57 protein-coding genes (2 of these 57 only partly in view) are annotated in these 56,467 nt (G+C 66.2%); 14 read left to right on the top strand and 43 right to left on the bottom strand.

The window, feature by feature from the left end:
- From EG885_RS00525 to EG885_RS00505, 5 genes are all read right to left on the bottom strand, one after another.
- Positions 1-692, bottom strand: the 5' portion of a protein-coding gene (locus EG885_RS00525) for a tripartite tricarboxylate transporter substrate-binding protein (protein WP_131572513.1). Its footprint begins 283 nt before the window's first position; the window shows 692 of its 975 coding nt (coding positions 1-692); its start codon is at positions 690-692; its stop codon lies beyond the left edge, outside the window.
- Positions 693-917: 225 nt separating this feature from the next.
- Positions 918-2,270, bottom strand: a complete 1,353-nt coding sequence (locus tag EG885_RS00520) for a sigma-54-dependent transcriptional regulator (RefSeq protein WP_131572512.1) — start codon at positions 2,268-2,270, stop codon at positions 918-920.
- Positions 2,267-4,090 (bottom strand): sensor histidine kinase, encoded by a 1,824-nt coding sequence (locus EG885_RS00515; protein WP_131572511.1) that lies wholly within the window; start codon positions 4,088-4,090, stop codon positions 2,267-2,269. Before EG885_RS00515 ends, EG885_RS00520 begins: the two co-directional genes overlap by 4 nt.
- 95 nt (positions 4,091-4,185) lie before the next feature.
- Positions 4,186-5,343 (bottom strand): acetylornithine deacetylase, encoded by a 1,158-nt coding sequence (argE, locus tag EG885_RS00510; protein WP_131572510.1) that lies wholly within the window; start codon positions 5,341-5,343, stop codon positions 4,186-4,188.
- A 25-nt stretch (positions 5,344-5,368) separates the two neighbouring features.
- Positions 5,369-6,352, bottom strand: a complete 984-nt coding sequence (locus EG885_RS00505; protein ID WP_165570992.1) for a LysR substrate-binding domain-containing protein — start codon at positions 6,350-6,352, stop codon at positions 5,369-5,371.
- A 126-nt stretch (positions 6,353-6,478) separates the two neighbouring features.
- Here EG885_RS00505 and EG885_RS00500 point away from each other — a divergent pair, with 126 nt between their 5' ends.
- Positions 6,479-7,891 carry an amidohydrolase gene (locus tag EG885_RS00500; protein ID WP_131572508.1) on the top strand — a complete coding sequence of 471 codons (1,413 nt, stop codon included), beginning with the start codon at positions 6,479-6,481 and terminating at the stop codon, positions 7,889-7,891.
- 214 nt (positions 7,892-8,105) lie between these two features.
- Here the strand turns inward: EG885_RS00500 and EG885_RS00495 are convergent, their stop codons facing one another.
- The 7 genes from EG885_RS00495 to EG885_RS00465 all read right to left on the bottom strand — a co-directional run bounded on the left by EG885_RS00495 (position 8,106) and on the right by EG885_RS00465 (position 13,784).
- On the bottom strand, positions 8,106-8,291 hold the full coding sequence (locus EG885_RS00495; RefSeq protein ID WP_131572507.1) for a hypothetical protein: 186 nt from the start codon (positions 8,289-8,291) through the stop codon (positions 8,106-8,108).
- Between the two features lie 474 nt (positions 8,292-8,765).
- Positions 8,766-9,509 (bottom strand): fumarylacetoacetate hydrolase family protein, encoded by a 744-nt coding sequence (locus EG885_RS00490; RefSeq protein WP_131572506.1) that lies wholly within the window; start codon positions 9,507-9,509, stop codon positions 8,766-8,768.
- 267 nt (positions 9,510-9,776) lie between these two features.
- Positions 9,777-10,508 (bottom strand): amino acid ABC transporter ATP-binding protein, encoded by a 732-nt coding sequence (locus tag EG885_RS00485; protein ID WP_131572505.1) that lies wholly within the window; start codon positions 10,506-10,508, stop codon positions 9,777-9,779.
- Positions 10,509-10,561: 53 nt separating this feature from the next.
- Positions 10,562-11,350 (bottom strand): transporter substrate-binding domain-containing protein, encoded by a 789-nt coding sequence (locus EG885_RS00480; RefSeq protein WP_131572504.1) that lies wholly within the window; start codon positions 11,348-11,350, stop codon positions 10,562-10,564.
- 25 nt (positions 11,351-11,375) lie between these two features.
- On the bottom strand, positions 11,376-12,032 hold the full coding sequence (locus tag EG885_RS00475; protein WP_131572503.1) for an amino acid ABC transporter permease: 657 nt from the start codon (positions 12,030-12,032) through the stop codon (positions 11,376-11,378).
- A gap of 1 nt (position 12,033) precedes the next feature.
- Entirely contained in the window at positions 12,034-12,702 is a 669-nt protein-coding gene (locus tag EG885_RS00470) for an amino acid ABC transporter permease (RefSeq protein WP_131572502.1), read from the bottom strand.
- Between the two features lie 68 nt (positions 12,703-12,770).
- Positions 12,771-13,784 carry a LacI family DNA-binding transcriptional regulator gene (locus tag EG885_RS00465; RefSeq protein WP_131572501.1) on the bottom strand — a complete coding sequence of 338 codons (1,014 nt, stop codon included), beginning with the start codon at positions 13,782-13,784 and terminating at the stop codon, positions 12,771-12,773.
- A 317-nt stretch (positions 13,785-14,101) separates the two neighbouring features.
- Between EG885_RS00465 and EG885_RS00460 the strand changes: the two genes are divergently transcribed.
- A complete protein-coding gene (locus EG885_RS00460; RefSeq protein WP_131572500.1) occupies positions 14,102-14,401 on the top strand; it encodes a hypothetical protein in 300 nt (99 codons plus the stop codon).
- A 153-nt stretch (positions 14,402-14,554) separates the two neighbouring features.
- Here the strand turns inward: EG885_RS00460 and EG885_RS00455 are convergent, their stop codons facing one another.
- From EG885_RS00455 to phnG, 21 genes are all read right to left on the bottom strand, one after another.
- Positions 14,555-16,303, bottom strand: coding sequence for an ABC transporter ATP-binding protein (locus EG885_RS00455; RefSeq protein WP_131572499.1), 1,749 nt, complete (start codon positions 16,301-16,303; stop codon positions 14,555-14,557).
- The gene (locus EG885_RS00450; protein ID WP_131572498.1) at positions 16,300-17,259 is read right to left on the bottom strand and encodes an acetamidase/formamidase family protein; all 960 of its coding nucleotides are present in this window, start codon (positions 17,257-17,259) and stop codon (positions 16,300-16,302) included. Before EG885_RS00450 ends, EG885_RS00455 begins: the two co-directional genes overlap by 4 nt.
- A 4-nt stretch (positions 17,260-17,263) precedes the next feature.
- Complete coding sequence (locus EG885_RS00445) at positions 17,264-18,883, bottom strand: ABC transporter substrate-binding protein (protein ID WP_131572497.1); 1,620 nt, start codon at positions 18,881-18,883, stop codon at positions 17,264-17,266.
- A gap of 30 nt (positions 18,884-18,913) precedes the next feature.
- A complete protein-coding gene (locus EG885_RS00440; RefSeq protein WP_131572496.1) occupies positions 18,914-19,834 on the bottom strand; it encodes an ABC transporter permease in 921 nt (306 codons plus the stop codon).
- Positions 19,834-20,727, bottom strand: coding sequence for an ABC transporter permease (locus EG885_RS00435; protein WP_131572495.1), 894 nt, complete (start codon positions 20,725-20,727; stop codon positions 19,834-19,836). Before EG885_RS00435 ends, EG885_RS00440 begins: the two co-directional genes overlap by 1 nt.
- On the bottom strand, positions 20,720-21,313 hold the full coding sequence (locus EG885_RS00430) for an ANTAR domain-containing response regulator (protein WP_131572494.1): 594 nt from the start codon (positions 21,311-21,313) through the stop codon (positions 20,720-20,722). Before EG885_RS00430 ends, EG885_RS00435 begins: the two co-directional genes overlap by 8 nt.
- The gene (locus EG885_RS00425) at positions 21,310-22,434 is read right to left on the bottom strand and encodes a transporter substrate-binding protein (protein ID WP_131572493.1); all 1,125 of its coding nucleotides are present in this window, start codon (positions 22,432-22,434) and stop codon (positions 21,310-21,312) included. The genes EG885_RS00430 and EG885_RS00425 overlap by 4 nt, the downstream gene beginning before the upstream one ends.
- 228 nt (positions 22,435-22,662) lie before the next feature.
- Positions 22,663-23,463: a phosphodiesterase gene (locus EG885_RS00420; RefSeq protein WP_131572492.1), complete on the bottom strand. Its 801-nt coding sequence runs from the start codon at positions 23,461-23,463 to the stop codon at positions 22,663-22,665.
- A gap of 67 nt (positions 23,464-23,530) precedes the next feature.
- Positions 23,531-24,814 (bottom strand): ABC transporter substrate-binding protein, encoded by a 1,284-nt coding sequence (locus tag EG885_RS00415; RefSeq protein ID WP_131572491.1) that lies wholly within the window; start codon positions 24,812-24,814, stop codon positions 23,531-23,533.
- Between the two features lie 23 nt (positions 24,815-24,837).
- Positions 24,838-25,650 (bottom strand): carbohydrate ABC transporter permease, encoded by an 813-nt coding sequence (locus EG885_RS00410; RefSeq protein ID WP_131572490.1) that lies wholly within the window; start codon positions 25,648-25,650, stop codon positions 24,838-24,840.
- On the bottom strand, positions 25,650-26,540 hold the full coding sequence (locus EG885_RS00405; RefSeq protein WP_131572489.1) for a carbohydrate ABC transporter permease: 891 nt from the start codon (positions 26,538-26,540) through the stop codon (positions 25,650-25,652). The genes EG885_RS00410 and EG885_RS00405 overlap by 1 nt, the downstream gene beginning before the upstream one ends.
- On the bottom strand, positions 26,537-27,673 hold the full coding sequence (locus tag EG885_RS00400; protein WP_131572488.1) for an ABC transporter ATP-binding protein: 1,137 nt from the start codon (positions 27,671-27,673) through the stop codon (positions 26,537-26,539). Before EG885_RS00400 ends, EG885_RS00405 begins: the two co-directional genes overlap by 4 nt.
- 202 nt (positions 27,674-27,875) lie before the next feature.
- On the bottom strand, positions 27,876-29,015 hold the full coding sequence (locus tag EG885_RS00395; protein WP_131572487.1) for an alpha-D-ribose 1-methylphosphonate 5-triphosphate diphosphatase: 1,140 nt from the start codon (positions 29,013-29,015) through the stop codon (positions 27,876-27,878).
- Positions 29,016-29,082: 67 nt separating this feature from the next.
- Positions 29,083-29,613, bottom strand: a complete 531-nt coding sequence (locus EG885_RS00390) for a phosphonate metabolism protein/1,5-bisphosphokinase (PRPP-forming) PhnN (protein ID WP_131572486.1) — start codon at positions 29,611-29,613, stop codon at positions 29,083-29,085.
- On the bottom strand, positions 29,610-30,293 hold the full coding sequence (gene phnL / locus EG885_RS00385) for a phosphonate C-P lyase system protein PhnL (protein WP_131572485.1): 684 nt from the start codon (positions 30,291-30,293) through the stop codon (positions 29,610-29,612). The genes EG885_RS00390 and phnL overlap by 4 nt, the downstream gene beginning before the upstream one ends.
- A gap of 4 nt (positions 30,294-30,297) precedes the next feature.
- Entirely contained in the window at positions 30,298-31,053 is a 756-nt protein-coding gene (gene phnK, locus EG885_RS00380) for a phosphonate C-P lyase system protein PhnK (RefSeq protein WP_131572484.1), read from the bottom strand.
- Positions 31,050-31,910 (bottom strand): alpha-D-ribose 1-methylphosphonate 5-phosphate C-P-lyase PhnJ, encoded by an 861-nt coding sequence (locus EG885_RS00375; RefSeq protein WP_131572483.1) that lies wholly within the window; start codon positions 31,908-31,910, stop codon positions 31,050-31,052. Before EG885_RS00375 ends, phnK begins: the two co-directional genes overlap by 4 nt.
- Entirely contained in the window at positions 31,907-32,506 is a 600-nt protein-coding gene (locus tag EG885_RS00370) for an HAD-IA family hydrolase (RefSeq protein ID WP_131572482.1), read from the bottom strand. The genes EG885_RS00375 and EG885_RS00370 overlap by 4 nt, the downstream gene beginning before the upstream one ends.
- Positions 32,503-33,618 (bottom strand): carbon-phosphorus lyase complex subunit, encoded by a 1,116-nt coding sequence (locus EG885_RS00365; RefSeq protein ID WP_131572481.1) that lies wholly within the window; start codon positions 33,616-33,618, stop codon positions 32,503-32,505. Before EG885_RS00365 ends, EG885_RS00370 begins: the two co-directional genes overlap by 4 nt.
- Positions 33,618-34,205 carry a phosphonate C-P lyase system protein PhnH gene (gene phnH, locus EG885_RS00360; RefSeq protein ID WP_131572480.1) on the bottom strand — a complete coding sequence of 196 codons (588 nt, stop codon included), beginning with the start codon at positions 34,203-34,205 and terminating at the stop codon, positions 33,618-33,620. The genes EG885_RS00365 and phnH overlap by 1 nt, the downstream gene beginning before the upstream one ends.
- The gene (gene phnG / locus EG885_RS00355) at positions 34,202-34,648 is read right to left on the bottom strand and encodes a phosphonate C-P lyase system protein PhnG (RefSeq protein ID WP_131572479.1); all 447 of its coding nucleotides are present in this window, start codon (positions 34,646-34,648) and stop codon (positions 34,202-34,204) included. The genes phnH and phnG overlap by 4 nt, the downstream gene beginning before the upstream one ends.
- Before the next feature lie 87 nt (positions 34,649-34,735).
- Between phnG and phnF the strand changes: the two genes are divergently transcribed.
- Positions 34,736-35,446, top strand: coding sequence for a phosphonate metabolism transcriptional regulator PhnF (gene phnF, locus EG885_RS00350; RefSeq protein ID WP_131572478.1), 711 nt, complete (start codon positions 34,736-34,738; stop codon positions 35,444-35,446).
- A 5-nt stretch (positions 35,447-35,451) separates the two neighbouring features.
- On the opposite strand, the gene EG885_RS00345 is transcribed toward phnF, so the two are convergent.
- The 6 genes from EG885_RS00345 to EG885_RS00320 all read right to left on the bottom strand — a co-directional run bounded on the left by EG885_RS00345 (position 35,452) and on the right by EG885_RS00320 (position 40,869).
- The gene (locus tag EG885_RS00345; RefSeq protein ID WP_131572477.1) at positions 35,452-36,108 is read right to left on the bottom strand and encodes an SDR family NAD(P)-dependent oxidoreductase; all 657 of its coding nucleotides are present in this window, start codon (positions 36,106-36,108) and stop codon (positions 35,452-35,454) included.
- The gene (phnE, locus tag EG885_RS00340) at positions 36,105-37,418 is read right to left on the bottom strand and encodes a phosphonate ABC transporter, permease protein PhnE (protein WP_131572595.1); all 1,314 of its coding nucleotides are present in this window, start codon (positions 37,416-37,418) and stop codon (positions 36,105-36,107) included. The genes EG885_RS00345 and phnE (EG885_RS00340) overlap by 4 nt, the downstream gene beginning before the upstream one ends.
- Before the next feature lie 11 nt (positions 37,419-37,429).
- Entirely contained in the window at positions 37,430-38,275 is an 846-nt protein-coding gene (gene phnE / locus EG885_RS00335; RefSeq protein WP_131572476.1) for a phosphonate ABC transporter, permease protein PhnE, read from the bottom strand.
- A 65-nt stretch (positions 38,276-38,340) separates the two neighbouring features.
- A complete protein-coding gene (phnD, locus tag EG885_RS00330; protein WP_131572475.1) occupies positions 38,341-39,240 on the bottom strand; it encodes a phosphonate ABC transporter substrate-binding protein in 900 nt (299 codons plus the stop codon).
- Between the two features lie 23 nt (positions 39,241-39,263).
- A complete protein-coding gene (phnC, locus tag EG885_RS00325; protein WP_131572474.1) occupies positions 39,264-40,094 on the bottom strand; it encodes a phosphonate ABC transporter ATP-binding protein in 831 nt (276 codons plus the stop codon).
- A 196-nt stretch (positions 40,095-40,290) separates the two neighbouring features.
- Positions 40,291-40,869 carry a TetR/AcrR family transcriptional regulator gene (locus EG885_RS00320; RefSeq protein ID WP_165570991.1) on the bottom strand — a complete coding sequence of 193 codons (579 nt, stop codon included), beginning with the start codon at positions 40,867-40,869 and terminating at the stop codon, positions 40,291-40,293.
- A gap of 174 nt (positions 40,870-41,043) precedes the next feature.
- On the opposite strand from EG885_RS00320, the gene EG885_RS00315 reads away from it, so the two are divergent.
- On the top strand, positions 41,044-41,355 hold the full coding sequence (locus EG885_RS00315) for a YciI family protein (RefSeq protein WP_131572472.1): 312 nt from the start codon (positions 41,044-41,046) through the stop codon (positions 41,353-41,355).
- Here the strand turns inward: EG885_RS00315 and EG885_RS00310 are convergent.
- The gene (locus EG885_RS00310) at positions 41,348-41,899 is read right to left on the bottom strand and encodes a DUF1349 domain-containing protein (protein ID WP_131572471.1); all 552 of its coding nucleotides are present in this window, start codon (positions 41,897-41,899) and stop codon (positions 41,348-41,350) included. The two genes, EG885_RS00315 and EG885_RS00310, sit on opposite strands and share 8 nt — an antisense overlap.
- Positions 41,900-42,505 carry a hypothetical protein gene (locus EG885_RS00305; protein ID WP_131572470.1) on the bottom strand — a complete coding sequence of 202 codons (606 nt, stop codon included), beginning with the start codon at positions 42,503-42,505 and terminating at the stop codon, positions 41,900-41,902.
- Positions 42,506-42,635: 130 nt separating this feature from the next.
- On the opposite strand from EG885_RS00305, the gene EG885_RS00300 reads away from it, so the two are divergent.
- From EG885_RS00300 to EG885_RS00290, 3 genes are read left to right on the top strand one after another with little or no spacing between them, the layout of a single operon-like run.
- Positions 42,636-44,318 carry a carbon starvation CstA family protein gene (locus EG885_RS00300; RefSeq protein ID WP_131572469.1) on the top strand — a complete coding sequence of 561 codons (1,683 nt, stop codon included), beginning with the start codon at positions 42,636-42,638 and terminating at the stop codon, positions 44,316-44,318.
- On the top strand, positions 44,315-44,584 hold the full coding sequence (locus tag EG885_RS00295) for a cory-CC-star protein (RefSeq protein WP_131572468.1): 270 nt from the start codon (positions 44,315-44,317) through the stop codon (positions 44,582-44,584). Before EG885_RS00300 ends, EG885_RS00295 begins: the two co-directional genes overlap by 4 nt.
- Positions 44,575-45,519: an ArsA family ATPase gene (locus EG885_RS00290; RefSeq protein ID WP_131572467.1), complete on the top strand. Its 945-nt coding sequence runs from the start codon at positions 44,575-44,577 to the stop codon at positions 45,517-45,519. The genes EG885_RS00295 and EG885_RS00290 overlap by 10 nt, the downstream gene beginning before the upstream one ends.
- 30 nt (positions 45,520-45,549) lie before the next feature.
- Here EG885_RS00290 and EG885_RS00285 read toward each other — a convergent pair whose 3' ends face one another.
- Positions 45,550-46,722, bottom strand: a complete 1,173-nt coding sequence (locus EG885_RS00285; protein ID WP_131572466.1) for a replication initiation protein — start codon at positions 46,720-46,722, stop codon at positions 45,550-45,552.
- Positions 46,723-47,237: 515 nt separating this feature from the next.
- On the opposite strand from EG885_RS00285, the gene EG885_RS00280 reads away from it, so the two are divergent.
- Positions 47,238-48,632 (top strand): AAA family ATPase, encoded by a 1,395-nt coding sequence (locus EG885_RS00280; RefSeq protein ID WP_131572465.1) that lies wholly within the window; start codon positions 47,238-47,240, stop codon positions 48,630-48,632.
- Positions 48,625-49,734, top strand: a complete 1,110-nt coding sequence (locus EG885_RS00275; RefSeq protein WP_131572464.1) for a ParB/RepB/Spo0J family partition protein — start codon at positions 48,625-48,627, stop codon at positions 49,732-49,734. The genes EG885_RS00280 and EG885_RS00275 overlap by 8 nt, the downstream gene beginning before the upstream one ends.
- Positions 49,735-49,779: 45 nt before the next feature.
- Here the strand turns inward: EG885_RS00275 and EG885_RS00270 are convergent, their stop codons facing one another.
- Positions 49,780-50,661: a recombinase family protein gene (locus EG885_RS00270; RefSeq protein ID WP_131572463.1), complete on the bottom strand. Its 882-nt coding sequence runs from the start codon at positions 50,659-50,661 to the stop codon at positions 49,780-49,782.
- 563 nt (positions 50,662-51,224) lie between these two features.
- Here EG885_RS00270 and EG885_RS00265 point away from each other — a divergent pair.
- The 5 genes in view from EG885_RS00265 to EG885_RS00245 are tightly spaced (at most 52 nt apart) and all read left to right on the top strand, a layout consistent with a single transcriptional unit that may run on beyond the window.
- Complete coding sequence (locus tag EG885_RS00265; RefSeq protein ID WP_242679442.1) at positions 51,225-52,826, top strand: ABC transporter substrate-binding protein; 1,602 nt, start codon at positions 51,225-51,227, stop codon at positions 52,824-52,826.
- 52 nt (positions 52,827-52,878) lie between these two features.
- Complete coding sequence (locus EG885_RS00260) at positions 52,879-53,832, top strand: ABC transporter permease (protein WP_131572462.1); 954 nt, start codon at positions 52,879-52,881, stop codon at positions 53,830-53,832.
- Positions 53,833-53,835: 3 nt separating this feature from the next.
- Positions 53,836-54,717, top strand: coding sequence for an ABC transporter permease (locus EG885_RS00255; protein ID WP_131572461.1), 882 nt, complete (start codon positions 53,836-53,838; stop codon positions 54,715-54,717).
- Positions 54,704-55,720, top strand: coding sequence for an ABC transporter ATP-binding protein (locus EG885_RS00250; RefSeq protein WP_131572460.1), 1,017 nt, complete (start codon positions 54,704-54,706; stop codon positions 55,718-55,720). Before EG885_RS00255 ends, EG885_RS00250 begins: the two co-directional genes overlap by 14 nt.
- Positions 55,717-56,467 carry the 5' portion of an ABC transporter ATP-binding protein gene (locus EG885_RS00245; RefSeq protein WP_131572459.1) on the top strand. Its footprint extends 233 nt past the window's final position, so the window shows 751 of its 984 coding nt (coding positions 1-751); it begins with the start codon at positions 55,717-55,719; its stop codon lies off the right edge, out of view. The genes EG885_RS00250 and EG885_RS00245 overlap by 4 nt, the downstream gene beginning before the upstream one ends.

Raw genomic sequence — 56,467 nt, 5'->3', positions numbered from 1 at the left:
GGAAACAGCGTCAGCCGGTCGGGCGTGGTCACGGCATAGGCCTTGACGGTGTCGCCCTGGATCTGCTGCGTCGTGTTGGTGGTCTGGTCGCACATGATATCGACCTGACCGCCCAGTAGATCGGTCATCGCAGGCCCGGTCCCCTGATAGGGGACGGTGATCAGCGGCGCCTCCAGCGATTGCATCAGCAGCATGCCGCACAGATGGCTGGCCGATCCGATGCCCGCATTGGCCAGCGTCAGATCATCGGCATTGGCCTTGACGTAATCGACGAAGCCCGCGAAATCCGCCGGTTCGAAATCCTGACGGGCGACGACGACCATCGGCACCTCGGTCACCAGACCGACATAATCGAAGGCCTCCAGCGTCTCATAGGCCAGATTGCGGTACAGCGTTTCCGCCGTGGCCATGCCGATGTGATGCAGCAGAACGGTATAGCCGTCGGGCTCGGCCCCGGCCACGCGGCCCGCGCCAAGGGTGCCACCAGCCCCGCCCATATTCTCGATCACGATCTGCTCGCCCAGATCGGCGGACATGCGTTCGGCCACCAGCCGCGCCACGGTGTCCGTCGGCCCCCCGGCCGTGAAGGGCACGACCATGGTGACCTGACGGTCCGGATAATCCTGCGCAAAGGCAGGCGCGCTCAGCAGGGTGGCTGACATCAGCGCACCCGAAATTGTCTTGAAAGCCATGATACCTCCCGATTCTGGCTGAAAGGGGCGCCCGCTCCTCAACAGGCGCCCCGATGGACGACAGGATGCGCAAGACGGGCGCGGTTGCACAAACGCAAAACCGGCCCGGGGCGCGACAATCGGCGGGTCATGGGGGGCGATGGGTAGGATCGGTGACAAACGCATCGGCGGATGTAGGGATTTCTACCCATCGGCGCGCCGGGCGTGGCGGGACAGCCGCTGGTTTCAGGCGGGATCATCCTCGGACGGGTCGATCAGCAGGCGGCGGTCCAGCCCGTACCGCTGCATCTTGTCATACAGCGTCTTGCGCGAAATCCCCAACGCCTCATAGACCGGGCGCAGCCTGCCACCATGCGCGGCGATGGCCCCGGCGATCACGCTGCGTTCGAATTCGGCCATCCGGTCGGCCAGCCGCGCCGCCGCACCGGCCTCGGGCAGGGCCTCGGGCTCCAGCCCCAGAACGAAACGCTCGGCCTGATTGCGCAATTCGCGGACATTGCCGGGCCAGTCGCGGGCGGTCAGATCGGCCAGCCGGGCCGGGTCGATCAGGCGTTCGGGCACCTTGTGGCGGGCGGCAGCCTCGCGGATCAGCTGCAGGAACAGCAGGGGGATATCCTCGCGCCGGGCGGCCAGAGGCGGCACATGCAGCACGGCGACATTCAGCCGCCAGTACAAATCCTCGCGCAGCAGGCCGCGCGCGACCAGCGTGGCGGGATCGGTCTTGCTGATGGCGACAAAGCGCACATCCAGCGCGACGGGATCATTCGACCCAAGCCGGGTGATCACCCGTTCCTGCAGCACCCGCAGCAGCCGCGCCTGCAGATCCAGCGGCATGGCGCCGATTTCGTCCAGCAGCACGGTGCCGCCCCGCGCATGTTCGAACTTGCCATAGCGCGGACGCAGGGCACCGGGAAAGGCGCCCGCCTCGTGGCCGAACAGATCGCTTTCGATCAGCGCCTCGGGCAGGGCCGCGCAGTTGATCGCGACGAAAGGCCGGGCCGCGCGGGCCGAGATGTCGTGCAGGGCGCGGGCCACGACCTCTTTGCCCGCCCCCGTCGGGCCGATGATCAGCGTATCGGCCCCCGAGGCGCCGATGGCGCGGACGCGGTGGCGCAGATCGACCATGACCGGGGTGCGGCCCGGCAGGCGCGCCTCGACATCGTCGCGCTGACCCGCGACGGCGCGCAGGCGGCGGTTGTCCAAGACCAGCGCGCGATGGGCGCAGGCGCGGCGGATGACGGTCGCCAGATCCTGCACCACAAAGGGCTTTTCCAGAAAATCATAGGCCCCGGCCCGGATCGCGCCGATCGCCAGCTGCACCTCGGCATGGCCGGTGATCAGGATCACCGGCAGATCGGGGTCCATCTCGCGCAGCTGGGCCATCAGGGTCATGCCGTCCATGCCGGGCATGCGGATGTCGCTGACCACGACGCCGTCGAAACCCGGTCCCGCCAGCGCCAGCGCATCGGCCCCCGAGGCGACCGTCTGCACCGCGAACCCCGCCAGATCCAGCGCCTGCGCGGTCGAGGTCCGCATCTGTTCGTCGTCATCGACAAGGATGACCCGCGGCTGGCTCATGCGGCGACCCGGTCCGATTGCGCGACGGGCAGGCAGACCCGGAACAGCGCGCCCGGTCCGCCATCCTCGCAAGAGATCTGCCCGCCCAGATCGCGCACGATCGTGGCGCTGATCGACAGGCCCAGCCCCATCCCGGCGCCCGGCCCCTTGGTGGTGAAGAACGGATCGAAGATGCGCCCGGCCAAAGCGGTGGGCACGCCGGGGCCGTGGTCGCGCACGGTGATGGTGACCGTCCCGTCGCCTGCATGCGCCGTCAGGATGATGCGGCGGTCGGGCGCCCCGGACACCGCATCGATGGCATTGCCCAGCAAATTCACCAGCACCTGTTGCAGCCGCGTCGGACCGGCCAGAACCGGCGGCAGATCGGCGGGCAGATCCAGCAGCAGTTCGGCATCCGTGGCGGCCAGCCGGCAGGCCAGGATCATCCGCGTCTCGACCAGCAGCGGGGCCAGCGCCACCGGGCCAAGCCGGTCGCCGGGCTTGCGCGCGGCATTGCGCAGATGCTTGCCGATGGCCGAGATGCGGTCCAGCAGCGCCACGATCTGGCGGACATTGTCGCGCGCGCGCGGGCTGTCGCCCCGCTCGATCAGGATGGCGGCGCTGTCGGCATAATTGCGCGCCGCCGCCAGCGGCTGGTTGATCTCGTGCGACAGGGCCGCCGACATCTGGCCCAGGGCGGCCAGCTTGCCGACCTGCACCAGACTGTCCTGCGCGGCGCGCAGCTCGGCCTCGGTCGCGCGGCGTTCGGCGATCTCGGCCTGCAGACGGCGGTTCATGCGGGCCAGATCGGCGGTGCGTTCGTCCACGCGGCGTTCCAGTTCGGCGGTGGCGTGGATCTGCATCGCCAGCCGCTCGGCGATCCGCGCGCGCCGCTGACCCAGAATCAGCGCCCCCGCCCCAAGCACGCAGCCCAGCAGGATCAGCAGCAGGACGACCATCTGCGCCTGCGATCGCAGCTCGGCCGTGTCCAGCAGCACATGCACGGTCCAGCCCGCCTCGGGCATCGGGCGGGACACGGCGATGTATTCCCGCCGCCCCTGATCATCGGCAATCTGGGTCAGGCGCACCGCATCCGAAACGCTGTCGCTGCGCGTCAGAGGGCGGATCGTCTGGCCGTCATAGCGCTGCGTCGGATCCATCCGGGCGCGCCAGTCCCCCGCATCGGGCATGATCACCCGATACCGCCAGTCCGCGCGCGAGGCCATGAACAGCACACCGTCGGGGTCGGTGACAAAGATGCGCAGATCGCGGGCCCGCCACGACGCCTCGACCGCGTCCAGCGCGATCTTGACGGCGATCACGGCGGCGATCCGCCCCTGCGCGTCATGGACCGGCGCCGAGAAATAATACCCCCTGACCCCCGAGGTCGTGCCCAGCCCGAAGAACCGCCCCGGCTGGCCCTGCAGCGCCTGCGTGAAATAGGGCCGGTAATCGAACCGCTGACCGACAAAGCTTTGCGGTTGCGCATGGTTCGAGGCCGCGATGGTCAGCCCGTCCGGGCGCATCAGATAGATGTCGGACGATTCAAGCAGGGCATTGCGCTGGTCCAGCAGCCGATTGATCGCCCCGCGCCGGGCGGGGTCGTCGGGATGGCTGGCCAGATCGCGCACGGCCTCCAGCCCGGCCAGCAGCTGCGGGATCGCCTGATAGCGCGCCAGATAACCGCCAAGGGCGTTTTCGGTCAGGCTCAGCGCGGTCTCGGCGCGCTCCTGCCCCTGTTGCAACGCATGGGTCTGCGCCAGACGATCCGCCTGCCAGATCGCCAGGATCAGGGCCAGACCTGCCGCCACCAGCGCCAGATGCCGCTTTTTCACGTTCATGCCCGGCCCCCGCGCGCCCCTGATCCCCAAGGCCGGACTGTGGCGATAATCCACGCGCCTGACCAGCATTGTGTTCGCGCGCAAGGGTCGGACGTTCAGGACATCTCGTCGGCCAGCCGCCGCAGAAACGCATCGCAGGCGTCCAGCTGCGACGGGTCGATATATTCATCGGGCTTATGGGCCACGCCGATCGATCCGGGCCCGCAGATGACCGTGGGCACATCCAGCATCTGGTGAAACCGCCCACCCTCGGTCCCGTAGGCGACCTTGGAATGGGAATTGCTGCCGGTCAGCCGCTTGGTCAGGGTGACGACCGGCGCCTCGGGGGCGGTGTCCAGACCGGGGAACTGAGCGTAAAGGTCGATGTCGATCCCGGCTTCCGGCGCGATGGCCTGCATCTGCGGCAGCAGCTCGTTGCTGGCATAATCGCGCAGCTCCTGCACCAGCGCATCGGCATCCTCGGATGGCAGGACGCGGAATTCGCAATCGATCACGCAGTGATCGGGCACGATGTTCAGCGCCGTGCCGCCCCGGATCGTACCGGTATGGGCGGTGCTGTGGGTGATGTCATATTCGGGATCACGCCCGCCCGATGCGGCCAGCCGCGCCGAGATGTCCTGCATGCGCACCACCAGCAGGGCGGCGTAATCGACCGCGTTCACCCCTTGCGGCGCCAGCGAGGAATGGCACGCCCTGCCCCGCACCGTCACCCGCATCGAGCGTTTGGCCTTGTGCCCGATCACCACCTGCATCGATGTGGGCTCGCCCACGATGCACATCGCCGGACGGATGCCCTCGGCCTGCAGCATCTCCAGCAGGCCGATGACGCCGACACAGCCGACCTCTTCGTCATAGGAGAAGGCCAGATGCACCGGGCGGGTCAGATCGCGGGCCGCGAATTCGGGCACGGCGGCCAGTACGCAGGCAAGGAAGCCCTTCATGTCGCAGGTGCCGCGCCCATACAGGCGTCCGTCCCGTTCGGTCAGCGTGAACGGGTCGCTGGCCCAGTCCTGACCATCCACCGGCACCGTATCGGTATGGCCCGACAAAATCACCCCCGGCTGGTCGGCAGGTCCGATGGTCGCCCACAGATTGGCCTTTTGCCCCGTCGCGTCCATCACCAGACGGCATTCGACACCGTACCCTGCCAGATAATCGCGGACATGATCGATCAGGGGCAGGTTCGAATCGCGGCTGGTCGTGTCAAACGCGATCAGCTGGGCCAGAATGTCACGGCTGGAAAGTCGGGTCACGGGCAAGTCCTTTGTCGGGGGGCGGTCATGGGCAGGCGTCGGGATCGATCACCGCGCCGGGGGGATCGGCGCCCCGGCCCAGCCCCCCTTCCAGACTGGCCCGGACATCCTGAACAAAGGCCCGCGTCACCGCCGAGGGCGCCCGGCTGGAGGGCATCAGGAAATTCGTGCAATAATGAATCGCGGGCAGGAACGGGCGCATTGCCACCCGGTCGCCCAAGTCGTGATCCAGCGGGAACGGATTGAGCAGCGACACGCCCAGCCCCTCGCGCACGAACTGGATGACCGACACGTTGGTCGACGCCTCCAGCACGATGTTCAGCCGCAGCCCCGCCTTGTCGAACATCCGGTCGATGGCCGCCCGGCTGGAATGGCGGCGCGACAGGGCGATGAACGGCTCGTCCTGCAGATCCTCGGGGCGGATCACGTCGAGGACGGCCAGAGGATGGCCCCGGGGCAGAACGCAGATGGCTTTGGTTTCCAGCAACGGTTCGGATGTGACGCCGTCATGGGGGACGCTGCTGTCGGTCATGCCGATGTCGAACCGCCCCTCGGCAATGCCGGTCAGCAGGCTGTCGCTGGCCAGCACGTCGAAGACGATCTGGCAATCGGGGTTGCGCCGCTTGAAGGCCGCGATCGGGCCCGGCAGAAAGCGGTGCGCGATGGTCGGCGGCGCCACGATGGACAGGCTGCCCTGATGCGCGTCGCAAGACCGGTCGGACCGGCTGATCAGTCGGGCCAGCGTATCCAGCACCGGTGTCAGCTGCTCGCTCAGCGACAATGCCTCGATCGTGGGCACCAGCCTGCCATTCAGGCGCAAGAACAGCTTGAAGCCAAGCCGGTCCTCCAGCTGCGCCAACCTGCGGCTGACGGCGGATTGCGACATCTGCAGCTTGCGCGCCGCACTGATCGCCGTGCCTGCCGCCACCAGCGCCTGCAAAACCTCCAGCTCGCGCAGGGAAATTCCGGCGCGGCGGTCCCGGTCGGCGGCGGCGTTATCCGGTTCCATCGGCATCCTATGAGGAAAACGCATTGATATCGGCGATTGACTTCTGCTTAGCGCATCATACCCTGAAGGCCAAGCGGGATTGCGGTCGCGCCCGACCTTTTGACCCCCTGCCCCAAGGATGGCATCATGCGAAACGACAACCCTCTCTGGCCGCTGGTCGATGCCCGCGCGGATGCGTTTACCGGCCTGGCCGACCAGGTCTTCGACACGCCCGAACTGGCCTATGGCGAGGTGAAATCCTGCGCCGCCCATACCCGGATGCTGCGCGATCAGGGCTTTCGCGTGACCGAGCATCTGGCCGGCATCCCGACGGCGGTGATGGGCGAGGCGGGAACCGGCGGCCCGGTCATCGCGATTCTTGGCGAATACGACGCCCTGCCCGGCCTGTCGCAGGAACCCGGTCTGGCCAAGCCGCATCAGATCGCCGATCACGGCTTTGGCCATGGCTGCGGGCATAACCTGCTGGGGTCGGCGGCCCTGTCGGCGGCCACCGCCGTCAAGGACTGGCTGGAGGCCGAGGGCATTCCCGGCCGCGTCCGCTATTACGGCTGCCCGGCGGAAGAAGGGGGCGCCGCCAAGACCTATATGGTGCGCGACGGGCTGTTCGACGATGTCGATATCGCCATCACCTGGCATCCCGGCAGCTTCAACGCGGTCGACGACATGCGATCTTTGGCCAATACGCGGATCGATTTCACCTTTCACGGCAAGGCCGCCCATGCGGCAGGCGCGCCCGAACTGGGCCGGTCGGCGCTGGATGCGGTCGAGCTGATGAACATCGGCATCAACTATCTGCGCGAACATATGCCCGATGCGGCGCGGGTCCATTACGCCTATCTGGATGCGGGCGGCATCGCGCCCAATGTGGTGCAGGCCAAGGCGACCGTGCGCCAGCTGATCCGCAGCCCCGATCTGGCGGGCCTGTCCTCGCTGATCGCGCGGGTCCGGGCCATCGCGGACGGGGCGGCGCTGATGTCGGGGACGACGGTGACCTCTCGGGTCTTTTCGGCGGTGTCGAACCTGACCGAGAACCTGCCTTTGTCGCGCGCCATGCAGGCGCAGTTCGAGGCGCTTGGCCCCGTCCCCTTCGACGCCGAAGATACCGCCTTCGCCACCGCCATACGGGAAAGCCTGACGCGCGAGGATATCGCCGACACGTTCCGGCGCCTTGCGATGAAGCCCGATTACGAGCTGCCCCTGTGCAATTTCATCGCAGCGCTGGACCGGCCCTTCATGGGCGGCATGGGATCGACCGATGTGGGCGATGTCAGCTGGGCCGTGCCGACGGTACAGGCGCGGGTGGCGACCTGTGCGGTGGGCACCGCGCTGCACAGCTGGCAGCAGACCGCGCAGGGCAAGGCGCCCGCCGCGCATAAAGGCATGCTGCATGCCGCCAAGCTGATGGCCGCGACGGCCCATGCGGCGCTGACCACCCCGGGGCTGATCGCCGCCGCCAAGGCCGCGCATGCCGCCCATCTGGCCGATCACCCCTATGCCTGCCCGATTCCGCCCGAAACGCAGCCGCCCGTCAACGGCTGAACCCCCCGCCCCATTGCCGAAATCCGGTGTTGGGGCGGGTTTTGCGGCAACCTGCCGCCACGTCATGGAAACTTTTGCGCAGACAAGTCGTTGTGACGCCGAACGATCAGCGGGCAGTGCCCGGTCTGTTGTTACGTCGCTTTACCATTTCGCCGCCAGGGACCGTTGTCCTTGGCGGTTTTTTCATGGCCGTGATGCCGTTATCCGTGCCGGATCAGTGGCACAGATGCGGGCCGTTCGGTGCCGGACCGGGCACCGCCTCCGGATGCTCCCCCAGATGCGTGAAGGTCGCGCCAAGAACGGTGCCGACCTTTGCATTGGCCTCTGCCGCGCCACGATGCGGCTTGGGCCCATGGATGTGAAGCAGAAGCCCAACGATCGTCTGGTCTATGATGGTCATCCGACGCGCCTCCCTGCTTTGTAATCTTTACCATGTAAGACGCAGGCAATATGTGCAAATAAAATTTAAGCTTATGGTTGTGAATGACTTAAAGGTTCGCCGGACGGGTTCGCGCCACCTCGACGTTTAACGGATGCCTGCACACAGAGGTTTTCGGGAAAGCAGCCCTTCCGGTTATAGATCGACCCCTTCATAGCGTGACTGTTTTGACGCATACGAACAATATTTGGCGCTGTGACGCTTCTGCCTGAAATCGATCACATTGGTTCTGAAAGGGTCATTTGACTACCGCAATGTGGTGGGGGGCCGAATCTCTCGGCGGCGTGATCGCTGCGATCCCGGCAGAGCCTCTGTCGCGCCGAAGCACGCCGAAGCCATCAAGGCCGGTCTCCGGACGATCACCGATCCGGGCGCCCTTTCATACCGGCCTAGGACCGCAATTTCGCAGCACGATCCACCCCCAGGCATCATCCATCACGTGGCGGAGAAAGCGACCCTGACCTGCCTCGGCCCGAAACCGGCAACGGCCTCCTGCGCGCCATGCAGGGGGATCGGGCCGATGCGCGCGCCGGTGATGATCACCGTGCCTGCCACCAGCGGCATGTCCTGTTCTGCCGCATGGGTTGCCAGCCAGGCCAGAAACTCGGCGGTGTCGGACAGGGTCGGGGCCTGCTCGGGCGCAGCGACGGGCAGGCCATCCAAAGCCAGCGTCAGGCCAAGCGGCTGGTTCAGATCGCCTCGCCAGTCGGGAATGACATCGCCCAGAACGATGCCTGCCGAACTGAAGCTGTCGGCCATCACCGCCAACGGCGGCACGGCGGTCCGGTCGGCATAGCGGGAGGCGACCAGCTCGAACGCCAGACGGACCTCGGCAACGGCGTCCAGCGCCGTGGCGGGCGTCGTTTTGGCTGGCAGATCCGCCCCAAGGATGAACGCCGTCTCGACCTCGATCGCGGCATCATGGGGCAGTGCCGGCAGGCTGGCGCCGCTTGCCGCGACCTCGCCGGCTGGCATCGGGGCGGCATGACGGTCGCGGCCACCCAGAAGGGCCATCTTCCAGCTGACCCGCCCCCCCAATGCGCGCATTACCCCGGTCTGCACGGCATAGGCGCCCGCCGTGTCGGCTGGCGTCGCGGGCAAGCCTGCGGGACGCGGGGCACCGGCCCGCACGTCCAGCAGCACACGGGCAGCGGATGTCGGATCAAAGGGTGGGGTCATCGGGGGATCTCCTTGGGTCTGGGCGTGGCAGGGTGGGACAGGTTCGCGCCGGGATGCTGCGCGCAGCGGACCGCAAGACCTGCGCCGCGCCAGCCCGCCCGCGTGGGTGCTGCGGTGAAGTGGCGATGGATCAAAGGCTGCCGCGCCTGTCGCCCGGCAAACGCCAGCCGCACCCAAGGTTCAGGACGGTCCGAACCTGCGCCGCGCGGGCCATGTCGTGCATCTCGGCGGGCTTGCGAGAGTCTGGTGAAGGAACCCAAGAACGGTTCACGCGATCTGACCCAGAAAGTTCTGCAGACGCTCGTTCTGCGGGTTGCCGAAAAATGCCTCGGGGGCGTTTTCCTCGACGATGACGCCCTTGTCCATGAAAATCACCCGATCGGCGACGGCGCGGGCGAATTCCATCTCATGCGTGACACACAGCATGGTCATGCCCTCGCGGGCCAGATCAATCATCGTGTCCAGCACCTCCTTGACCATCTCGGGGTCCAGGGCGCTGGTCGGTTCGTCGAACAGCATGATGCGGGGTTTCATGCACAGCGCACGGGCGATGGCCACACGCTGCTGCTGGCCGCCCGACAGCTGGGCGGGATACTTGTCGGCCTGTTCGGGGATCTTGACGCGGTCCAGATATTGGCGCGCGGTCGCCTCGGCCTCGGCGCGGGGGATCTTGCGGGACTTCATCGGTGCCAGCATGCAGTTTTCCAGCACCGTCATATGCGGAAACAGGTTGAAGGACTGAAAGACCATGCCGACGTCCTGCCGGACCTTGGCGACGTTGTCGCCGCCGGTCAGCGCGATCCCGTCCACAACGATCTGACCGGACTGGATCGCCTCCAGCTGGTTGATGGTGCGGATCAGGGTGGATTTGCCCGACCCCGAGGGGCCGCAGATCACGATCCGCTCGCCGCGTTCGACGGTCAGGTCGATATCGACCAGCGCATGAAAGGCGCCGTAATACTTGTTCACGGCGCGCATGGTGATGGCATGTTCGGTCATCGGCGGTCCCCTTCGGCAAGGGCGCCCGGCCGTCACGGGCCGGGCGCGTCCGGTCACTCGGCAGTCTTGACGAAATCGGGCAGCGGCTCGCCCAGCCATTCCTGATGGATGGCGTCCAGCGTGCCGTCGGTGCGCGCCGCGCTGACGAAGGCGTTGATCTCGTCCAGCAGGGCGTCCGAATCCGGGGCGACGGCGATGCCCTGAACTTGGCTGGACAGATCGAACTTTTTGTCGAAACGGTCGCCCGCCACACCGGCGATCTGCGAAAAGACCACGTTCGACAGACCGATGGTCTGCACCTGCCCCGACATCAGCGCCTGCACCGCGCTGGCGTCGTCGTCAAAGCGGCGGATCTCGGTGCCTTCCGGCGCGACCTCGGTCACGCCGGTATCCTGGGTCGAGGCGCGGGCGACCGAGATGGACTTGCCCGCCAGATCCTCGGGGCCCGCGACCGCCACATCGGTGCCGCCATAGACGCCGATCGCGATCCCCGCGTAGGGGGTCGAGAAATCGACCCGCTCGGCCCGTTCGGCGGTGATGCCGAGGGATGCGACCAGCACATCGACCTGCCCCGACAACAGATAGGGAATGCGGTTCGGGCCGGTGACCGGCACGATCTGCGCCGCGACGCCCAGATGTTCGGCCAGTGCCAGCGCCACATCGGCGTCATAGCCGTCGGGATTGCCCGAGGCATCCTGAATGCCGAAGGGCGGGAAATCGACCAGCATGCCGATGCGGATCGTGCCCGCATCGCGGACGGTCTGCAGATCGGCGGCCATGGCGGGGGCCGCGATCAGGGTGGTGGCGGCAAGGGCCGCGAACAGGCGACGGGTCAGGGTCATGGTATTCTCCTCCTCAGAAAAAAACTCAGCGCGTGATGGCAAGGCGCATCCGCGCCTCCATCCGCCGGGCCAGCAGAGACAGCGGCCAGCACAGGATGAAATAAAGCGCGGCGACCGTGCCAAAGACCAGAAACGGCTGAAAGGTCGCGTTGTTGACGATCTGGCCCGCGCGGGTCAGTTCGGTGAACCCGATGATCGAGGCCAGCGAGGTGCCCTTGATCAGCTGCACCAGAAACCCGACCGTGGGGGCGGTGGCGACGCGCATGGCCTGCGGCAGGATCACATGGCGCATCCGGTCCGGGTAGGACAGCGCCAGCGCGGTCGCGGCCTCGGACTGGCCTTGCGGGACGGCTTGGATGGCACCGCGCCAGATCTCGCCCAGAAAGGCGCTGGCATGCAGGGTCAGGGCAACGGCGGCGGCAACCAGCGGATCGATCGGCAGGCCCAGCACGGCCAGCCCGAAATAGACCAGAAACAGCTGCATCAGCAGCGGCGTGCCCTGAAAGACCTGAATGAAGCCCATCGCCAGCCCGCGCAGCGCCCGGCTGTCCGCGGTGCGCGACAGCGCCAGCACCAGCCCCCCGGCCGCCCCGCCGACAAAGGCGATGACCGACAGGATCAACGTCCAGCGGATCGCCATGGCGATGAAGATCAGATCGACCGAGGAAAATTCCCGGATCATCCTAGCGCCCCGCCGGATAGTTGAAGAAGACCCGCCGCAACGTCCCGAACAGCGTCGAAAAGCCCAGAGCCAGCAGGAAATACATGATCGTCAGCGCCAGATAGATCTCGAAGCTGGCGAAGGTGCGCGCGTTAAGATCCGCCCCCGCCGCCGCCAGATCATTGGCCGAGATGACCGAGACCACGCTGGAGGTCAGCATCAGATAGATGAACTGGCTGGTCAGCGAAGGATAGATATTGCGCAATGCGGGCTTCAGCACGACATGGCGAAAGATCTGCGTCGGTGTCAGGGCCAGCGCGCGCCCGGCCTCGATCTGACCCTGCGGGATGGATTCGATGCCCGCACGGATGATCTCGGTCCCATAGGCGCCGACATTGACGACCAGCGCCACCAGCGCCGCCGTGTTGGGCGACATGCTGATCCCCAAGGCGGGCAGGCCGAAGAAGATGAAGAAGATCTGGATCAGGAAGGGCGTGTTGCGGATCACCTCGACATAGACATCGACGATCCAGCGCAACGGCCGGATGCCCGAGGTCTTGGCGACAGCCCCCAGAACCGACACGACCAGCCCGATCACCATCGCCGTGAAGGACAACTGAACCGTCAGCCAGGCCCCATAGGCCAGCATGTCCAGATTGTCGAAAACCGGCTGGAAATTGAAGCGATACATCTGCCCTCCCCTGCGGATGTGTCTATTCCTGCAACTTAGAACGATCTAAAACCCAGAATGCCCGTGTGTCAATCCATTCGCGGGCCAGAACTTTCCCGCTTGATCAGGCGGGCCGGTTGAATGAACCTTTCAAGGGGCAACGCAGGCGAGGCCAGCCGCCGCGCCAGCATCCGCGCCGCCTCGGTGCCGATCCGGGCGGGGCACATTGCGACGCTGGTCATCGGCGGATAGGTCAGTTCGGCCAATGGCAGATCGTCCAGGCCCACGACGGCCATGTCGCGTCCGGGCTGGCGGTCCGCCCGACGCAGGCCCAGCATCAGCCCCGCCGCAAGGACATCGTTGAAACATAGCACCGCGGTCGGTCGGGATGGCAGGGACAGGACCGCGTTGGCGGCATGGGCCGCGCCCTCCCATGTCAGATCGGCCTCGACGATGCCCGCGTCAAGCGCGCCGGTTTCGGCGATGCCCCGGGAAAACCCCTTCAGCCGTTCGGCCTTGGCCGAGGTCATCGCCCGCACCGACAGAAACGCGATGCGCCGATGCCCCAGACCGACCAGATGTCGCAGGGCCATGCCGACGCCTGCAATATAATCCGCGCCCGCATAGTCGGTTTCCTGCTGGCCGACTTCGCGCAAGGCCTGCACCACGGGCAATCCCCATCGCTGCATCCGCCCCGGCAATGCGACATCCGTGCCCGCCGCCGGGCACAGGATCACCCCGTCCACGCCATGGCCCCGGAACCGCTGCAGGATTTCGTCCTGCCGCTGCGGGTCATCCTCGCTGTTGGCCAGCAGGACCACGCGGTCCTGCTGGCGCATCACCTGTTCGACGCCGGTCAGAAACTCGGTAAAGAACGAGTTCACCAGGTTCGGCACGATCACCCCCACCGTCCGGCTGCTGTTGTTGCGCAGCCGCGCCGCGCCGATGTCGCGGACATAATCAAGATCGGCCATCACCTGCTCGACCCGCAGACGGGTGCGTTCGGCCACCAGAGGCGACTGGCGCACGACAAGCGAGACCGTCGCCCGCGAGACCCCCGCGACCAAGGCGATATCTTCCAGCGTGGGTCGTTTTGCGGTCACGAAAGCCCTGCTTATGGCGGCATGTTTTCAGTGGTATCGGATCGGGACAGAACGTTGAAGTGCCGAGGACCGGCATTGCGCCGTCTTCGCAGACCCCCGGGTCACGTGCGGTCACGCAGAATGGCAAAGACAGGCGCCCCGCCGCCCGGCAAGATTGCACGGGACGCGGGAATAAAGAATGGATGACGCTGGCCCCGCAGCCTTGAGACACAGGAGCATTCCATGAGCGCCGCAGCAGCATCTGCAATGATCCGGCACCTTGCTGGTGTGCCGCCAAAGCCGCCAAGGACGCGGCAGATATCGCTTGGGGGGTTCGCATGACAAGGCTGCGCGCGCTTTGGCGGGGCGATCTGCCGCTGGCCGAGGCCTTCTGGACCTGGACGGTCGCCATTGGCCTGCTGGTCAACATAACGACCACCATCCTGTTCCTGACGTTTCTGACCCTTGATCGCCCGTGGATGGCACTCTGTGCCGGTTATGTCCCTTCCGTGCCCTATAACATCGTCGCGGTTGTCGGGGTCTGGCGTTCCGCCGAACGCGATCAGGGTCCGGGCCTTCGGGCGGACCTTGCCCGCGGGGCCAGCATCGTTCTGATGGCAGTGCTGAGCCTGACATGACCGCGCGACGACAGCGCCCCATGCTGGCCGTGACCCGCCGACCTTTTCCGGATCGACGGAAGACGACAGCCACGCCTCTGTCCGTGACCCGATATCGATGCCCGAGCGCAGAGGGACGGCCGATAACCCTTGGTAGGTCCGCGGGCGGGTGTCTTAGGCCTGTGCAAGCCCCACCAGGTGGCCGCCGCCGATATCGGTCAGCGCGACCCGGATGGCCGGATCGCCGATCCGGCGAACCGGCGATGGCGGCTCGCCTGCCGGGCGCAGATAGGGGCGCCCCTTGCGGGTGGGGTCGGGGATCGGAACCGCATCCAGCAGGCGCTGCGTATAGGGGTGCTGCGGATTGCCAAAGATCTGGTCGCGGGTGCCCATCTCGACGATCTGGCCCAGATACATCACCGCCAGCCGGTCGACGATGTTCTCGACCACCGCCATGTCATGGCTGATGAACAGATAGGACACGCCGAAATCGGTCTTCAGTTCCTGCAACAGGGCCAGAACGCGGGCCTGTACCGACACGTCCAGCGCCGAAACGCTTTCGTCGCAGATGATCAGCCGGGGCCGCAGGGCCAAAGCGCGCGCCACGCAGATGCGCTGGCGCTGCCCACCGCTGAATTCATGCGGATAGCGCGCCATCTGGTCGGGGGTCAGGCCCACGCGGCGGAACAGATCCTCGGTCCGGGCGCGGCGTTCGGCAGGGCTGCCGATGCCGTGGATGACCAGCGGTTCGGCCACCGCATCACCGACCTTCATGCGCGGGTCCAGCGCGGCCATGGGATCCTGAAACACCATCTGGATGTCGCGGCAGATATCCTTGCGGGCCTGCGCGCCCAGATCGGACAGGGTCTGGCCCGCCACGTCGATCCGGCCCTGATGCGGGACCAGACCGGCCAAGGCCTTGGCGATGGTGGATTTGCCGCAGCCGCTTTCGCCGACAAGGCCGAAGGTCTCGCCGGGGCGGATGTCAAAGCTGACGCCGACGGCGGCGTGAACACGGTGGGTCGGACGGCCCAGAAAATTCGCCCCGATGTCGAAATGGACCGAGGTATCCGTCAGCCGCGCCACCGGGACCGCAGCCTCGGGCGGCAGGGGGGCGGCGCGTTCGGCCCCGGCGCCAAGACGGGGCACGGCGGCCAGCAGATCGCGGGTATAGGGCGCGCGCGGGGCGGCAAAGACCTGAGGGGTGGTGCCGTCCTCGACCTTGCGACCGGCCTGCATGATGACCACATGATCGGCGGTTTCGGCCACCACGCCCATGTCATGGGTGATCAGGATGATGGCCGTGCCCGTCTGCGCCTGCAGATCGCGCAGCAGGTCCAGAACCTCTCGCTGCACGGTCACGTCCAGCGCGGTGGTGGGCTCGTCCGCGATCAGCAGCGCGGGGCGCAGGGCCAAGGCCATCGCGATCATCACGCGCTGGCGCATGCCGCCGGACAATTCATGGGGATACTGGCCCATCCGGCGGTCGGGTTCGGGGATGCGGACCTGCCGCAGGGCCTGGATGGCGGCGACCCGTGCCGCCTTGCGCGACAGGAGCTGATGGGCGCGGACCGCCTCGGTCAGCTGGGTGCCGATGGTCTGCACCGGGTTCAGCGAGGTCATCGGTTCCTGAAAGATCATCGCCACCCGCGACCCGCGCAGGGGGCGCATCTGACCCTCGGACAGGCGGGCCAGATCGGTGCCGTCCAGCAGCATCTGCCCCGAGGTGACGGCCACGTTGTTGGGCAACAGCCCCATCAGCGCCAGCGAGGTGATCGACTTGCCCGAACCGCTTTCCCCCGCGATCGCCAGCACCTCGCCCGCGCGCAGATCAAAGCTGAGATCCGAAACCAGAGGGCGCAGCACCCCCCGGTCCCGGACCGACACGGTCAAGCCGCGCACCGACAGCAGCGGTTCGCTCATTCGAAGACCGAGCGCGGGAAATAGAACGACACGACCCAGTTCGGCATATCGACGATTTCCGAGATGCGCAGATCCCCGCAGGTCGAGACCAGCATATAGGCATCGACCGCCGCCATGCCGTGCTGCGCGCACAGCAGATCGACCATCTGTTCCACCGCCTGCCGCGCTCCGGTCATCAGATCGGCGCCGATGCCGGTCGTCACCTCGTATCCTTTGGTATCCAGATGACGCGTGACCGGGCCGGGGGTGGTAAAGCGCGGCATCTTCAGGTTCGCGCCCGTGACCAGATCCAGCGTCAGCATCACGTCCATCGGACTTTCGATGGCGGTGCCGCAGACCTCTCCGTCGCCCTGCGCGGCATGGGTGTCGCCCACCGAAAACAGGGCGCCCGCGACCTCGACCGGCAGATACAGGATCGTGCCCTTGGCGATGTCGCGGATGTCCAGATTGCCGCCCGTGCGGCGCGGCGGCACCACCGAATGCAGGCCCGGTTCCGCCTGCGCCACGCCGATGGTCCCGGCAAAGGGTTTCAGCGGCACCCGGCCATGCTGGCCCCACAGCGCGGGCGCCAGCGTGGCGGCGTCATAGCACCACAGCGTCAGCGCCGGATCGGTGAACTGGTCGGCCAAAAGGCCGAAGCCCGGAATATTGGCTGTCCAGCCCCAGCCCCGCCCGCCATCCCCGCGCGGGGCAAAATCCTCCAGGGTGATCTTCAGCGCATCGCCCGGTTCCGCCCCTTCGACGAAGATCGGACCCGAGACCGGGTTGATCTTGCTGAAATCCAGCGCGGCCACATCGGCCACGCTGCTGGACGGGCCAAGCTGGCCCGCCGATGAATCCTGACAGTGAAACAGGATCGTCGACCCCGGTGCGACGGTCTGAACCGGGGCAATCGCATTGTCCCAGCCAAAATGATGCTGCGCCCCGTGGATCGTGTAATCGCAATTCCTGCACATCGCGTTATTCCGTCACGAAGACATAGTCATAATTGACGGGGATCGAGACCGGATCGACATACAGCGCATCCGCGCCACCCATCCGCGCCGATTTCATCGTATAACGCTGTTCGTTGAAAACCGGCACCCAGGGGGCCTGGGCCATCACGTCCTGATAGACCTGCGACCACAGCTCCAGCCGCTCGGGGGATGCGGGATCGACAAAGCTGTCGGCCTCGGTCGCCGTGGCATCGATCGCCTCGTCGCAGAACTTGGACCAGTTCCAGCCGCCGTCACCCGCGCCCGCGCAGCCCAGAATGGGGCCGTAGAAGTTCGACGGATCGGGGAAATCAGCGATCCACGCCATGCCGCCCGACCAGATCATCGGCGCCTCTCCGGCACCGCCGGCCTCGATCACATTGGCCTGCGCCAGACTGCGGATCTCGACCTCGATGCCGATCTGGGACAGATCCTGCTGGATGGCCTGCGCGATGCGCGGGTTGGGATCGGTGTTCATGACATAAAGTTCGGTGGTGAACCCGTCGGCCAGACCCGCCTCGGCCGGCTTGGCTTTCGCGCCCTCGACATCATAGGGGAAGCCCGCGAACCCTTCGGTATAGCCGGGCATGGAGGGTGGCAGAGGCTGGGTCGCGGGCACGGCGCGGCCGTTGATGACCTGAATGATGCGATCCTTGTTGATCGCCATGTTCACGGCCTCGCGCACGGCCAACTGGTCAAAGGGCGGGGTGTTCACGTTCAGGGTGATATAGCCGGTATGCAGCTGCCCCCCCTCGACCACGCGGGCGGCCTGATCGGGATCGTCCATCACCTCCTGGAACTTGGCGGGGGGGATGCCGTCGCCGGGCACATCCACCTCTCCCTGTTGCAGGCGCAGAAGGGCGACGATGGGTTCCTGTCCCACCTCGAAGGTCACGCCGTCCAGATAGGGCACGCCGTCGCGCCAGTAATCGGCGTTCTTTTCGAACACGACGCGCTGGCCGATGGTCCATTCGGCCAGCGTAAAGGCCCCGGTGCCGACCGGATTGGTGCCGAAATCGGCGCCGAATTCCTCGACCACCTCCTGCGGCACGACGGATGCGAAATTCAGCGCCATGACATGCAGGAAGGTCGCATCGGGGCGCGACAGAGTGATGCGGATGGTCAGGGGGTCCACGACCTCGACGCCGGACAGGCTGTCGGCCTCGCCCGCCGTCACCGCATCATAGCCCGCGATCGACGCGAAGAACCCCGCGCCGGGCGATTGCGTTTCGGGGTTGGTCACGCGGTCCAGCGAGTATTTCACATCCTCGGCCGTCATCTCGCGACCATTGTGGAAGGTGACGCCCTGCCGCAGCGCAAAGGTAAAGACGGTGCCGTCTTCCGACACCTCATAGCTTTCGGCAAGGCCGGGGCGCAGTTCGGTCGTGCCGGGGACGTAATCCATCAGCCCGTCAAACAGCGATTTGATCATCGACCAGTTCTGCCAGTCATAGCCGATGGCCGGATCCAGCGTCGCCACATCGTCCTTATAGGTGACGGTGATCGTGCCGCCGGGCGTGGCCGCCGGATCGGGGGTATAATCCTGCGCCATCGCGGGCAAGGCCAGCGCCGCCAGAAGGGCCGAGGAACAAAGCAGATTTTTCATGGTAAACATCCCTGTTGAAGGTGGACGGTGTCACCGCATCTTGATGCGCGGATCGATGAAGGGTGTGACGATGTCGGCCAGCAGGTTGCCCAGCACGATGGCGGTGGCCGACACCATGGTGACCCCCATGATGACGGGAATGTCGACGCGCTGGATTGCCTGCCATGCCAGCTGGCCGATGCCGGGCCAGCCAAAGACGCTTTCCACCACGACCAGCCCGCCCATGAAGATGCCGATATCGATGCCGATCATGGCGATGATCGGCAGGATCGCATTGGGCAGGGCATGGCGGAACAGGATGCGGCTGCGGGTCAGGCCCTTGGCCCGCGCGGTGCGGATGTAATCCTGGCGCAGAACCTCGATCATCGACGACCGCATCATGCGCGAATACCAGCCCGACCCCATGATCCCCAACGTCACCGCAGGCAGCACCAGATGCGCCGCCGTGCCGTATCCGCCGATGGGAAACCAGCCCAGCTGGACCGCAAAGACATACAAAAGCAGCAGGCCCACCACGAATTGCGGGGCCGAGACCGCGACAAAGCTGGTCACCATCAGCCCCTGATCCAGCGGGCGTCCGCGAAAGATCGCCGCGATCACGCCAAGCGTCAGGCCGATCAGCAACTCGCAGACGATCCCGCCCGCCATCAGCAGCAGCGATGCGGGCAGCCGGGCGGTGATCAGCGACGACACCTCGGTCCGTTGCAGATAGCTGCGGCCCATGTCGCCCTGCACCAGCCCGGCCAGATAGCGCGCGTATTGCACCAGCAGCGGCTGATCCAGACCCAGCTGCTGGCGGATGTTCTCCACGGTCTGCGCGGTAGCCGACCGGCCCGCGATCTGGCGCACCGGATCGGCAGGCAGCACATAGAGCAGCACGAAGGTGATGAAGCTGACCCCCAGCAGGATCATCAGCGCGGCAAAGACGCGGCGGCACAGATATCCGGCCATCAGTCGCGCCCCCTTTGCGTCGGGTCCAGCACGTCGCGCAGTGCGTCGCCGACCAGATTGAAGGCCAGCGCCAGCAACAGGATCGCCGCGCCGGGGATGAAGACCAGCCACGGGGCCGCCTGAAAATAGGTCTGGTTTTCAAAGATGATATTGCCCCAGCTGGGGGTCGGAGGCTGCACGCCCACGCCAAGAAAGCTTAGCGTCGCCTCCAGCAGCACGGTGACAGAAATCCCAAGCGTGCCCCACACGATCAGCGTCGGCACCAGATGCGGCAGGATGTGACGGAACAGGATGCGCGACCCGGATGCGCCAAGCGTGCGCTCGGCGGCGATGAATTCGCGTTCCGCCAGGCTGGTCGTTTCGGTATAGACAACGCGGGCGGTCTGCACCCAGTTCACCAGCGCGATGACCATCGCCACGATCCACAGCGAGGGCTGAAAGATCGCCGCCAGACAGATCGCCAGCAACAGCGCCGGAAAGGCCATCATCAGATCGGTGAACCGCATCAGCACCGCGCCCACCCATCCGCGCAGAAAGCCCGCCGTCAGCCCGACCAGTGTGCCGATGATCAGCGCCGCGCCATTGGCCACCACCCCGATGATCAGCGAGGTGCGCGCCCCGTACAGCATCCGGGCGAACAGATCGCGGCCCAGCAGATCGGTGCCCAACAGAAAATCCCCGCCCGGCGGCATCGGCGCGCCTTGCAGCGTCAGCCCGTCGAACAGCTGTTCGTTCGGGCCATATCGGACGATCCATGGGGCCAGAATGGCGCCCCCGACAACGGCTACGATGATCGCCAGCCCGAACAGCGCCAGCTTGCGCCGCATCAGCCGGCGCAGCACCCCCGCCGGGGCGGCGGGCGCATGCAGGGGAATGGGGGAAGTGTCAGCCATGATCGGCCTCGCGCGTTGGGGCATCCGCCACGATGCGTTCCGCCGCATCCTCAAAACTGATGCGCCAGGCCATCGCCATCGCGCGCAGCTGGTCATAGGCGGCATCCTCGGACCGGCCCCGCGCGGCCAGCAGGGCGACCGCGCGCACCACGGTCTGGCGCTGGCCCAGCCTGCGGCGCAGGCTGTCGATGCGGTCGGCCATCTCGGCGCGCGCATCAAAGGTCGCCCGCGCGATCAGCAGCGCGGAATAGACGCCGCTGGTGCCCACGGGTTTCAGGATCTGCGCATCGGCGCCGAAATTCATCAGCCATTCGATCCGGCCCGGCGCCTCGGACCCGACCAGTGCGATGGTGGGCATGGGCGACTGGCCGGGTGTCCACGGAAACTGATCCTCATGCGCGGTATCGACATCCAGAAACAGGTAATCGGCGCCGCGCGCCGATGCGGGCAGTTCGGGCCAATGCGCCTCGACCCGCAGACCGATCGCCTCGAGCTGGCGGGTCAGGGCTGCGACGGTCGGATGCGGGCGATGCAGGATCGCCGCCCGCGCCCCACCCAGATCGGGGATCTGCAAACGGCGCGTCATGTCACCACCCGCAAAGCCGGGGCCTGGGTCTTGCCCGCGAAGGTCAGATAGGGATCGCCCTCGATCGGGGCGATGGTCTTCAGCGCGACAAAGGCGCCGTCGCGGACCTGCGCGATGACCACCGGCAGGCGGGTGTGATGGGTGCGCGCGCTGATCCCCAGCTGCGCCGCAACGGGAAGCGCCAGCAGCTGCGACAGGGGCAGATCCTCGGCCCCGGGGCGATGCGACAGCAGCCGGGCCAGCATCATGACCGAGGCATGGGCCACGGCCTCGAAGGACGAACCGAAATCCTGCGCCCCGTCACCGCACTGCGGCCCAAGGATCGTGCCGCCCTGCGGCAGGCGGTCACTGCCCCGGAACCACGGCCCGGCGGCGATCAGCCCCTCGGATGCGGGGCCGATCTGGGGCAGTTCGGATTCCGTCAGGTTGCAGGACAGGATTGGGCAATGGCCCGCGCCGAAATACGGATCGCGAACGCGCAGATCGGCCATCGCCGCCAGAAACGCGTATTGCGAGGCGCCGATCAGCTGGTTCAGCACGAAATCGGGGCGCAATGCGGCGATCTCGTCCACGATCCGGGCGACCTCGACCGAGCCGAGCGGCAGATAGCGTTCGCCCAGCACCTCGCCCCCGGCACGGCGCGCGGCCTCGCGCGCAAGGCGGTTCATTTCCCAGCCCCAGATATAGTTCGATCCGGTCAGATAGCTGCCGGTGCCATATTGCGCGAAGGCATGATCCAGCAGCGGCAACAGATGCTGGTTGGGGCAGGCATGGGTATAGACGACGCGGTCGGACGTCTCGAACCCTTCATAGGGGACCGGATACCACAGCGCCCCGTCGCGCCGTTCCAACGAGGGGATGACCTCTTTGCGGCTCCATGATGTCGTGCAGCCGATGACGTGGCGCGCACCGCTGCCCTGCAGGATCTGCTCGCACAAGGGGGCATAGGCATCCACATTGCCCTGAGGATCGCGTTCCACCGCCCGGAAGGCGATGTCGAAGCGGTCGTCGCGATTGACCTGCGCAATGGCCTTCAGGGCGCCAAGACGGCTGGCCCCGCCCATCAGGCTGTACGTCCCCGAACGGGAGAACAGGATGCCAAGGTCGATGCTGCGCTTCAATCGGATGCCCTTAACGAAAAACGCCCCGCTGATCCCCAGGCCAAGGATGGCGCAAAAAGGGGATCGCGGGGCGTGATTGCCGGTTATGTCATCCTCAGACAGCGCGATGTCGGGGCGCCTGTCAAGCCAAAGGCATCGCCGTCGCGCATTTCGGTCCGCGCAAGCCTGATATCAAGGCAAACGCCGCCCTCGCCCCCGGTCAGTCGGCCAGACCTTGGGGGCGGCGGGTCAAGGCCCTTCGCAGATGGGCGCGCGCTCGGTCGGGTGCTGGCCGACCTCGGCGGTATAGGCGCGAAAGCCCTGATCATCGATCAGCAGGATCCGATAGACGGGATTGCCGTCGGTCCACCACGGATCGGGCAGGTCCAGATCGGTGATGAAGCGATGCGTGCAGGACTGCCCCGAGCTATAGGCGATGCCCTCGGGGCTGGTGCCCACCATCGGAATGTGGATATGGCCAAAGACGATATGGCGCACGCCTGCGGGATGCGCCGCCAGCCGGGCCAGCAGCGCCCCGTCATCATGCAGGCTGATGTCGCGGAAATGGCGGATGCCGTCGCGGATCGGCGGATGGTGCACGAACACCGTCACCGGCAGATCGCCCGCGTCTGACAGCGCCGCATCCAGCCATGCCAGCCGGGGGGCGTCATAGACGCCGCCGATCACCCCGGCCCCATGCGTGTCCAGAAACATAAGCCGCCCATGATCGCTGTCGATGACGGACTGGATATGGCCGTCACGGTCACGCGGATGGTCGGGAAAGGCGGCGATGAATTCCGGGCGGCTGTCATGATTGCCCAGCAGCAGCCGCACCGGAAAGGGCAGCGGGGCAAGGATGTCGCGCAGCAGCGCATAGGCCGAGGCGTCGCCGTGGTTGCACAGATCGCCGGTGATCACCAACAGGTCGGCATCGGCATGGCGGGCATGGATGTCGGCGACAGCGGCGCGCAGCCGGACCTCGGGGTCGACGCCATTGGCGGACATGCCGGGTGGCATCAGATGGGTGTCGGTCAGCTGGATGATCTTCATTGCGGTCTCCTGAAACGATATGCGGGGACCATGAGGGCCCCCGCATTCCGGTCCGCCGTGGCGGGGTTTACTGCATCAAGGCGTTGGTCTGTTCGACCAGCTGGGCCAGCCCGTCCCCGGGTGCGACGTCGCCACGCATCACCGTGCCGATGATGTCGCGCTGCGTGCGCCAGATGCGCACGGAATCGCCGCCCGGATAGCCGGCCCAAGGCAGGGACCGTTCGGCCTGCTTCGCTGCCGTCGCGACATTCGGATGCTCGGCGTAATAGGGCGCCAGATAATCCTCGCCCGTGGCGCGCAGGTTGGTGGGCAGATAGCCGGTGATGCGCACGATGATGTTCTGCGCCTCGGGGCCGGTCACCCATTTGATGTAATCCCACGCCGCCTGCTGCTTGGCCGCATCCTGCGTCAGCATCACCGCCGAATTGCCCCCCGTGGGCACGCCGCCCTCGGCGGGGTTGTCCAACGGAAAGGTCGTGGTCACCAGTTCGAACCGGTCGCCGACCAGCCCCTCGATCGTCTGGACATGGGCGGGGGTGGAAAACAGAACCCCGGTCATGCCCGCGCCGAATTGCTGGCGGGCCTGATCCCAGTCAAAGGTGGGGGCGCCGGCCTCGGCCGCCATCTGGCGGATCATGGTCAATGCGTTCAGACCGATTTCATTGTCGAAAGCCACCTGACCGGTCGCGGGGTCCACAAGATCGCCGCCCTGCTGATAGACCATCGCCTGCCACAGCCAGTCATCGGGCCAGCCCGCGATGTCATAGGACATGCCCGCGACGCGCGGATCGGCCTGATGGATCGTCGTGGCCAGCGCGATCAGGTCGGGAAAGGTGGTGGGCATGTTCATCGGATCGCCGCCCGCGGCGCGCACCAGATCCGCATTCACATACATGATCGGCGACGAGGCATTGACCGGCAGCCCGTATTGCACGCCGTCGATCACCCCAAGCGCCGCCATGTTGGGCGAGAAATTCTCGTCCAGAAACGCCTGCCCGCCCTCGGCCTCGATGAAGGGCGCCAGATCGGTGATCTGGCCGCGCGGAGCCAGCGTGTTCACCAGCTCTGCCGTCAGGTTATAGCCCGAGAAATAGACATCGGGCAGGTTGTTCGTCACGGCGGCGCGCAGCACCTGCTGCTGGCCCTCGTTGTAGCCTGCGGCGGGCGCCAGAAAGTTGATCGTCACATCGGGGTTGGCCTTCATGAATTCATCGGCCAGCGGCTGATGGAATTTGGTAAAGCCGGGCAGGTTGTACAGCACCTCCAGCGTGACCTGTTCGGCCATCGCAAGACCGGGCAGGGTCAGGCCGAAAGCCAGCGTGCCGATGGCAAGGCGTCGGGTCAGGGTCATGTCAGTCTCCGGGATAGGGGGTCTTACTTGACCCCGGTCATGGTGATGCCCGCGATGAAGTTTCGCCGGGCCAGCAGAAAGCAGACGATCATCGGGGCCGTGATCATGGCGGCCCCGGCCATCAGTGCGCCGTAATTCGCGCCCGTCTCGACATCCGAGAAGAACAGCATTCCAAGGGGCGGCGGGGCCAGCGCGGTGTCGGACACCACGATCATGGGCCAGTAAAGGTCGTTCCAATGCGCCACGACCGAGAAGACGGCAAAGGCCGCAAGCGACGGCAGCGATCCGCGCAGCACCAGCCGCCAGCAGATCTCCATCTCGGTGAAACCGTCCATGCGAGCGGCCTCGATGATCTCGTCGGGATAGGACCGGAAGGACTGACGGAACAGGAAGATGGCAAAGACCGACAGAAAGAACGGCGCCATCTGCGCGAAATAGGTGTTCAGCAGGTTGGCCTTGGCCAGCCCCACGAACAGCGGCAGGGCCAGCGCCTGCATCGGCACGCACAAAGCCGCGATGACCAGCGCCATCAGCAGATCGCGGCCCGGAAAGCGCAGCTTGGCCAGCGCATAGGCGGCAGGCACCGCCGTCAGCACCTGCACGATCAGGATGCCCGAACAGACGATGACGCCATTCAGCATGAACCGCGCCATCGGCACCGTCCCCGCCGCCTGCGCGTAATTCGCCCCGCCGCTGAAGTTGTCGGGAATGGGCCACAGCGAGATGTCGAAGATCTCGGCCGGGGCCCGGATCGAGGTCAGCACCATCCAGTAGAACGGCAGCAGCATCACGCAGGCGCCAAGCGCCAGCACAAGATGAGGGATGAACCGGACCATCAGTAATGCACCTTGCGTTCCATGCGCAGCGTCTGCCCGATGGACAGGATCAGCACGATCGCCAGAAAGATCAGCGTCAGCGCCGCCGCATAGCCGGTGTTGGAATATTCGAACCCCTCCAGATACAGGGCATAAAGCAGGGTTTCCGACCCCGAGCGGCCCTTGGTCAGCACCGCCACCGTCTCGAACACCTTGAATGCCGAGATCGAGGTGGTGACGACCACGAACATCGTCGTCGGCCCCAGCATCGGCCAGGTCACCGTCAGAAACCGGTCGATGGGGTTGCGGGCACCGTCCAGCCGCGCGGCCTCGTGCAGATCCCTGGGGATGGCGGTCAGGCCCGCCAGAAACAGCACCATGTTGAACCCCAGCACCTGCCAGACACCGATCAGCGCCATGGTCGGGATCAGCAGCGCGGGATTGCCCAGAAAGGACACCGGCTGGAACCCGAACCATGTGATCGCGGCATTCACCGGACCAAGCGAGGGGTGCAGCAGGAACTGCCAGACCGTCGCCATCGCCACCAGCGTGGCGGTCACGGGCAGGAAATACGCCGTCTCCCACAGACCGCGCGACGCCTTGCGGCCATGCACCAGCAAAGCGACGCCAAGCCCCAGAAACACCCCCGCCGGAATGACGATGGCGGCATAGATCGCGGTGTTGGTCAGGGCGCGCATGAACACAGGGTCGTCAAAGGCCGCGGCGAAATTCGCCAGCCCCACAAAGCCCCAGTCCAGCGCACCAAGCCGGTAATCGGTGATGGAAAACCCCGCAAGAACAAGGATCGGCAGGATATAGATCGCCATCAACAGCAGGATGGCGGGCAGCGCGAACAGCAGCCCCGGCGCCACGATGCGCGCACGGGGGGCGGCGATGTCGATGGCGGTCATGCCGCGACCTTTCCGGCCAGGCGCAAGGCCATGCGCTGTCCCTCGGCCCCGAAGAGATGCGCCCGGTCCGGGGCAAAGCGCAGGTGCAGGGCATCTTCGGGCGATATCGTCTGCGCGTCCGAGGCGTTCTGGCGCAGCACCACGGTCTGCCCCTCGTCCGTCATCAGGCGGCAGGTCAGATATCGGTCCGCGCCATGCGTCTCGGCGCGCAGAAGCCGGGCGGGGATGCCGTCGGGGGCCAGGCGCAGATCCTCGGCCCGGATGCCAAGCGTCGCGGGGCCCCGGTCGGCCAGCAGACCGGTCGCTCTCCCGCAGACCGTGACGCGGCCCGATGCGGCGACCTCGGCGGCTAGCAGGTTGATGGTGGGCGATCCGATGAACCGCGCCACCGCCAGCGTCGCAGGCGTGCGGTACAGATCGTCCGGCGTGCCCAGCTGTTCGATCCGCCCGTCGATCATCAGGGCGATCCGGTCGGACATGGTCATCGCTTCGACCTGATCATGGGTGACATAGATGAACGTCGCACCAAGGCGGCGGTGCAGGGCGGCCAGTTCGTCGCGCATATGGGCGCGCAGCTTGGCGTCCAGATTGGACAGCGGCTCGTCCATCAGAAAGGCCGCAGGCTGACGCACCAGCGCACGGGCCAGCGCGACCCGCTGGCGCTGGCCGCCCGACAGCTGGCCTGGCTTGCGGTCCAGAAGATGGGCGATCTGCAACGTCTCGGCAGCCTGCGCGACCTCGGCATTGATCCGGGTCAGCACCGCGCGCGGGGCCAGCACGCGGCCCAGCAGCGGCAGGCGCTGCGTCAAGGTCAGCTGCCGCATCCGCAGCGGCGTGGCGATGTTCTGGCGCACCGTCATATGCGGATAAAGGGCATAGGATTGAAACACCATCGCCAGATTGCGGTCGGACGGGTCGCGCGCCGTCACATCCGTCCCGCCGATCCGGACGGTGCCGCTGTCGGGCGTCTCCAGCCCGGCGATGATGCGCAGCAGCGTCGATTTCCCGCAGCCTGACATGCCGACCAGCGACAGAAACTCGCCCTCGCGCACGGTCAGGTCGATCGTCTGCAACACGCTGGTCTGCGCGAAACTTTTCGAAATTCCCGAGAGATCCACTGATTGCCGCGACATGTCCGCTCCTTTTTCCAAGGAGCGTGTGGCAGTCGATTGTCTCAGGACCGTGCCAGTCTTGTGATCGTTTCAAGACAGATGCGTCTGGTTCATCCTAGGTGGGCACGCGCGTCGCAGGGACGGGACCGAACCATGCGGGCCAGCGCGGTTCAGACCGTCAGAGACCATCATGGCCCGGTCGCAATCGCCTGATTGCAAAACCCTAAAGCCGTTCCCCCTGAACCCAGACCCCGCGCAATGCGCCTGCGGCGCCGACACGGCGGATGCGGATCAGATCGCCCCGGGCGCCCGGGGCGATGCGGCCCCGGTCCTGCAGACCGACGGCATCGGCGGGGGCGGCGGTGACCGTCGACAGGCCCCGCGCCGGGTTGCCCCACAGATCGCCCAGCATCAGCGCCGCCGACAAAAGCGAGGCCGGGACGTAATCCGACGACAGGATGTCCAGCAGATCCGCCCGCGCCAGATCCAGCGCCGCGATGTTCCCGCTGTGCGATCCGCCCCGGATCAGGTTCGGTGCGCCCATCATCACTTTGATGCCGTGATCGCGGCAGGCCTGCGCGGCCTCATGGGTCGTGGGAAATTCGGCGAAATGGCAGCCGTGACCGGCGCTGACCGCGACCTGAGGCGCGGTGGTGTCGTCATGGCTGGCCAGCACTGCGCCATAGCGGCGGGCATGATCGACCGCCGCAGCCTCGTGCGCCGCACCCACGCGGGCGCGCAGGGCCTGCTGATGGGCGACATGGGCGTGAAACTGATCCTCGGACAGGCCTTTCTTGCCGATGACATAGTCGCGCAGCTTGGTGATGTCGCGAAACTGGCGTTCGCCCGGCGTGTGATCCATCAGGCTGACGATGCCGATGCGGTCGGCGGGGCCGAATTTCTGCAATTCCTGCATCAGGGTCTGGGAACAGATCTCGGCCCGCAGATGCAGGAAATGGCTGATCCGCAGAACGCCCTGCGCCCGCAGGTCCAGAATCTCGTCGGCGACGGCGCGGGCATATTCGGTCTCGGCGGCCATATCGCCGGTCACCACCGACCCCACCCGCAGCGCGTCGAAGACGGTGGTGATGCCGACGCTGGCCAGTTCGGCATCATGGGCGATGATCGCGCTGGCATGGGGCCAGTCGACGCCGGGGCGTGGCTGCATGTGGCGTTCCAGATTGTCTGTATGCAGCTCGATCAGGCCGGGCGACAGCAGGTCGCCGTCGCAATCGATGGCGCCTGCGGGGACCGCCCGGCCCTGTCCGATCGCGGCGATGCGGCCATCGCGCAGGACAAGATGGCCGGCCACGACCTCGGACGGCAGGACCAGCATGGCATTGGCAAGGATCGTCTCGGTCATCGGAAAGTCCTGTTCTGAAGGGGCGGTGTCAGCGGCTCAGGGGCCGGGCAGCGGGGTGCAGGCCGCGTCATCGGATGGCGGTTTCGGGCCGAAGCGCGGCCAGCAGGCGGGCGATGCCGATCTGGGGCGTGCGGTCGTTGATCACGGTGGCATGGGCGATGCCCTCGGGCATGGCGAACCCCGCCCGGTCAAGCCGGGCCGCGATATCGCTTTTCGCCTCGCGCCCGCGCGCCGCCAGACGCGCGGCCAGCAACGCCTCGGGCGCGGTCACCAGGACCACGCGCAGCCCCGGCATCTGCGCCACCGCCTGCGGCAGGGCGGCGCGGCTGCCGTTGAAGATCACCGGCCCGGGTCCGGACAGCGGATCATGCGGGATGCCATAGGACAGTCCATGCGCCTGCCAGTGCAGGGCAAACCGCCCCTGATCGCGCATCCGGGCAAAGGTCGCGGCGGTGACGCCCTCAAAGTCCTCGGCCCCGGCATCCGAGGGTCGGGTGATGACCCGCCGCGCCAGACGCAGATCGGGCCATGCCGCCAGCGCACCCGCGATCAGCAGATCCTTGCCCGCCCCGGACGGCCCGACGATCGCCGTGATCATGATGTGCGGCCCGGCGTAAAGCCCGTCACATCCACCAGCCGGTCGCAAACCGCATCGCGGGCGGCCTCGTCATGGAATATCCCCAGGATCGCCGCGCCACGGGCCTTGGCCTCGGCGATCAGGGTCAGCACCACATCGCGGTTGCGGGCATCCAGACTGGCGGTGGGTTCGTCCAGCAGCAGGACCGGAAAGGGATGGACGAAACCGCGCGCGATGTTCACGCGCTGCTGCTCTCCGCCGGAAAAGGTGGTGGGCGACAGCGACCACAGGCGGCGGGGAATGTTCAGCCGCCACAGCAGGCATTCGGCCCGCGCCTGCGCCACATCCCGGGGGACGCCCAGAATGCGCAAAGGCTCGGCCACGACATCGACGGTGGGCACGCGGGGCAGCACGCGCAGGAACTGGCTGACATAACCCAGAGTGTTGCGGCGCAGCGCCATGACGGCCCGGGGCTGGGCCCCGGCCAGCTGGACCCCGGCAATGCGGATCGACCCCGCGCCGGGCAGATAGTTGCCGTGGATCATCCGCATCAGCGTGGATTTTCCCGACCCCGACTGACCGATCAGCCCCACGCATTCGCCCGGCCCCACATGCAGCGCGGCCGATGCCATCACCGGGATCACCGCCCCCCCCTGATTGTGCAGCGTGAAGGATTTCGACAGATTATGGACATCGATCATGGCATCAGACCTGCAGGACAGAGGAAACAAGAAGCTGCGTATAGGCGTGCTGCGGATCGTCCAGCACCTGATCCGTCAGGCCCTGTTCGACCACCCGGCCCCCGGTCATCACCATCAGCCGGTCGGCCAGCAGGCGCACCACCGCCAGATCATGCGTGACGATGATGACCGACAGACCCATGTCGCGCACCAGCCCGCGCAGCAGATCCAGCAGACGCGCCTGCACGCTGACATCCAGCCCCCCGGTCGGTTCATCCATGAAGACCAGACGCGGCCCGGTGACCAGATTGCGCGCGATCTGCAACCGCTGCTGCATGCCGCCGGAAAAGGCCTGCGGGCGGTCGTCGATGCGGTCGGCGGCGATCTCGACCCGGCCCAGCCAGTCCAGCGCCGCCGCGCGGATATCGCCGTAATGGCGGTGCCCGGTGGCCATCAGCCGTTCGCCCACATTGGCCCCGGCGCTGACGCCCATGCGCAAGCCGTCGCGCGCATGCTGATGGACATGGGCCCATTCGGTGCGGGCCAGACGGCGACGCTCGGCCTCGGACATCGACAGGACGTCGCGGCCGTCATAGGTGACGTGGCCCGCATCGGGCCGCTGCTGTCCCGCCAGACAGGACAGCAGCGTCGATTTGCCCGATCCGCTTTCGCCGACGATGCCCAGCACCTCGCCCGGATACAGATCAAAGCTGACGCCGGTGCAGCCGATGCGCGCGCCATAGCGGCGTTCCAGATCGCGCACGCTGAGCAGGGGCGTCATGCCGCAACCCCGGCCAGACGGCCCGCGTGACCGGCGTCGCGGCGGGTCGTGCAATAATCGGTGTCCGAACAGACATACATCCGGGCGCCCGCATCATCGGTCACCACCTCGTCCAGATAGCTGTCATCCGCCCCGCACAGATCGCAGGCGTGATCGGCCTTGCTGGCCACGAACGGGTGATCGTCGAAATCCAGACTGACCACACGGGTATAGGGGGGCAGCGCATAGATGCGCTGTTCGCGCCCGGCCCCGAACAGCTGGATCGCCGGGCTGTCCGACAGTTTCGGGTTGTCGAATTTCGGGATGGGCGAGGGGTCCATGACATAGCGCCCCTCGACCAGCACCGGATAGGCATAAGAGGTCGCGATCTGGCCATGGCGGGCGATATCCTCGTACAGCTTGACATGCATCAGCCCGTATTCCTCCAGCGCGTGCATCTTGCGGGTCTCGGTCTCTCGCGGTTCCAGAAAGCGCAGAGGTTCCGGGATCGGCACCTGATAGATCAGGATCTGGCCCTCGCTCAGCGGGGTTTCCGGTATGCGGTGCCGGGTCTGGATCAGCGTCGCCTGCGCCGTGGCCGTGGTGACGGCCACCCCTGCGGTGCGCTGAAAGAAGGCGCGGATGCTGACCGCATTGGTCGTATCGTCAGCGCCCTGATCGATGACCTTCAGCCGGTCGTCCGGCACGAGGCAGGCGGCGGTCAGCTGAACCCCGCCGGTGCCCCAGCCATAGGGCATGGGCATTTCCCGGCTGGCAAAGGGTACCTGATAGCCGGGGATCGCCAGCGCCTTCAGGATCGCGCGGCGGATCATCCGCTTGGTCTGTTCGTCCAGATAGGCAAAGTTGTAATCGCTCATATCAGGCCCCGTGCGGTCAGGTCGCGTTCCAGCGCCTGCGGATCGGTGAACCGATGCGCCGCCATGCCTGCGGCCAGCGCGCCCGCGACGTTGAACGGGCTGTCATCGATGAACAGGCATTCATCCGGCCTCACCCCGGCCCGGTCGCAGAGCAGCGCAAAGATGCGCGGGTCGGGCTTGATCACGCCTTCGATGCCCGACACGATCGTGACGCCGAAAGCCGTGGCCAGACGCGGATGGGTGGCAAGCCCGACGGGCCATGTCTGGGCCGACCAGTTGGTGATCGCGTGGATGGCATGACCGCGCGCCCGCAGCCGGTCCATCAGCACCCATGTGCCCTCGATGGGATCGGCGATCGAGGCCGCATAGCCCGGCAGATAGTCCGCAAAGATCGCCCGGTCCTGCGGATCGGCAACTTCGGCCGCCAGATCGTCGAACCGCTCGCCCCCGTCGGCGCGCAGGTTCAGGGCCTGAAAACCGACCCGATCAAGGAAAGCCTGCACCGCCGCCCGGTCGCCGAGGCGCGGCAGGAACGGCGCCATGGGATCCCACCGGACCAGCACGTTTCCGATGTCAAAGACGATGGTGGTGATCATTCCGCAGCCTCCTGCAATGCGGTTTCCGCCTCGGTCCGCAGGCGGCGGACCAGTTCCAGCTCGGCCTGAAAATCGACGTAATGGGGCAACTTGATATGTTCCAGAAACCCGGTCGCCTGAATGTTGTCGCAATGCGACAGCACGAATTCGGCGTCCTGCGCGGGGGCGCCGGTGTCATCCTCGGCCAGCTCCTGCCAGCGCAGCGCCCGGTCGACCAACGACACGGCGATGGCCTTGCGTTCCGACTGGCCCAGCACCAGCCCATAGCCGCGCGTGAACTGCGCAGGCTCAAGGCGAGAGCCCTTGAACTGGTTCACGGTTTCGCATTCGGTCAGCTCGATCTCGCCGATCTGGATGGCAAAGCCCAGTTCGGGGATCTCCATCTGAACCGGCACGCGACCGATGCGCAATTCGCCGACAAAGGCATGGGTGCGCCCGTATCCGCGCTGCGTGGAATAGGCCAGAGACAGCAAAAACCCCTCGTCCCCGCGCGCCAAAGCCTGCAGGCGCAGCGCGCGGCTGGCGGGCAGTTCCAGCGGCTCGCGCGTCAGATCGGGCGCCGGAGTGTCGTCAGGGGCCACGCGTTCGATCAGCCCGTCGCGGTCCAGGATCTGCGTGACATGCGGCATCGGATCAGGATGGGGGCCAGCAGGGGAACCGGGATCGGCGTCGGGGCCGGGGTCGCCCGCAGGCGCCGGGTCCATGGCGGCGGCATCCGCGAAATCCAGCAGGCGGTGGGTATAATCGAAGGTCGGGCCCAGCACCTGGCCGCCGGGCAGATCCTTGAACGTGGCCGAGATGCGCCGGTCCACCGCCATCGCGCCGGTCCGGACCGGCACGGACGTGCCCAAGCGCGGCAGCGTGGTGCGATAGGCGCGGATCAGAAACACCGCCTCGATCAGATCGCCCCGCGCCTGCCGGATCGCCAGCGCCGCCAGATCGGGATCGTAAAGCGACCCCTCGGCCATGACCCGATTGACGGCCAGCGCCATCTGTTCGCGGATCTGCGCCACTGACATCTGCGGCACGGCGGGATCACCCCGACGTTCCTCGTTCAGCCAGGCATGGGCGTTGGCGATGGCGCGTTCGCCTCCCTTGACGGCGACATACATCAGGCATCCTCCACGGTGGTGCTGCGCGGCAGGCAGGCCAGCCGGTCGCCGCAGGTGAAGATGAAATCAAGACCCATCGGGGCCAGCGCATGGTTGGCCCGGAACGGCGCAAGGTCGGGCAGAGACAGCCGGGCATGGTCCCTGATGCCGGGGCCGGTCAGGCGGGCGCCGTCCGGTTCCAGCCGGTCCAGTTCGACGATCAGCGTGGCAGAGCGGTCGGGATAATCCGGCAGGCCGATGGAAAAGCGGTCCAGCGGCAGCAGGTCGGACCAGCGACCGATGGCCAGCACCGCCCGGTCTGGCGCGACCAGCGGGCAGCCCGCGTGAAAGGCCAGCCAATCGGCAAGGGCTGCGTCATCATGGGGTGCGCCGTCCCGATGCGCGCCGTCAGGGGCCAGATGCAACGGCGTGCCCGGATCGGCCAGCAGCAGCGCCACCGTCCCCGCCGCCCGGCCCATCGGCACAGGCGGCCGGGCCAAAGCCAGCGCATGGATCGTGCCGGGCTGCGCCATCGCCTGCATCAGGACGCGGAACCCCTGGGCCGACTGGATGGCAGGGTCGGCAAAGCCGCCGGTCAGTGCGGTCATGCGTCTTCTCCGCGTTGCAGGGTAAAGAATTCGACCCGCGTGGCGGCGGCCTTGGCCGCGCGATGCCGGGCGGCGGTCTGCGCCCCGGCCTGCAAGGCATTCAGCAGCGGTGTCAGATCGCGCGCGGCGTCGGTCTGCATCAGCGCGTCGATCACCGCCGCGCGCCGCGCATGGCTGCGCGATCGGCCCTGAACATGGCCATGCCCGACCGTCCCGCAACCAAGCACGACGGAACAGCGTGTCACCGTCATCTCGCCCAGATTGAAGGGCGCGCCCGTGGCGCTGATGCGGCCCTGCACCATGACCGTGCCGGTCTCCGGCGCGCGCAGCAGATCGTGATCGGGCAGGTCGGGCAGCACGGCCGCCAGCCGGTCGGGGGCCGTGCGCGCCAGAAGCGACAGCCAGTCGCGGCGGGCATCCGTGGAAAGGGGGTTCGCGGGCATCTTGCGGGACGTGTCCATGTTCTATACAACTAGACAAGTGATAGGCCCAACCGCGCCCCCGCTCAACCAGAACCGTGTGAATTTTCCATGACAGCTTCCCGCACCGGCCTGTGGCAGGACATCGCCGCCACCCTGCGATCCGAGATCGCGGGCGGCCATTACCCCCCCGGCACCCGCCTGCCCTCCGAGGCGCAGCTGTCGGCCCGCTTTGGCGTGAACCGCCACACCGTGCGCCACGCCCTGTCCGATCTGATCGGCACCGGGCTGCTGCGGCCCCGGCGCGGAGCGGGGGTGTTCGTCACCGGCCAGCCGACCGATTACGCGCTTGGCCCCCGCGTGCGGTTTTCGCAGAACCTTGCCGCGCAGGGGCGCAGCGGCACCCATCGCTTTACCCGGCTGGAGACGCGCCCCTGCGACGGCACCGAAGCTCGGGCGCTGGATCTGTCCCCCGGCGACCCGGTCCATGTGATCGAGGGGATCTCGCTGGCCGACGATCAGCCGCTGGCGCTGTTCCGGTCGGTGCTGCCGGGCTGGCTGGAAGGGTTCGTGGATCATGCCGCCCGCCTGCAATCGGTGACCGCGGCGCTGGCGGCCTGCGGGGTGGGCGATTACACCCGCGCCAGCACCCGCATCACCGCCAAACTGGCCAGCCCGACACAGGCCGCGACCTTGCTGATCGCGCGCGGCGCGCCCATCCTGCGATCCGACGCGCTGAACCGCGACGACCGGGGCCGACCGGTCGAGATGGGCCGGACATGGTTCGCCGGCGACCGGGTGACGCTGGTGCTGGCGGACTGATCCGCCTACCAGTGGCGGGGCGTGCCGTCGGCGCGCAGAAATTGTCCGCTGTCTGCCGGGCCAAGTCTGCTGGCCAGGACGATCAGCTGGCCCGCAACCCTGTCCGGGTCCAGATCGGCCTGTGGCCCCCCCATATCGGTCCGCATCCAGCCCGGATCGATGGCCACGGCCACCAGCCCGATCGACGCCAGATCGGTCGCCAGCCCCTGCATGACCTTGTTGAGCGCCGCCTTGCTGGCACGATAGGCGATGTGATCGGATTTCGCATAGCCCATCCAGGACATCTGACTGGAAATCGACATGACCCGTCCCGATTGGGCCGCGCGCAGGTTGGGCAGCAACGCCTGAGTGACCAGCAGCGGCGCCAGCGTATTGATGGCAAAGACCTGCAGAAAGGCGTCGGGATCGACCGGGGTGGCGGCGCTGGCCTGTGGCCCGATGATGCCCGCATTGTTGATCAGCACGTCCAGCGGGCCAAGGATGTCTGCCAATCGTGCCACCGCCGCCGCGTCGCGCAGGTCCAGCCGATAGGCAGTGGCACCCTCGGGAGCGGGTCCGTCCCGCAGGGTCACGCTCACCCGCCAGCCCGCTGCCGACGCCGCGCGGCAAAGGAACAATCCCAGCCCGCGCCCGCCGCCGGTGATCAGGATATGCCCGCTCATCCGCCGCGGATCAGCTTGCGGCGCAGCCAGCCCGACAGGCTGTCCATCGCGATCACCATCGCGATCACCAGCAGGATGTAATAGGTGACCTTTTCCCAATCCTGCGTCGTCTGGATCGCCTGCGTCAGCAGCAGACCGATGCCGCCGCCGGTGATGGCGCCGATGATCGTCGCGCTGCGGGTGTTGGATTCCAGAAAATACAGCATCTGCGACAACAGCACCGGCAGGATCTGCGGGATCACCCCGAACCGATAGCGTTGAAGCGCATTGGCGCCGGTGGACCGGATGCCTTCGACGGGCTTGTCATCCACGTTCTCCAGCGCCTCGGAAAACAGCTTTCCGAAACTGCCGGTGTCGGTCAACAGGATCGCCAGCGCGCCGGTCAGCGGACCGGGGCCGAAGGCGCGCGACAGGATGATCGTGAAGATCAGCGCATCCACGCCCCGCACGAAATCGAAGACGCGGCGGATGCCGAACCGCAGCCAGCGCGACGGGGTAAAGTTCTGCGCCGCCAGAAAGGCCAGCGGCAGCGCCACGAAGGCCGCGCCGAAGGTGCCCAGAAAGGCCATCAGAACGGTCTCGAAGATGGCCCATGCGACCGCGCCATGCTGCCAGATGTCATTGGTCCAGAACTCTGACAGGGCCAGCGACAGGTTGCTGCGGCCCTCGACCAGCCGTTCGCCCCCCAGGATGGTGCCCAGCACCGCGCCCGCCGACTGCCCCGAGAACGGGCTGGAAAGGTCGAAAAAAAACATCTCCCACCCCCAGAAATAGCGCAGCGTTTCGGTGCGCGACCGGGTGGCGGTGACGCGGCCCTGATCGGTGGTGATGGTCACGCGGGCAGGGGATGCGTTGATGAAATCGGGCAGCGTGCCGCCCGGCACGTCCAGCGCCACGCCGTCGGTCGTGTCCAGCGTCACGGGGCCGTAATCGGGAATGTCATAGACCACGCGCGGCCCGTCATAGGTCACCACATGCCCTGCGCCCAGATCGATGCGGGTGATCGCGCCACCGGCGTCGATCCAGTCCGGCAGGCGGTCGGCGGGATAGGTGGCGCGGTTCGACCCCTCGACGCTGACCGACAGGGTCTCGCGGCGATTGTCGCGGGTGACGTGAACCTTGTGGGTCACCATGTCGGCCATCAGCACGGCGGCATTGTCCAGCCGCGCCCGCTGCGCCAGCCCGGCCAGATCAAAGGCCATGGCGGCATAGACCAGATAGGCCAGGATCAGCGCGGGCACGGCCAGCGCAAGGCGCCGTTTGCGGTCCATCAGGCGGATGGTGCGGTCGTGCAGGGTGTCGGCGGTCATGGGAAGGGCGGTCACAGGGCTGCTCCGTGTGTCAGGCGGTTGCGGGCCACACCCGAGATCTGATCGACCACCACGATCGCGGCGAACAGCATCAGAAAGATCGCCGCCGCCTGATCGAACTTGCCCTGCCCGAAGGTCATCGCGTTGCGCAATTCGTATCCGATGCCGCCCGCACCGACGAACCCCAGGATGGCGGATGCGCGGATGTTCACTTCCAGCCGCAACAGGCCATAGGACAGGTAATTGGGCGCCACCTGCGGGATCACCCCCAGCCAGATGCGCTGCGACCAGTTCGCCCCGACCGAGGCCAGCCCGTCCAGCGGTTTCAGATCGACGTTCTCGTTCACCTCGGAAAACAGCTTGCCCATGGCGCCTGCCGTGTGGATGGCGATGGCGATCACGGCGGGGACCGGGCCGCCGCCCAGAATGAAGATCAGCACCAGCGCGATGACGATTTCCGGGATGGCGCGGAACACGTCGGAAATGCGGCGCATGACCGGCACCAGACGCGGCCAGCGCGCCAGCCCGCGGGTCGATCCCATGGCCAGCGCAGTGCCCGCCATGCAGCCCAGCAGGGTGGCGACCAGCGCGATGTTCAGCGTCTCGATCATCGCGGGCATGGCGCGGACCATATGACCGGGCAGATTGGCGAATTTCGCGACCGCCTCGGACACCACATCGGCGGGAAAATCGCCGACGCTGGACAGGCCCTGCCAGAAGCCCCCGGCATTGCGACCGTCGGCCACGCGAAACCCCGACACCATCATGGCCACGAAGATCACGACCAGCAACCCGCCATAGAGGCGGCGGCGGCGCGTCAGCGCCAGATAATCGTCGCGGATGTCTGCCAGTGCCATCGCGGCCTCCCGGATATGAAAAGACCGGACCCTGCGCGGGGTCCGGTCCTGTTTGGGCAGAGGGATCAGTTCATCTCGGCGCGGCGGATGTCGATGATGGTCTGGTATTCCTCGTGCGTGACCGGGGAAAAGCCCGCCGTCTCGCCCGCTGCGACGCCATAGGCGCATTCGGGGTCGGTCTCGTGCAGGCCTGCGACCAGATCGATCATCGTCTGTTTGACATCGGCGGGCAGATCCTTGCGCAGGACCACCGGACCTTCCGGAATGGGCGAGGATTTCCAGATCTCGACGATGTCGTTCATGTCGACGATGCCGCTGTCGGCGGCCTTGCGCAGCGCGCCGGAATTATAGCCGTCTTCCCATGCGCCCTGCCCGTCCGCCCAGGTCACGCCCGCGTCGTAATCGCCATTCACGACCGCGATGATCGACTGCTCATGCCCGCCCGAGAACCCGATGCGGCTGAAATAGTCGCCCTCGGTCATCGAATAGCCTTCGGCAGGCAGTTCCACATTCGGGATCAGGAACCCCGAGGTCGAATTGGGATCGGCAAAGGCAAAGGACTTGCCCTCCATATCGTCCAGCGAGGTGATGCCGCTGTCGGCGCGGGCAAAGCCGATGGAATGATAGGTATAGCTGCCGTCCAGATTGGTCTTGACCAGAACCGGCTCGACCTTTTCCTCGTCCGCGACATAGACGGCGGCATAGGCGGATGCGCCCAGCCACGCCATGTCCAGCGCGTCGCCCAGCAGGCCCTGAATGACGCCGTTGTAATCGGCGGGGGTGAACAGGCGGACGGGCACGCCAAGCGCTTCTTCGGCATAGCCGCGCAGGCATTCGTTGGACGCCATGCGGTCCTGCGCGTTCTCTCCGCCCAGCAGGCCGATGCGGAACTCGGTGATTTCCTGCGCATGCAGGGGGGTGGCCAGCGCTGCGGTGGTGGCCAGCAGGGTCATCAGTCGGGTCATGGGTCTCTCCGGAGGGGTCAGGGTCAGGCCAGCATCTGCGCCGCGTATTCGGCATCCTTGCGGGCGTCGGGGCTGGGATCGGGGGTGATCGCGGTCGAGGTGGCGGATTCGTTGAAATCCGCGTCGGCGCCGTAAATCTCGCGCGCGACATTGGTGGTCAGCTGGTCGGGCACGCCGTCAAAGACCACCCGCCCGTCCCGCATGCCGATCACCCGGTCGCAATAGCGGCGCGCGGTGTCCAGCGTGTGCAGGTTGGCGATGACCATGCGGCCATCCTCGACATTGATGCGCTTCAGCGTGTCCATCACGATCTGCGCGTTCATCGGGTCCAGACTGGCGATGGGTTCATCGGCCAGAATGATGCGGGGATCCTGCATCAGCGCCCGGGCGATCGCCACGCGCTGCTGCTGGCCGCCCGATAGGGCCTCAGCGCGCTTGGGGGCCTGTTCGGCGATTCCGAGGCGGTCGAGGATTTCCAGCGCGCGGACAATGTCGGCGCGGGGCCACAGGTTCAGCACCGTCGACCAGGTCGCGCGGCGGTTCAGGATGCCGTGCAGCACATTCGACACCACATCCATGCGCGGCACCAGATTGAACTGCTGAAAGATCATCGCGCATTGGCTTTGCCAGGCGCGCATGTCGGCCCCCCGCAGCGCCAGAATATCGCGGCCATCGACAAGGATCTGTCCGCCGCTGGCGGGCGTCAGCCCGTTCATCATACGCAGAAAGGTCGATTTCCCGGCACCGGACCGGCCGATGATGCCGACAAAGGCCGGACCGTTCACGGTCATGCTGACATTGTCGACGGCGGCCTTCTGGCCGAACAGTTTGGTGGCAGAGCGAACGTCCAGCATGAAGCCTCTTGGGTTGCTGAGGCTGGATTAACCCTGTTGCGTGACGATCGCCTGACCCCGCAATGACATCTCGGTGACAGGCGGTGCACCCTGCGCCATCCACAGACGGCCTGCGCCCTGGCGGGCCGTCGTCCCTCAAGGGGCCCGACCGTTCGCCCGGACGCAGCGCCGCCGTGGGGGGCGTCCTGTCGGCGCGTCAGGCGTCGCGGTCGGGTGACAGATCGCGCGCGACGACCTGAAGGATCTCATCGGACAGCGCCTTGTCGGGCACGGCGCGCGCCAGAATGACGGCCCCCAGCATCTGTGACAGCGTGACGATCGCGGTCTGTCGCGCCGATGCAGCGTCCTGACCCGTGGCCAGATCGGTCAGCAGCGCCAGATAGCGCGCAACCAGATCGCCGATCAGCGCCCGAAAGGCCGGATCGTCGCTGCGGGTCGCATCGACGGCCAGACTGGCCAGACTGCAGCCCCGGGCCGGATTGTCACGATGGACCGTCGAGACATAGAACGCGATCAGCGCCGCCAGCGGATCGTCGGCGGCCCCGATCTGCGCCCCGATATCGGCGGTCGTGCCGTCGATGGCGCGCGTGACGGCCTGCACGACAAGGTCGTCCTTGGACCGGAACTGCTTGTAGAACCCGCCATGGGTCAGGCCTGCGGATTTCATCAGATCGGCAATGCCGATCCCCTCGATCCCGCGTTCGCGAAACTGCGCGGCGGCCACATCGATGACCCTCTCGCGATTTTCCCGCGCCTGAGCGTTGCTGACACGCATGGTTGCCGCTTTCCCGAAATGGATGACGGCTGACATGTAATGTTTATCCCGTCGGATGCAAAGATGGAAAGCCATCCCGATCCTGCTTGACTTTTAAGATTACATTAATCATCTAATAAAAAATTAGATGTTGGAAAGCATCTATCAACAACCCTCACAGACAAGGCCGCCATCATGCCAGGCTATCTTTGCAAATTCATTCCGCCCCGCGCCGATTTCCTGTCCACCATGACACCCGACGAAAAGATCTGGATGGGACAGCATGGCGCCTATCTGGACGAGATGACATCGCGCGGTCTTGTCGTGGCGCATGGCCCGGTGATCGATCCGACGGGCAGCTATGGCGTCTCGTTGTGGCAGATCGATGCGGGCCAGGACATTGCGGCCCTGACCGGCGAAGACCCGATCATCAGGAACGGCGTCGGGCATTACGACCATTTCCCGATGATCCACCTCAGATCGCGCGACCAAGCCGCAGTCAGGTGAGATCGTGCAAAGCCTTGCCAAGCGGCGGGCCGACATGGAAATCGGAAAACCTGACCTTCAGACCCTCACGCTCGGGGGTGCAGCACATCGGGCCGACCAGATAGGATTGCGCGACGGGAAACGGGCAAAGCCGCAGCAGCGGCCATCGCAGACCATCCTCGGAGGTCTGCAGTCGCAGAACGCCTTTTGCCACCGTCACGCGCAGATACAGATCCGAGGCCTTGCCGGCATAGGGGGACGTGGCCCAATCCGACGATCCGTTGGTCAGCACGCTGCCAAGGCAGGCCGCCCCGTCCGACAGTTCGATCCCGGCCTTGATCCATGCCGTCTCATCGACCCGCACCATGATGCCGGCCTGATCGTAAAGTTCGGTATAATCGCCCCTGACCCGCACAGAGGCCGTGAAATCACCCCTCCACGACCGCCCCAGAAAATGCCCGCTGTCCCGCGTGAACCCGTAATGGGTGCTGCGCCAGAAGTCGCTGCCCCGGTCGGTGGTGACCTGCACCAAGCCGGGGGGTGCTTGCCCAGTGTCGCGGTTCATTCAGCCATGTGCAGCTATCGAACATGTCATGCCTTCGTTGCGTGAACCGATCGTCAGGCTTCGTCTGTCACCCATCATAAGACCTGGGCCCGGCCATTGGAATGCCGCAACGGCCCCTGCCAAACCCCGGCATGCGGTGCCACGGCACAGGATCGCCATGGCACCGCGCCACCCATGGCCGCTTGCCTCAGTTCTGGCCGAGGCTCTGGACATCCGCGTCAAGCGTTTGCAGCGCTGTCTAGATCGCCCCGGATCGCTCAGTGATCCACCCGGCATGGCGGTCCAGCCGCTGTTCAGCTCTTCCAGCGCGCACTCCTCATCGATAACCAATGGGTTCAGCACGGCATCCAGACGGGACAGGACGCCGATGCCCGCATCGACCATCGCGGTATTGTCGGCAGCGCCCTTGGGGTCGGGCATGCCGGGCGTGATGTTGTGGGTCTGGATGACCGGCCCCATCGCCAGCGCGATCGCCTGCGAGGCGGCACAGGCATTGTCGACCAATGCCGGGAATCCCGGATCATCCGTCATGCGCTGGCGGTTCAGCGGCCAGCGGGTGCCGCTCTGGACCGTCGTGCCCATCGCGCTGCGATCGATGTGGGCCAACCGCGCCCGCCGCCCCCTCCGCGTCAGGCCCCCATCTGCGGTCGGCCCGCAGCGACAGGCATGACAACCCCACCGGGTGGCCCTCGCGTGATTTTCTGTTACCCTTGGCGGCAAGAGGGAGGAAACCTGCATGAATTCACTGGTGCTCATCGGCTTTGGCCTTGTCGGAATCCTGGCGGGGTGGTTCGTCTATTCGCGCTTCATCGCCTCGCGGATCTATCAGCTGGACGAAAGCTTCCGCACCCCCGCGCATGAATTCCGGGACGGCATCGATTTTGTTCCGACCAACCGCTATGTGCTGTGGGGCCATCATTTCACTTCTGTCGCGGGGGCGGCGCCCATCGTCGGCCCGGCCATCGCGGTGATCTGGGGCTGGGGCCCGGCCTTCCTGTGGGTGGTGCTGGGCACGGTGTTCTTCGCAGGTGTGCATGACATGGGCGCGCTTTGGGCGTCGGTCCGCAACCGGGGCCAGTCGATCGGAGCGCTGAGTGAAAGCCTGCTGGGCAGCCGGGCGCGCTGGATGTTCATGCTGATCATGTTCCTGGTGCTGCTGATGGTGAATGCCGCATTCGCCACCGTCATCACCAACCTGCTGATCCAGTTCCCGACCGCCGTCATCCCGGTCTGGGGCGCCATCGTCGTGGCCATCGGCATCGGGCAGGTGCTGTATCGCAGCAGCGCCGGGCTGATGTGGCCCACGATCATCGGGGTCGCGCTGCTGTACGGGCTGATCCTGTTGGGCAATGCCGTGCCGGTGGCCCTGCCGACCGAGATGTTCGGCCTCAGCGACCGGGTGGTGTGGGTGCTGCTGCTGTTTCTTTATGCGGGCATCGCCTCGACCCTGCCGGTCTGGATGCTGCTGCAGCCGCGCGATTACATCAATGGCATCCAGCTGTTCGTGGCGCTTGGCATCATCTATGCGGCCGCGCTTTTGTCGGCGCCGACGGTCGTGGTGCCCTTCATCAACGATCAGGTGCCCGAAGGCACGCCGCCCATCGCGCCCCTGCTGTTCGTGACCATCGCCTGTGGCGCCATCTCGGGGTTCCACGGGCTGGTCTCGTCGGGAACCAGTTCCAAGCAGCTGGATCTTGAGACGGATGGCCGGCTGGTCGGCTATGGCGGCGCGGTGGGCGAGGGGATGCTGGCACTGGCCGCCATCGTCTGCGCCACGGCGGGCTTTGCCTCGCTGGCCGAATGGCAGGCGGTCTATACCAGCTTTGGACAAGGCAGCGTCGGGGCTTTCGTGACCGGCGGCGCCACGATCGTCTCGCAGGGTCTGGGCATTCCCGCCGGACTGGCCGCGACCATCCTGACGGTGACGGCAGCGCTGTTTGCGGGCACGACGATGGATACCGGGGTCCGCCTGCAACGCTATGTCATTCAGGAAGCCGGAGAGATCACCGGCGTCACCGCGCTGAAGAACGGCACGCTGGCCACCCTGCTGGCCATCGGCTTCTGTCTGGCGATCGCCTTCGGCGCGGCCTCGGACGGGACGGGCGGCATGGTGATCTGGCCGCTGTTCGGCACCTCGAACCAGTTGCTGGCCTCGCTGACGCTGCTGATGGTGACGGTGATTCTGGCCCGGCTCGGGCGGCCGGTAATCTATACGCTGGTGCCTTTGGTGCTGGTCCTGACCATGGCCATCTATGCGCTGCTGCTGCAGATCGGCACCTTTCTGGGCGAGGCGAACTGGACGTTGGCCACGATGGCGCTGTTCATTCTGGGGGCAGCGATTCTGGTCGGCATCTCGGCTGTGACCGCGCTGCGCAGCACGGGCTTTTCGCTGCTGGCCCACCGGCATCCCGCCGAATGACGGGCCAGCAGACCAGCCGCTGGCAGGCCATCGCGCAGGGGTTGGCGGAATATTACCGCGCCCCCTATCGCCAGCTGCTGGCGCGCGCGGCGCGGGACCGCGACGACCTGTTCCGGCTGCTGGTGTTTTCCGAGGCGCTTGGCATCCCCAACCCCGCCACGCCCTATACGCTGGAACTGATGCCGCTGATGTGGGACGATTTCCACGACTGGCACCGGCGGATGGGGATGCCCCATTCGCCGCTGGATCACATCCGATGCTGCTAGATCTGCTGGGACGGCGGGGGCTGATCGTCTTTGGCGGCAAGGGCGGCGTGGGCAAGACCACCGTCTCGGCCAGCGCGGCGCTGGCGCTGGCGGGACGGGGGCGGCGGGTCTGTCTGGTCTCGACCGATCCGGCGCATAATCTGGGGCATCTCTTCGAACGCGCAATCGGCCCGCATCCGGTGACCATCGCCCCGAACCTGACCGCGATCGAGCTGGACCCCGATCAGGCCGTGACCGACCATCTGGCGCAGGTCGGGGATTTTCTGGCGCAGGTCATGCCACGCGGCGGCCGGGCCGAGATCGACCGCCACCTGTCGCGCGCCCGCCACGCCCCCGGCATGGCCGAGGCCGCGCTTCTGGACCGCATCGCCGAACTTGCCGCAGGCATCGGCGAGACCATCGACCATCTGGTTCTGGACACGGCGCCCACCGGCCACACGCTGACCCTGCTGGCCCTGCCAGAGATGATGACCGCCTGGACCGACGGCATGATCGCCAACCGGGTCGAGGCCGACCGCTTTTCCGCCCGCGCCCGCGCGCTGGCCACGGGCAGTGCCGGGGGCGATCCGCGCAGCGAGGCCATCCGCCAGACCCTGACACGCCGTCGCGCGCGGCTGGCCGGGCTGCGCGACCACATGACCGACCCCGCCCGCACGACCTTCGTCGCCGTCACCACGCCCGAACGGATGCCCGTGCAAGAGACGCTGGCCCTGGGTCGCGCGCTGGATCAGGGCGGCATCCCCCTGGGCGCGATCGTGGTGAACCGCATTCCCCCGAACCAGACGCCCGATGCGACCGCTGCCCGTCTGGCGCCGCTGCGGCAGGTCTGGCCCGACCTGCCGATGGCGCAGATCGCGCAGACGCCGTCCGAACCCACGGGGGTCGCGCCGCTGCAGGATCTCGCCTTGGCCCTGGGCGGCGACACGTTGCCCTGAGGCGACGCCCCTTGGGGCATCGCACGCGGCTTACAAGGACATCTCTTCCCAGAATTCAGCAATCCGCCGGGCGTTCAGCGGCGACATCCATCCATGCCGTTCGAAATCCGCCCGGGCGCGCGCATCGGTCAGCTGGCTGACGAACAGCCGCTTGTCGGCGTCGCGCTGCGTCGGCGTGCGGGTCTTGATGATCTCGAGGATGCGGCGCAGACGTTCGGCCCCGGGGCTGATGGCGACCACGGCATCGGGCACCGGGGGGGCGGCCCCCTCCCCTGCCCCGAAATTCCCGTCCAGCGCGGCGGTCAGATAGCCCAGCTTGCTTTTGACATTTTGCCGGGTCTCGACATAGTCCAGCTTGGCGGCAACCTGCCCCTCGCCATGGGCCGCCAGCCATTGCCGGGCCAGCCGGTCGCTGACGCCCAGCACGCGCAACCGGGCATAAACCGCCCCATGGCGCATCCCCTCGCCGTCGTCCATGTCCAGAATGGCCAGCTGGGGATTTTCGGTGATCCGGAACCGGATCTGCGTGACCGCCCTGCCCTGCTTGTGGATCTCGGGCGTCAGGATGATGTTGCTGGTCTTGTTCACCTCGGCCACCGCGGGCTTGATGATCTTGGCGTTCAGCTGCTTAAAGACCTCGTAATAGGCCGACCCCTCGACCCCCATCAGGCGACGGAACAGATCCAGCTGCCACCAGCCGGTCGAACCCGTCCGCACGAACCGATAACAGTTCTCATACAGCGCCAGCGCATGGCCGGACGTAAAGCGCCGCTGAATGTTCAGGTTGATCAGCGCGAACATCTTGGGGTCGTGCAGCTTTTCCGCCAAAGCCGGGGAATAGGCATATTCACAAACCCCGCCCTTCAGCTTGGCATAGCTCAGCAGGCTGGACACGCCCCATTCCTGCTGGCCCTTTTCGTCCAGCATGTCCCATTCCGCCACCGTCTCGACCAGCCCGCGCAGCGACTGTTTCAGCGTGTCCATGTCGTTGCTGTTATAGCCGATCATCAGGCACAGCGTCCGCGCATCGATCTGATGGCTGGTCCGGCTGGTCAGCGTGTCATAGGCGTTCAGCAACAGCACGTTCGACAGCTTGCGTTGCAGCAGGGTCAGCTTGCCCGACACATGGATCGCCGCCACATGCTTTTTGACGGCGCCTCGTCGCAGGGCGCCCGACAGCTGATCGCGGGGAATATCGTCCATGGCTCTGCTCGTCTGATCTGTCCCGATGTTGCGCCAAAAGGAACCTGCAAACAACCATCAAACGGGCACCCCAACCGAGTTTCCCACCCTCCCGTAGACGGGCACCTGTCCTGATGGCGCCGACCTGAAGGCACCCGTTTACAGGACGCAGGAACAGGCCGGGCACCCATTTGCCGTCGATCCCGCCCTTGTTTTGCCCAATCCCGCATCCGGATGCCCCTGTTCCCGCGAATCGGTGCCCCCCGCCCTGCAAACGGGCACCCCACGCCCTGTAGACGGACACCCCTGATCCCGTAGGCGGATACCGAACCTGACGTAATTCATTGGTTTAAAATCATAATAATTATGCAAAGATTCTAAAGTCCATAAAGACTCTACAAGCTTTGGGACGCCTGACTCTGATGATTTCAAGGGTTTCGCGGCGAAACCTCGATCGCGGAATTCCAATCTGCGATCCGATGTGCGAGAGTTTCAGCACAATGCGCAGAAACCCGATACATCGCAGCAGGATCGAGATGTCAGGCAAAGAGCCACTTCCCCCCTATTTTAACATCGACCCCGCCCGTGCCGCCAAGCGCCTGTCCGAGCCGATCGGGACCGCCCGATTCGCAAAGGCGGCCGCCTTTGCCTCGCGCGGGCGTCAGGATCTGGCCGAACGCGGCTATGCCCCCGACGGTCGCAAGCGGCTGCGCCGGTTTTCCACCTGGGAAGTCTGCCGCTATCTGATCCCGGTGGCCACCGCCCATTTCCGGCGCGTGTTGCGCAAGTTTCCCGAGCTGCCCCAAGGCAGTGGCGAGGGGAACTCGAAATGGTTCACGCTGGACGAGGTGTTGCGCCTGCGCGACCATTTCGCGACCGAAGGGGCGGCGGATCGGGAATACCAGCCATGGCGACCCAAGGGCCTGCCCGCCAAGACCATTGCCGTTGCCAATTTCAAGGGCGGCGTCGGCAAGACCTCGACCGCGGCGCATCTGGCGATGTCGGCGGCGCTGGACGGATACAAGGTGCTGGTCATCGATCTGGACAGCCAGGGCAGCATGACCTCGATCATGGGCGGGCAGGTGCAGGACGAATGGTCGACGGCCTTCCCCTTGCTGGCCAAGGATTACGCCCTGGCCCTGCAGGGGGAAAACCGGGTGCGGGAGGCGGCAGGCCAAGCCCCCCTGCCCTTCGACGAGACCCTGACCGAGGCGCTGAAGATCACCGCCCGCGACCTGATCCAGCCGACCCACTGGCCCAATATCGACCTGCTGGGTGCGCAGCTGAACCTCTACTGGGCGGAATTTCAGGTGCCGGTCTGGCGCATGGGCCTGCGCAGCTGGCCCCTGTGGGACGCGCTGGCCAATGGGCTGAGCCATGACAAGATCTTTGACGAATACGATCTGATCTTCATCGACACCCCCCCTGCCCTTGGCTACCTGACCATCAATGCGCTGGCGGCTGCCGATATCCTGCTGGTGCCGCTTGGCGCGACCTTCCTGGAATTCGACTCGACGGGGCGGTTCTTCGACATGCTGTATTCCACCTTCGCCAGCGTCGAGGATGGCGAGAACAAGGCCCGGCGCCGCGACGGGCTGCCGGAAATGCGCTTTGAATGGGATGCGGTGCGTGCGATCATCACCCGGTTCGAGGCGGGTCAGCAGACCGATCTGGCCAATGTCATCCAGGCCTATTTCGGCGATTTCATGACGACATACCGTCAGGAACTGACCGCGATGGTCGGGCAGGCGGGCGAGCAGGTGAACGGCATCTATGAGGCCGATTACCGAGAGTTCAACCGAGAGACCTATGTCCGCGGGCGCGAGACGTTCGATCGTACCTGGGCCGAGGTCAAGGAACTGATCCTGGGCGCTTGGTGGCGCGATCTGCAGTTGGAAAAGGCCGAACGGGAGGAGAAGTCCGATGGCTAAGCGCAGGCGTCTTGAAACCCCAAGCACCGATGACCTGAGCCGGATCGAGGAAGAGTTTCGCAGCGAAACCTTCGACCGCCCGGCCAGCGCGCGCGGCATCGCGCCGATCGCCCAGGTTGCCGCAGACAGCGCGCTGCACAGCCATGCGGGCGGCACCGACAGCCGCGCCGCCCGCGCACGAACCGAGGCCGATGCCGCGCGCCTTGCCGCCGCGCAGGCGCAGGGCTTGCTGATGACCGAGATTGCGGTCGGCGATATCGACGCGGATGCGATGATCCGCGACCGCATGTCGATGGGCGAGCCCGAGATGCTGGAGCTGCGGCTGTCGATCGCCGCGCATGGGTTGCGCCTGCCCATCGAGGTGTTCGAATTGCAGGCGCCCGGGCCCAAGGGGCAGCGTTATGGTCTGCTGTCGGGTTATCGCCGGCTGCTGGCCGTCCGGGGCTTGCTGGAGCTGACCGAGGCCGAGAAATACCGCACCATCAGGGCCATTGTCCGGCCCCATGCCGACAATGGCAGCGCCTTCGTCTCGATGATCGAGGAAAACGAGGTCCGCGAGCAGCTGAGCCATTTCGAACGCGGTCGGATTGCCGTCATCGCGGCCAATCATGGCGCCTTTGCCAATACCGAAGATGCGGTGGACAAGCTGTTCGCCACCGGGTCCAAGGCCAAAAGGTCCAAAATCCGGTCTTTTGCGCTGATCTTCGAGGAACTGGGCGACATGCTGCAATTCCCCGAGGGTCTGACCGAAAGAAGGGGGCTGCAACTGGCCCAGGCCCTGCGTCAGGGCGCCGAGGCGCGGCTGCGTCAGGCTCTGTCCGAGCACCCACCTGCGGATGCGGAGGAGGAATGGCAGACTATCCAGCCCGCCATCACCACCATCGATCCGACCGAGCGTGACCTGCGCAAGGGCGGGCGGCCGCGCAAAAGCCAGCCGGTGACGGGCTGGATCAACGACAAGACGCTGCGCACGTCCAGTGGCGTGACGATCCGGCGCTCGCAAGACACGCAGGGCCATATCCTGAGGCTTGAGGGGGCGGCGATCACCAGCGAGTTGATGGACAGCCTGATGGTGGAAATTCAGGCTCTGCTGGAACGCTAGCGGTTTCGCTGCGAAACCCGGTGCTGGGGGTGGTGGCGCCTGGCGTCACAGCATTCCCAGCCTCTCGGCTTGTGCCAGCAGCATTCTGACCGATGAGGGCTGCCATGTTGTCCGCCCGCGCGGCGTGCGCTCGCGCATCGATTCCAGCCGGTCGCAGATGGCCTGCAGGGTGATGTCGGGATCGGCGCCCTTGATGGCGGCGACCAGGGCGGGCAGGCGGTCGTCGCGATCCCGGCGGGCGGCCCGGTCCAGCACGGTGGCGGGCAGGAACCCTTCGCGCACATAGGCCCGGGTGGCGCGCAGCAGGCGGGCCTGCGTCCAGCGGCGGGCCTGGGGCAGGGGGGCGTTGACGATGCGCAGGACATCCTCCCATGCCATGCCGGGGCGCAGGCGGCGGATCGCGGGCACCCAGTCCGGGGCGGTCTGGGCCAGCCGGTCCAGATAGCCATCGCGGCGGGCCAGCCGGACCTTGCGCAGGGCAGCGGGGTCACGCGCCCGCAGGCCTGGATTGCCGCCGACACGTCCCTCAAGACGGGCGCTGGCCAGACCCGCCTTTGTCCGTTCACGGATCAGCGCCCGTTCGAATTCCGCCGCCGCCCCCAGCACCTGCAGCGTGAACTTGCCCTGCGGGCTGGCCGTGTCGATCGGATCCTCGATCGAGCGGAAGAAGGCGCCCTTGGCCTCCAGCCGCTCGATCACCTCGAGCAGATGCGACAGGGACCGGGCCAGCCGGTCGATCCTGACCACGACCAGCGTGTCGCCGGGGGCGACCCGGTCCAGCAACCGCGCCAGCACCGGACGGGCGCGGTCACCGCCCGAGGCCTGTTCCTGAAGAACCTGCCCGCAACCGACCGCCGTCAGGGCCTGCACCTGGGGCAGGGGGGTCTGATCCTCGGTCGAGACGCGGGCATAGCCGATAAGGGGCATGGTTTGGGGCCGTTTGCAAAATCATAAGGCGTTATTAAACGGTCGATTGTAAAATAATGCAAGAGATCTGTGGGCCAGAAGATCGCATTGTTTCCCGCGCGAATGGCGCAGGTGCCGAAGGGGCGCATCGTCGCCAGGACGTGAAGCGGGCGAATGCCGGGATCGTCCTTTTCGGGAATTGAAGTGCTCATCATAAAGTGAAAATAATGATGATATGGGCCGCAGTCGGATCGTCGATAACAGATATCTCTGTTATGCCGATGCGGCACCAAAAGGGCATGCAGACGCTGCACCGCAACCCCGGAAGGGCAGGGGGGCGATGCGATCGGATGGCGCGGGGCTGCCGGTGGCCGTGTCGATCAGGCCGTGCCGTCGCCGGGTCTGATCCCGCGCCGTTAGCCGCATGCACGGATTGGTGGCAATCCGGCGCGCCGATGGGCAGCTTTCGGGATTTTGCCGAATGCACCGACGGGTTTGGTCGTGGCGGGATGGCGGCTTGCATCCCGCGCGACAGACTGGCGGCAACGACCATGCCCCAAAAGTCCTGATCAAAGGAGAATGACGTGCTGCACCTGAAATCCGCACTTGCGACGCTGGCTTTGTCCGCGGCCCTGCTGGCGTCCCCCGCGCTGGCGCAGGGCACGCTGCGCATCGGCATGACGGCGGCCGACATTCCGCTGACCACAGGCCAGCCGGATCAGGGCGGCGAGGGGCTGCGCTTTATCGGCTATACGGTCTATGACGCGCTGATCAACTGGGATCTGACGCAGGGCGATGGCCCGTCCGGGCTGGTTCCGGGGCTTGCAACCGCTTGGGAGGCCGACGAGGCCGACCGCACCCGCTGGACCTTTACCCTGCGCGAGGGGGTGACCTTTCACGACGGCAGCCCGTTCAATGCGGCCAATGTCGTCTGGAATCTGGACAAGCTGCTGGATGAAGGGGCCGAGCAATACGACCCCCGCCAGTCGGCGCAGGGCAAGTCGCGCGTTCCCGCCATTGCCAGCTATCGCGCCATCGACGATCTGACGCTGGAGATCGTGACGCATGAGCCCGACGCCACGCTGCCCTATCAGCTGGCCTGGGTGATGATGTCCTCGCAGGCCAATTGGGAGGCTTTGGGCAAGGATTGGGAGCAGGTCGCGGCCAAGCCCTCGGGGACAGGGCCGTGGATGATGACGTCATTCGTGCCGCGCGAACGGGCCGAGCTGGTGCCCTTTGCCGATTACTGGGACGAGACGCGCATCCCCAAGCTGGACCGTCTGGTTCTGATCCCGCTGCCGGAATCGAATGCGCGTTCGGCGGCGTTGATGTCGGGGCAGGTCGACTGGATCGAGGCGCCGGCCCCCGACACGATTCCCGCGATGGAAGGCAACGGGTTCGCCATCACCTCGAACGCGCTGCCGCATAACTGGACCTGGCATCTGTCGCGGACCGAGGGGTCGCCCTGGAACGACATCCGGGTGCGCAAGGCCGCGAACCTGGCCATCGACCGGGAATCGATGGGCGCGCTGCTGGGCGGGCTGATGATCCCGGCCAAGGGATTCATGCCGCCGGAATCGCAATGGTTCGGGGAACCGACCTTTGACGTGACCTATGATCTGGAGGCCGCGCAGGCGCTGATGACCGAGGCGGGCTTTGGCCCCGAGAACCGGCTGTCGGTCAAGGCGCTGATCTCGCCTTCCGGGTCCGGGCAGATGCTGCCGCTGCCGATGAACGAATACATCCAGCAGTCGCTGGCGCAGGCCTGGATCGATGTGGAGTTCATGGTCGTCGAATGGAACCAGATGATCAACCTGTGGCGCGCGGGCGCCGCCGATCCCTCGGTCGAGGGGTCGCAGTCGATCAACTTTACCTATTTCATCCAGGATCCCTTTACCGGCTTCATCCGGCATCTGGATTGCGACCTGATCGCGCCCAACGGCACCAATTGGGGTCATTACTGCGACGAGGACATGCAGGCCCTGTTCGAAGAGATCAAGACCACCTTCGATGCCGATGCGCAGGACGAGGTGATGCGCCGCACGCATGAGAAGTTCGTCGATGACGCGCTGTTTCTGATGGTCACCCATGATGTGGCGCCCCGCGCCATGTCGCCGAAGGTGCAGGGCTTTGTGCAGCCGCAGAACTGGTATCTGAACTTCTCGTCCATCACGATGGCCGAGTGATCCGCCACCGGCCGCGCCCCTTGCGGGTGCGGCCAAGCCAGGGACGCATGCCGTGCTCAGCTATTTCCTTCGACGTCTGATCCTTGTGCTGCCGGTGGCCTTCGGGGTGTCCATCGTCTGTTTCGCGCTGGTGCAGATCGCGCCTGGCGATCCGCTGACCGCGATCATGCCGGTCGATGCGACCGCCGAACAGCAGGCCGCCATGCGCGCGGCCTATGGTTTGGACAAGCCGGTTCCGGTGCAATACCTGATCTGGATCGGCAACCTGCTGCAGGGAGAGATGGGCCGGTCCATCGCATCCGGTCGCCCCGTCGCGGACGAGGTGTTCGGCGCGGTCGGCAATTCCCTGCTGCTGGCGGCGGGGGCGGCGGTGATCGCCTTTCCGATCGGCACGTTCCTGGGCTTTCTGGCGGGCTATTACCGCGACACGATCCTTGACCGGGCGGTGACGGCCCTGTCCATCACCGGGGTGTCGGTGCCCAATTACTGGCTGGGGATCGTGCTGGTCATCATCTTTTCGGTCAATCTGGGCTGGCTGCCGTCCATGGGGGCGGGGCCGGGCGGGTCGCAGGACTGGCACTGGGACTGGGCGCATCTGCGCCATCTGGTGCTGCCCGCCGTGACGCTGGCGGTGGTGCCCATCGGCATCGTCGCGCGCACCGTGCGGGCGCTGGCGGGTGATATCCTGTCGATGGATTTCGTCACCGCACTTTACGCCAAGGGCCTCAGCCGGGGCGATGTGCTGCGCCATGTGGCAAGGAATGCCGCCGCCACCGCGCTGTCGGTGATGGGCCTGCAGCTGGGTTATCTGCTGGGCGGGTCGATCCTGATCGAGACGGTCTTCAACTGGCCCGGGTCGGGGTTCCTGCTGTCCAACGCCATCTTCCAGCGCGACCTGCCGCTGTTGCAGGGCACGATCCTGGTGCTGGCGATGTTCTTCGTCGGCATGAACCTTATCGTCGATGTGGCGCAGGCCGCCATCGACCCCCGCATCAAGAGGAGCTGACCGATGGTGCAGGTGACCACCGACATTCCCGTCGTCCCGCCCGCGCAGCGCGGATACTGGTCGGGCGTGCTGTCCCGGCTGCGGCGCGACCCGGTGGCGATGATCTGCGCGCTGGTGCTGGCAGCGCTGATCCTGTCGGCGGTCTTCGCGCCCTGGCTGGGTCTGGCCGATCCCTATCAGGGCAGCATGATCGCCCGTCTGGCCGCCCCCGGAACGCCGGGCCATCTGCTGGGCACGGACGAACAGGGCCGCGACATGCTGGCCCGGCTGATCTATGGCGGCCGGCTGACGCTGTTCATCGGGCTGGTGCCGGTGGTGTTGGCCTTTTTCATCGGCGGCACCCTGGGGATTGTCGCGGGCTATGTCGGCGGCATCACCAACACGATCATCATGCGGGTCGTGGACGTGTTCTTTGCCTTTCCGTCGGTCCTGCTGGCCATCGCCATCTCGGGTGCGCTTGGGGCAGGGGTGCTGAACAGTCTGGTGTCGCTGACCATCGTCTTCATCCCGCCGGTGACCCGGGTGGCCGAGGCGGTGACCTCGGGCGTGCGCAGCCTTGATTACATCGATGCGGCGCGGGCGTCGGGGGCGAATGCGTTGACGGTGATCCGGGTGCATGTGATCGGCAATGTCGCCTCGCCGATCTTTGTCTATGCGACCTCGCTGACCTCGGTCTGCATGATTTTGGCGGCGGGGCTGTCCTTTCTGGGCATCGGCGTGCGCCCGCCCGAACCCGAATGGGGGCTGATGCTGAACACGCTGCGATCGGCCATCTATGTGAACCCGTGGCTGGCGGCGCTGCCCGGCGTGATGATCTTTGCCACCTCGCTGTGCCTCAATCTGCTCAGCGACGGTCTGAGGAGTGCGATGAATGTCCGCGACTGACACCAGACCGCTGTTAAGCGTGCGCGACCTGAAAAAGCACTTTCCCATCAAGGGTGGCATTCTGGGCCGCACGCAGGCGATGGTGCAGGCCGTGGACGGGGTCAGCTTCGACGTCCGCGCGGGCGAGACTTTGGGCATCGTCGGGGAATCGGGCTGCGGGAAATCGACCACCGCCAAGCTGCTGATCGGTCTGGTCGACCGGGACGAGGGCGATATCGAGCTGGGCGGCAAGACCCTTGGCCGCGACATCAGCCTGCGCGCGCTGCGCCGCGACATCCAGATGGTGTTTCAGGACAGCTATGCCTCGCTGAACCCGCGCATGACCATTCTGGACAGCATCGCGTTCGGGGCCCGCGTGCAGGGTCTGGACGATCCGGTGGGGCGGGCGCGGCGGCTGCTGGGCCGGGTCGGGCTGAACCCCGAGCGCTTTGCAGGCCGCTATCCGCATGAATTGTCGGGCGGGCAGCGCCAGCGCATCAACATCGCCCGCGCGCTGGTCATGTCGCCCAAGGTCGTGGTGCTGGACGAGGCCGTCAGCGCGCTGGATAAATCGGTAGAGGCGCAGGTGCTGAACCTGCTGTCCGACCTGCGGGCCGAATTCGGGCTGACCTATATCTTCATCAGCCATGATCTGAACGTGGTGCGCTATATCTCGGACCGGATTCTGGTCATGTATCTGGGCGAAGTGGTGGAACTGGCCCCGGTGGACAGCATCTGGGCCGAACAGGCGCATCCCTATACGCGGTCGCTGTTTTCCGCGATGCCGTCGATGGACCCCGACAACCGGACCGAAAAGCCGCCCTTGACCGGCGATCCGCCAAACCCGATCAACCCGCCGCCGGGTTGTCGTTTCCACACCCGCTGCGCCTTGGCGGCGGATGTCTGCAAGGCGCGTCATCCGGTGCTGGCACCGATGGCGCAGGGATCGGCGCATTGGGTGGCCTGCCATCTGCATGACGCCGCATCCGGCCATCCGCGCGCCGGGCAGGGGATGCCCGCATGACGCCGCTGTTGCAGATCGACGGGCTGAACGTACGATTTAAGGGTGCGCGCAACGTCCATGCCATCAACGACCTGTCCCTGACCCTGATGCCGGGCGAGACGCTGGCCCTGCTGGGCGAAAGCGGATCGGGCAAAAGCGTGACGCTGAAGACGCTGCTGCGCCTGCTGCCCGAAAAGCGCACCGATCTGTCGGGGCGCGTCACCTTTGACGGGACCGATATCATGACCCTGTCGGGCCGTGCCTTGCGGTCCTATCGCGGCGGCGATGTGTCGATGGTGTTTCAGGATCCGGGCCTTGCGCTGGACCCGGTCTATACCGTGGGCCAGCAGATCGCGGAAACCGTGATGCGGCACAAGGGCATCAGCCGCGCCGATGCGATGGAGGTGGCGCTGGACATGCTGCACCGCGTCCGCATCCCTTCGGCCGAGCGGCGGCTGAAGAACTATCCGCATGAATTGTCGGGCGGCATGCGCCAGCGGGTGATGATCGCGCTGGCGCTGGCCTGCCGCCCGCGCCTGCTGCTGGCGGATGAACCCACGACCGCGCTGGACGCGACAGTCCAGATCCAGATCCTGCTGCTCATGCGCGAATTGCAGCGCGAATTCGGCATGGGGGTGATTTTCGTCACCCATGACATCGGCGTCGCGGTCGAGATTTCCGAACGCATCGCGGTGATGTATGCGGGCCAGATCGTCGAGGAGGGCAGCACCCGCGACATCATCCGCGACCCGCGCCACCCCTATACAA

Source organism: Paracoccus nototheniae (genome assembly GCF_004335005.1).
Classification (GTDB): Bacteria; Pseudomonadota; Alphaproteobacteria; order Rhodobacterales; family Rhodobacteraceae; genus Paracoccus; species Paracoccus nototheniae.
This window is presented reverse-complemented; position numbering and strand designations above follow the sequence as displayed.

Coding starts and splice junctions, on each gene's coding strand:
- EG885_RS00520 (WP_131572512.1), bottom strand. CDS start 2,270: ATGAGCCAGCCGCGGGTCATCCTTGTCGATGACGACGAACAGATGCGG.
- EG885_RS00515 (WP_131572511.1), bottom strand. CDS start 4,090: ATGAACGTGAAAAAGCGGCATCTGGCGCTGGTGGCGGCAGGTCTGGCC.
- EG885_RS00505 (WP_165570992.1), bottom strand. CDS start 6,352: ATGGAACCGGATAACGCCGCCGCCGACCGGGACCGCCGCGCCGGAATT.
- EG885_RS00500 (WP_131572508.1), top strand. CDS start 6,479: ATGCGAAACGACAACCCTCTCTGGCCGCTGGTCGATGCCCGCGCGGAT.
- EG885_RS00495 (WP_131572507.1), bottom strand. CDS start 8,291: ATGACCATCATAGACCAGACGATCGTTGGGCTTCTGCTTCACATCCAT.
- EG885_RS00490 (WP_131572506.1), bottom strand. CDS start 9,509: ATGACCCCACCCTTTGATCCGACATCCGCTGCCCGTGTGCTGCTGGAC.
- EG885_RS00485 (WP_131572505.1), bottom strand. CDS start 10,508: ATGACCGAACATGCCATCACCATGCGCGCCGTGAACAAGTATTACGGC.
- EG885_RS00480 (WP_131572504.1), bottom strand. CDS start 11,350: ATGACCCTGACCCGTCGCCTGTTCGCGGCCCTTGCCGCCACCACCCTG.
- EG885_RS00475 (WP_131572503.1), bottom strand. CDS start 12,032: ATGATCCGGGAATTTTCCTCGGTCGATCTGATCTTCATCGCCATGGCG.
- EG885_RS00470 (WP_131572502.1), bottom strand. CDS start 12,702: ATGTATCGCTTCAATTTCCAGCCGGTTTTCGACAATCTGGACATGCTG.
- EG885_RS00460 (WP_131572500.1), top strand. CDS start 14,102: ATGACAAGGCTGCGCGCGCTTTGGCGGGGCGATCTGCCGCTGGCCGAG.
- EG885_RS00455 (WP_131572499.1), bottom strand. CDS start 16,303: ATGAGCGAACCGCTGCTGTCGGTGCGCGGCTTGACCGTGTCGGTCCGG.
- EG885_RS00450 (WP_131572498.1), bottom strand. CDS start 17,259: ATGTGCAGGAATTGCGATTACACGATCCACGGGGCGCAGCATCATTTT.
- EG885_RS00445 (WP_131572497.1), bottom strand. CDS start 18,883: ATGAAAAATCTGCTTTGTTCCTCGGCCCTTCTGGCGGCGCTGGCCTTG.
- EG885_RS00440 (WP_131572496.1), bottom strand. CDS start 19,834: ATGGCCGGATATCTGTGCCGCCGCGTCTTTGCCGCGCTGATGATCCTG.
- EG885_RS00435 (WP_131572495.1), bottom strand. CDS start 20,727: ATGGCTGACACTTCCCCCATTCCCCTGCATGCGCCCGCCGCCCCGGCG.
- EG885_RS00430 (WP_131572494.1), bottom strand. CDS start 21,313: ATGACGCGCCGTTTGCAGATCCCCGATCTGGGTGGGGCGCGGGCGGCG.
- EG885_RS00420 (WP_131572492.1), bottom strand. CDS start 23,463: ATGAAGATCATCCAGCTGACCGACACCCATCTGATGCCACCCGGCATG.
- EG885_RS00415 (WP_131572491.1), bottom strand. CDS start 24,814: ATGACCCTGACCCGACGCCTTGCCATCGGCACGCTGGCTTTCGGCCTG.
- EG885_RS00410 (WP_131572490.1), bottom strand. CDS start 25,650: ATGGTCCGGTTCATCCCTCATCTTGTGCTGGCGCTTGGCGCCTGCGTG.
- EG885_RS00405 (WP_131572489.1), bottom strand. CDS start 26,540: ATGACCGCCATCGACATCGCCGCCCCCCGTGCGCGCATCGTGGCGCCG.
- EG885_RS00400 (WP_131572488.1), bottom strand. CDS start 27,673: ATGTCGCGGCAATCAGTGGATCTCTCGGGAATTTCGAAAAGTTTCGCG.
- EG885_RS00395 (WP_131572487.1), bottom strand. CDS start 29,015: ATGACCGAGACGATCCTTGCCAATGCCATGCTGGTCCTGCCGTCCGAG.
- EG885_RS00390 (WP_131572486.1), bottom strand. CDS start 29,613: ATGATCACGGCGATCGTCGGGCCGTCCGGGGCGGGCAAGGATCTGCTG.
- phnL (WP_131572485.1), bottom strand. CDS start 30,293: ATGATCGATGTCCATAATCTGTCGAAATCCTTCACGCTGCACAATCAG.
- phnK (WP_131572484.1), bottom strand. CDS start 31,053: ATGACGCCCCTGCTCAGCGTGCGCGATCTGGAACGCCGCTATGGCGCG.
- EG885_RS00375 (WP_131572483.1), bottom strand. CDS start 31,910: ATGAGCGATTACAACTTTGCCTATCTGGACGAACAGACCAAGCGGATG.
- EG885_RS00370 (WP_131572482.1), bottom strand. CDS start 32,506: ATGATCACCACCATCGTCTTTGACATCGGAAACGTGCTGGTCCGGTGG.
- EG885_RS00365 (WP_131572481.1), bottom strand. CDS start 33,618: ATGTATGTCGCCGTCAAGGGAGGCGAACGCGCCATCGCCAACGCCCAT.
- phnH (WP_131572480.1), bottom strand. CDS start 34,205: ATGACCGCACTGACCGGCGGCTTTGCCGACCCTGCCATCCAGTCGGCC.
- phnG (WP_131572479.1), bottom strand. CDS start 34,648: ATGCCCGCGAACCCCCTTTCCACGGATGCCCGCCGCGACTGGCTGTCG.
- phnF (WP_131572478.1), top strand. CDS start 34,736: ATGACAGCTTCCCGCACCGGCCTGTGGCAGGACATCGCCGCCACCCTG.
- EG885_RS00345 (WP_131572477.1), bottom strand. CDS start 36,108: ATGAGCGGGCATATCCTGATCACCGGCGGCGGGCGCGGGCTGGGATTG.
- phnE (WP_131572595.1), bottom strand. CDS start 37,418: ATGACCGCCGACACCCTGCACGACCGCACCATCCGCCTGATGGACCGC.
- phnE (WP_131572476.1), bottom strand. CDS start 38,275: ATGGCACTGGCAGACATCCGCGACGATTATCTGGCGCTGACGCGCCGC.
- phnD (WP_131572475.1), bottom strand. CDS start 39,240: ATGACCCGACTGATGACCCTGCTGGCCACCACCGCAGCGCTGGCCACC.
- phnC (WP_131572474.1), bottom strand. CDS start 40,094: ATGCTGGACGTTCGCTCTGCCACCAAACTGTTCGGCCAGAAGGCCGCC.
- EG885_RS00320 (WP_165570991.1), bottom strand. CDS start 40,869: ATGCGTGTCAGCAACGCTCAGGCGCGGGAAAATCGCGAGAGGGTCATC.
- EG885_RS00315 (WP_131572472.1), top strand. CDS start 41,044: ATGCCAGGCTATCTTTGCAAATTCATTCCGCCCCGCGCCGATTTCCTG.
- EG885_RS00310 (WP_131572471.1), bottom strand. CDS start 41,899: ATGAACCGCGACACTGGGCAAGCACCCCCCGGCTTGGTGCAGGTCACC.
- EG885_RS00300 (WP_131572469.1), top strand. CDS start 42,636: ATGAATTCACTGGTGCTCATCGGCTTTGGCCTTGTCGGAATCCTGGCG.
- EG885_RS00295 (WP_131572468.1), top strand. CDS start 44,315: ATGACGGGCCAGCAGACCAGCCGCTGGCAGGCCATCGCGCAGGGGTTG.
- EG885_RS00290 (WP_131572467.1), top strand. CDS start 44,575: ATGCTGCTAGATCTGCTGGGACGGCGGGGGCTGATCGTCTTTGGCGGC.
- EG885_RS00285 (WP_131572466.1), bottom strand. CDS start 46,722: ATGGACGATATTCCCCGCGATCAGCTGTCGGGCGCCCTGCGACGAGGC.
- EG885_RS00280 (WP_131572465.1), top strand. CDS start 47,238: ATGTCAGGCAAAGAGCCACTTCCCCCCTATTTTAACATCGACCCCGCC.
- EG885_RS00275 (WP_131572464.1), top strand. CDS start 48,625: ATGGCTAAGCGCAGGCGTCTTGAAACCCCAAGCACCGATGACCTGAGC.
- EG885_RS00270 (WP_131572463.1), bottom strand. CDS start 50,661: ATGCCCCTTATCGGCTATGCCCGCGTCTCGACCGAGGATCAGACCCCC.
- EG885_RS00255 (WP_131572461.1), top strand. CDS start 53,836: ATGGTGCAGGTGACCACCGACATTCCCGTCGTCCCGCCCGCGCAGCGC.
- EG885_RS00250 (WP_131572460.1), top strand. CDS start 54,704: ATGTCCGCGACTGACACCAGACCGCTGTTAAGCGTGCGCGACCTGAAA.